At 56.1% G+C, this 44,707-nt stretch carries 38 protein-coding genes and 4 pseudogenes; 36 read left to right on the top strand and 6 right to left on the bottom strand.

Translation table 11 applies throughout. The features are described 5' to 3' along the window. Positions 1-174 precede the first annotated feature (174 nt). Together OXR61_RS12660 and alaC are read left to right on the top strand one after the other, a co-directional pair. Complete coding sequence (locus tag OXR61_RS12660; protein ID WP_031280018.1) at positions 175-699, top strand: GNAT family N-acetyltransferase; 525 nt, start codon at positions 175-177, stop codon at positions 697-699. A gap of 118 nt (positions 700-817) precedes the next feature. Next, a complete protein-coding gene (alaC, locus tag OXR61_RS12655; RefSeq protein WP_267412302.1) occupies positions 818-2,053 on the top strand; it encodes an alanine transaminase in 1,236 nt (411 codons plus the stop codon). Positions 2,054-2,095: 42 nt separating this feature from the next. Here the strand turns inward: alaC and ypdK are convergent, their stop codons facing one another. The 3 genes from ypdK to OXR61_RS12640 form a co-directional block, all read right to left on the bottom strand. After that, positions 2,096-2,167 (bottom strand): membrane protein YpdK, encoded by a 72-nt coding sequence (gene ypdK, locus OXR61_RS12650; protein WP_006120362.1) that lies wholly within the window; start codon positions 2,165-2,167, stop codon positions 2,096-2,098. 202 nt (positions 2,168-2,369) lie between these two features. Then, positions 2,370-3,398 carry an HlyD family secretion protein gene (locus OXR61_RS12645; RefSeq protein WP_267412301.1) on the bottom strand — a complete coding sequence of 343 codons (1,029 nt, stop codon included), beginning with the start codon at positions 3,396-3,398 and terminating at the stop codon, positions 2,370-2,372. 5 nt (positions 3,399-3,403) lie between these two features. Next, a complete protein-coding gene (locus tag OXR61_RS12640) occupies positions 3,404-5,005 on the bottom strand; it encodes an MFS transporter (RefSeq protein WP_267412300.1) in 1,602 nt (533 codons plus the stop codon). Between the two features lie 149 nt (positions 5,006-5,154). Between OXR61_RS12640 and OXR61_RS12635 the strand changes: the two genes are divergently transcribed. The 4 genes from OXR61_RS12635 to OXR61_RS12620 all read left to right on the top strand — a co-directional run bounded on the left by OXR61_RS12635 (position 5,155) and on the right by OXR61_RS12620 (position 7,749). Continuing rightward, positions 5,155-5,940, top strand: a complete 786-nt coding sequence (locus tag OXR61_RS12635) for an IclR family transcriptional regulator (protein ID WP_021509102.1) — start codon at positions 5,155-5,157, stop codon at positions 5,938-5,940. Between the two features lie 7 nt (positions 5,941-5,947). Then, on the top strand, positions 5,948-6,400 hold the full coding sequence (locus OXR61_RS12630; protein WP_058758371.1) for a universal stress protein: 453 nt from the start codon (positions 5,948-5,950) through the stop codon (positions 6,398-6,400). Positions 6,401-6,409: 9 nt separating this feature from the next. Then, complete coding sequence (locus OXR61_RS12625) at positions 6,410-7,213, top strand: hypothetical protein (protein WP_125311820.1); 804 nt, start codon at positions 6,410-6,412, stop codon at positions 7,211-7,213. Positions 7,214-7,467: 254 nt separating this feature from the next. Then, positions 7,468-7,749 carry a membrane lipoprotein lipid attachment site-containing protein gene (locus OXR61_RS12620; protein ID WP_021509105.1) on the top strand — a complete coding sequence of 94 codons (282 nt, stop codon included), beginning with the start codon at positions 7,468-7,470 and terminating at the stop codon, positions 7,747-7,749. Positions 7,750-7,822: 73 nt separating this feature from the next. Here the strand turns inward: OXR61_RS12620 and OXR61_RS12615 are convergent, their stop codons facing one another. Both OXR61_RS12615 and OXR61_RS12610 read right to left on the bottom strand, forming a co-directional pair. After that, positions 7,823-7,975: a hypothetical protein gene (locus OXR61_RS12615; RefSeq protein ID WP_166711810.1), complete on the bottom strand. Its 153-nt coding sequence runs from the start codon at positions 7,973-7,975 to the stop codon at positions 7,823-7,825. Between the two features lie 281 nt (positions 7,976-8,256). Further along, positions 8,257-9,474, bottom strand: coding sequence for an MFS transporter (locus OXR61_RS12610; RefSeq protein WP_152390601.1), 1,218 nt, complete (start codon positions 9,472-9,474; stop codon positions 8,257-8,259). Positions 9,475-9,753: 279 nt separating this feature from the next. Between OXR61_RS12610 and OXR61_RS12605 the strand changes: the two genes are divergently transcribed. Next, entirely contained in the window at positions 9,754-9,993 is a 240-nt protein-coding gene (locus tag OXR61_RS12605) for a hypothetical protein (RefSeq protein WP_021313687.1), read from the top strand. Between the two features lie 36 nt (positions 9,994-10,029). On the opposite strand, the gene OXR61_RS12600 is transcribed toward OXR61_RS12605, so the two are convergent. Then, positions 10,030-10,929 carry an EamA family transporter gene (locus tag OXR61_RS12600; RefSeq protein ID WP_021509108.1) on the bottom strand — a complete coding sequence of 300 codons (900 nt, stop codon included), beginning with the start codon at positions 10,927-10,929 and terminating at the stop codon, positions 10,030-10,032. Positions 10,930-11,111: 182 nt separating this feature from the next. Between OXR61_RS12600 and OXR61_RS12595 the strand changes: the two genes are divergently transcribed. From OXR61_RS12595 to OXR61_RS12460, 29 genes and pseudogenes are all read left to right on the top strand, one after another. Further along, positions 11,112-11,975, top strand: a complete 864-nt coding sequence (locus OXR61_RS12595) for an AraC family transcriptional regulator (protein WP_021509109.1) — start codon at positions 11,112-11,114, stop codon at positions 11,973-11,975. Positions 11,976-12,588: 613 nt separating this feature from the next. Then, a complete protein-coding gene (tssB, locus tag OXR61_RS12590; RefSeq protein ID WP_021509110.1) occupies positions 12,589-13,086 on the top strand; it encodes a type VI secretion system contractile sheath small subunit in 498 nt (165 codons plus the stop codon). A gap of 33 nt (positions 13,087-13,119) precedes the next feature. Continuing rightward, positions 13,120-14,667: a type VI secretion system contractile sheath large subunit gene (gene tssC, locus OXR61_RS12585; protein WP_031280019.1), complete on the top strand. Its 1,548-nt coding sequence runs from the start codon at positions 13,120-13,122 to the stop codon at positions 14,665-14,667. A 17-nt stretch (positions 14,668-14,684) separates the two neighbouring features. Then, positions 14,685-16,025 (top strand): type VI secretion system baseplate subunit TssK, encoded by a 1,341-nt coding sequence (gene tssK / locus OXR61_RS12580; protein WP_267412292.1) that lies wholly within the window; start codon positions 14,685-14,687, stop codon positions 16,023-16,025. Beyond that, a complete protein-coding gene (gene tssL, locus OXR61_RS12575; RefSeq protein ID WP_021509113.1) occupies positions 16,022-16,711 on the top strand; it encodes a type VI secretion system protein TssL, short form in 690 nt (229 codons plus the stop codon). Before tssK ends, tssL begins: the two co-directional genes overlap by 4 nt. Beyond that, positions 16,708-18,414 carry an OmpA family protein gene (locus OXR61_RS12570; protein WP_021509114.1) on the top strand — a complete coding sequence of 569 codons (1,707 nt, stop codon included), beginning with the start codon at positions 16,708-16,710 and terminating at the stop codon, positions 18,412-18,414. Before tssL ends, OXR61_RS12570 begins: the two co-directional genes overlap by 4 nt. Before the next feature lie 3 nt (positions 18,415-18,417). Further along, the gene (gene hcp, locus OXR61_RS12565) at positions 18,418-18,909 is read left to right on the top strand and encodes a type VI secretion system effector Hcp (RefSeq protein ID WP_021509115.1); all 492 of its coding nucleotides are present in this window, start codon (positions 18,418-18,420) and stop codon (positions 18,907-18,909) included. A gap of 234 nt (positions 18,910-19,143) precedes the next feature. Continuing rightward, positions 19,144-19,425 carry a hypothetical protein gene (locus OXR61_RS12560; protein WP_071813636.1) on the top strand — a complete coding sequence of 94 codons (282 nt, stop codon included), beginning with the start codon at positions 19,144-19,146 and terminating at the stop codon, positions 19,423-19,425. 172 nt (positions 19,426-19,597) lie between these two features. After that, positions 19,598-22,255 carry a type VI secretion system ATPase TssH gene (gene tssH, locus OXR61_RS12555; RefSeq protein ID WP_031280021.1) on the top strand — a complete coding sequence of 886 codons (2,658 nt, stop codon included), beginning with the start codon at positions 19,598-19,600 and terminating at the stop codon, positions 22,253-22,255. Beyond that, positions 22,252-24,630: a type VI secretion system Vgr family protein gene (vgrG, locus tag OXR61_RS12550; RefSeq protein ID WP_021509117.1), complete on the top strand. Its 2,379-nt coding sequence runs from the start codon at positions 22,252-22,254 to the stop codon at positions 24,628-24,630. The genes tssH and vgrG overlap by 4 nt, the downstream gene beginning before the upstream one ends. Further along, positions 24,631-25,416 carry a DUF4123 domain-containing protein gene (locus tag OXR61_RS12545; protein ID WP_021509118.1) on the top strand — a complete coding sequence of 262 codons (786 nt, stop codon included), beginning with the start codon at positions 24,631-24,633 and terminating at the stop codon, positions 25,414-25,416. Between the two features lie 57 nt (positions 25,417-25,473). Further along, positions 25,474-26,007, top strand: a complete 534-nt coding sequence (locus OXR61_RS12540; protein WP_021509119.1) for a DUF3304 domain-containing protein — start codon at positions 25,474-25,476, stop codon at positions 26,005-26,007. Continuing rightward, positions 25,995-26,178: pseudogene (locus OXR61_RS23385) on the top strand (hypothetical protein); the annotation flags it as partial. The gene OXR61_RS12540 and the pseudogene OXR61_RS23385, both read left to right, overlap by 13 nt. A 104-nt stretch (positions 26,179-26,282) precedes the next feature. Continuing rightward, positions 26,283-26,812: pseudogene (locus tag OXR61_RS12535) on the top strand (DUF3304 domain-containing protein). Then, positions 26,800-26,986, top strand: a pseudogene (locus OXR61_RS12530) (hypothetical protein); the annotation flags it as partial. The pseudogenes OXR61_RS12535 and OXR61_RS12530, both read left to right, overlap by 13 nt. A gap of 101 nt (positions 26,987-27,087) precedes the next feature. Then, positions 27,088-27,620: pseudogene (locus OXR61_RS12525) on the top strand (DUF3304 domain-containing protein). Then, a complete protein-coding gene (locus tag OXR61_RS12520) occupies positions 27,608-30,058 on the top strand; it encodes a DUF2235 domain-containing protein (protein ID WP_021509123.1) in 2,451 nt (816 codons plus the stop codon). The pseudogene OXR61_RS12525 and the gene OXR61_RS12520 overlap by 13 nt, the downstream one beginning before the upstream one ends. A gap of 18 nt (positions 30,059-30,076) precedes the next feature. Next, complete coding sequence (locus OXR61_RS12515) at positions 30,077-30,334, top strand: PAAR domain-containing protein (protein ID WP_021509124.1); 258 nt, start codon at positions 30,077-30,079, stop codon at positions 30,332-30,334. Positions 30,335-30,411: 77 nt separating this feature from the next. Then, positions 30,412-31,470 (top strand): hypothetical protein, encoded by a 1,059-nt coding sequence (locus tag OXR61_RS12510; protein ID WP_081035989.1) that lies wholly within the window; start codon positions 30,412-30,414, stop codon positions 31,468-31,470. Beyond that, entirely contained in the window at positions 31,454-34,894 is a 3,441-nt protein-coding gene (locus OXR61_RS12505) for an ImcF-related family protein (protein WP_031280023.1), read from the top strand. Before OXR61_RS12510 ends, OXR61_RS12505 begins: the two co-directional genes overlap by 17 nt. Beyond that, positions 34,891-36,492 carry a type VI secretion system protein TssA gene (gene tssA, locus OXR61_RS12500; protein ID WP_021509127.1) on the top strand — a complete coding sequence of 534 codons (1,602 nt, stop codon included), beginning with the start codon at positions 34,891-34,893 and terminating at the stop codon, positions 36,490-36,492. Before OXR61_RS12505 ends, tssA begins: the two co-directional genes overlap by 4 nt. Before the next feature lie 41 nt (positions 36,493-36,533). After that, positions 36,534-38,288 carry a type VI secretion system baseplate subunit TssF gene (gene tssF / locus OXR61_RS12495; RefSeq protein ID WP_021509128.1) on the top strand — a complete coding sequence of 585 codons (1,755 nt, stop codon included), beginning with the start codon at positions 36,534-36,536 and terminating at the stop codon, positions 38,286-38,288. Beyond that, positions 38,252-39,337: a type VI secretion system baseplate subunit TssG gene (gene tssG, locus OXR61_RS12490; protein WP_021509129.1), complete on the top strand. Its 1,086-nt coding sequence runs from the start codon at positions 38,252-38,254 to the stop codon at positions 39,335-39,337. The genes tssF and tssG overlap by 37 nt, the downstream gene beginning before the upstream one ends. Next, positions 39,315-39,860 carry a type VI secretion system lipoprotein TssJ gene (gene tssJ / locus OXR61_RS12485; protein WP_031280024.1) on the top strand — a complete coding sequence of 182 codons (546 nt, stop codon included), beginning with the start codon at positions 39,315-39,317 and terminating at the stop codon, positions 39,858-39,860. Before tssG ends, tssJ begins: the two co-directional genes overlap by 23 nt. Continuing rightward, a complete protein-coding gene (tssE, locus tag OXR61_RS12480; RefSeq protein ID WP_021509131.1) occupies positions 39,860-40,315 on the top strand; it encodes a type VI secretion system baseplate subunit TssE in 456 nt (151 codons plus the stop codon). The genes tssJ and tssE overlap by 1 nt, the downstream gene beginning before the upstream one ends. A 62-nt stretch (positions 40,316-40,377) precedes the next feature. After that, complete coding sequence (locus OXR61_RS12475; RefSeq protein WP_071813638.1) at positions 40,378-40,767, top strand: hypothetical protein; 390 nt, start codon at positions 40,378-40,380, stop codon at positions 40,765-40,767. Positions 40,768-40,894: 127 nt separating this feature from the next. Next, entirely contained in the window at positions 40,895-42,259 is a 1,365-nt protein-coding gene (locus OXR61_RS12470; protein ID WP_141495178.1) for a VasL domain-containing protein, read from the top strand. A gap of 310 nt (positions 42,260-42,569) precedes the next feature. Continuing rightward, positions 42,570-42,899, top strand: a complete 330-nt coding sequence (locus tag OXR61_RS12465; RefSeq protein WP_021509133.1) for a hypothetical protein — start codon at positions 42,570-42,572, stop codon at positions 42,897-42,899. A 2-nt stretch (positions 42,900-42,901) separates the two neighbouring features. Next, positions 42,902-43,921: a Shedu immune nuclease family protein gene (locus OXR61_RS12460; protein WP_021312874.1), complete on the top strand. Its 1,020-nt coding sequence runs from the start codon at positions 42,902-42,904 to the stop codon at positions 43,919-43,921. Positions 43,922-44,707 lie beyond the last annotated feature (786 nt).

Raw genomic sequence — 44,707 nt, 5'->3', positions numbered from 1 at the left:
AGATCCGCCCATAACGCCCGCCCCTGAAGGGAAGCAACGCAGATTATCCGCTATGAAACTGAAAAGAGGAAATCCTGAGTGCTAAAAAGAGGATTGCTGAAAGCGTGCAGCGGTCACTGGTTGTCACGGATGCGGTTTGCTATGTTGCCGTAAGCACAACAGCGGAGCGTGGCCATGCAATTACTCACCCCTCGTTTGTCCCTCAGCCGGTTACAGCCGGAAGACTGGCAGATTTTCAAAGCGGTACATGAAGATGCCGCGACCATGACCTGGGTGAGCGAGATCCCCGATGAAAACGACATCCGCCAGCGCTTTAACGAGCGGCTGGCACCGTGGCAACCCAGCAGTTTTCACATGCTGTGCCTGGTGGCGCGCCTGCGCGACAGCGGTGAAGCGATTGGTCTGTTTGGCTGCAGCGCCGAGTGGCATCCGTATCGTCAGGCCGAAGTGGGTTACATGCTGCGCCACGCCTGTACCGGTCAGGGCTACGGCAGCGAAGCGTTGCAGGCATTGTGCACGTTCCTGCTGCAGGCCGACTTCCACAAACTCAAAGCGCTGGTGATTGAGGGCAACTGGCCGTCGCGGCGCATTCTGGAAAAGAACGGTTTCGCGCTGGAAGGCACGCTACGCGATAATTACCGCCTCAACGGCCAGTGGGTAAACGATTGGGTGTTTGGGCGCTTAAACGAAGCAGGCTAAAAAATTTGCCGTCCCCCCTCGACAATATTGTTATCAGCGCGTTATGTTCTTGTTTCGGTCACGGCAGTGACCAGCGTCGCTCGGACGGTCCGGGCGCTAACGTAATCCAGAGGACATCATGGCTGATAACAGCACACCCCGTCGTTTCTCGCGTATTGAACGTCTGCCCCCCTATGTATTTAACATCACGGCTGAATTGAAGATGGCTGCGCGCCGGCGCGGCGAAGACATCATCGATTTCTCCATGGGCAACCCGGATGGCGCGACACCGCCGCACATCGTGGAAAAGCTCTGTCAGGTGGCACAGCGTGAAGACACGCACGGCTACTCTACCTCCAAAGGGATTCCGCGCCTGCGCCGCGCCATTTCGCGCTGGTACGCCGAGCGTTATCAGGTGGATATCGATCCGGAATCTGAAGCCATCGTTACCATCGGCTCGAAAGAGGGGCTGGCGCACCTGATGCTGGCGACGCTCGATCACGGCGACACCGTGCTGGTGCCCAATCCCAGCTACCCGATTCACATCTACGGTGCGGTGATCGCCGGCGCGCAGGTGCGCTCGGTGCCGCTGGTCGCAGGCGTCGATTTCTTCAATGAGCTGGAACGCGCCATCCGCGAAAGCTACCCGAAACCGAAGATGATGATCCTCGGCTTTCCGTCCAACCCGACATCGCAGTGCGTAGAGCTGGACTTCTTCGAGCGCGTCATCGCGCTGGCGAAGCACTACAACGTGCTGGTCATCCACGATCTGGCCTACGCTGACATCACCTATGACGGCTGGAAAGCGCCGTCGATTATGCAGGTGCCGGGCGCGCGCGATGTGGCGGTGGAATTCTTTACCCTGTCAAAAAGCTACAACATGGCGGGCTGGCGCATCGGCTTTATGGTCGGCAACAAAGAGCTGGTGGCGGCACTGGCACGCATCAAAAGCTATCACGATTACGGCACCTTCACACCGCTGCAGGTGGCAGCGATTGCGGCACTGGAGGGCGATCAGCAGTGCGTGCGTGATATCGCCGAGCAGTATAAACGCCGGCGCGATGTACTGGTGAAAGGGCTGCATGAAGCGGGCTGGATGGTCGATCTGCCGAAAGCGTCCATGTACGTCTGGGCGAAAATTCCCGATCACTATGCGCATCTGGGCTCACTGGAATTTGCCAAGCTGCTGCTGCAGGAGGCGAAAGTGTGCGTCTCGCCGGGCATTGGCTTTGGTGACTACGGCGATACCCACGTGCGTTTTGCCCTGATTGAAAACAGCGATCGTATTCGTCAGGCGGTGCGTGGCATTAAAGCGATGTTCCGCGCCGACGGTATTTTGCCGGGAACGGTAAAAGCGGTGGAAGAAGCAGAGTAATTACAAATCGGGGCGACTGAGCGGTCGCCCCGGCTGGCGTCTTTACAGCATCAGCACGAAGGTGCCGACCCAAAGTAAGACGAAGAAAGAGATTCCCATCAAGGCGTATTTCACAAAACAACTCCTCTGAGCGGTTACAATGATGGCGATCCCAAACCAGCGTAACCCGAACAGAATAAGAGAAAGGTGGAGTTCATCATCGCTACACGCTTTCTACTCAGGTCGCTTCGGGCTGCCCCGAAACAGGATCGAGCGCTAATTTACGCGGAATCGATCCGAAAATAAATAGGTCACTTCTGAGAAGTTGCTCACATTTTCATCGGGTCTCAATCTGCGGAATCGCCGACATGCCGACACGTAATTGCGCCAGATCGCTCTGATGCGGATCCAGCACAATTTTCACCGGCAATCGCTGAACCACTTTAGTGTAGTTGCCGGTGGCGTTATCGGGGGCAATCGCGGAAAACGTGGCGCCGGTAGCGGGGGCGATACTGTCAACGTGACCGGTGAAGATCTTGCCGGGCAATGCATCAATCTTCACTACCACTTTCTGGCCCGGGCGCACATCCGCCAGCTGCGTCTCCAGATAGTTGGCGGTGATGTAAGTCTGCTGCAGCGGCACCACGGCCAGCAGACGCGTACCCGCGCTGACCCAGGCTCCCACGCGCACCGAACGCTGACCCACCATGCCATCCACCGGCGCAATAATACGCGTATAAGAGAGATTCAGCCCGGCCTGGTCGACGCTGGCCTGCGCCGCCGCGACATCAGCCTCCGCCTGACGCAGCGCGGCCTCAAGCACCTTCACCTGCTGTTCGGCCGCCGCCAGCGCTGCTGCGCTCTGGCGCACCGTGGCGGCGGCGGAACGCTGGGTTGAGCTGGCTTTCTGCTGATCGTCAGCGGCTATGGTGCCGCTCTTGTACAGCTGGTTGTAGCGCGCCGCGCTCTGTCCGGCATACTGTGCCGATGCCTGACTGGCGGCCAGCGTGGCGCGGGCCTCGGCAATGGTGGACTGCTGCTGGTCGAGCTGCGCCTGCGCGCTCAGCCGTTTGGCGTCGCTGACCTGCAGATTAGCCCGCGCGGTCTCCAGCGCCACGCGATAGTCGCGGTCGTCGAGCGTCGCCAGCACGTCACCAGCCCGCACGCGCTGGTTATCCTGCACGTTGACGTGGGCGATATAGCCGGACACCTTCGGGGCCACCAGCGTGTAGTCGGCATTCACCCAGGCATCATCAGTGCGATGGTCGTTGCCGGTCATGGCTGACCACAGCCAGAACGCCATCGCCAGCAAAACCAGCAGCAGGGCGCTCAGCAGGATTGTTCGTTTCATAGCAAAAGCGTGCATAACAGTTATTCCGGAGTTTTGGTAACAGGTTGAACCAGGGTTTGCGGTGGCCAGACGCGTTTCGCCAGGCACAGCGTCAGCACTAACAGCCCGACAGCGAAAGCGATCAGCATCAGATACGCATCGCTCAGGCTCAGCACCATCGCCTGATGCTTCAGCAGGGTGGCGAAGCCGCTGAGATTGGCCGCGCTGCTGGCGCTGCCGTCGGCCAACAGCGGCAGGCTGCTGCTGGCCTGCTGGCTATCCGCTGCGGTCATCAGCCAGCTGCGACTGGCAGCCTGATCGACCAGCACGCTGGAGTGAAACTGCTCGCGATGGCTGATAAACCACTCCACCAGCGTGCTGGCCGCGATGCTGGCAAAGCCGCGAACGGTATTGAACATGGCGGAGGCGAACGGTCCTTCCGGCGGCGCGACCACGCTGGTGGCGCTCATCAGCACCGGCAGAATCACCATCGGCTGACCAAACGCCTGCAAGACCTGCATCAGCCAGAAGTTTTGCCGCGCCCAGTCGGTGGTGATCTGCATGCCGAGCAGGCAGGCGGTCGTCAGCAGCAGCACACCGGCGCTCAGCACCCAGCGGCAGTCAATCCAGCGGATATTCAGCAGGCTGGCGACCAGCGGTGCAATCAGCAGCTGTGGCAGGCCGATGGTCAACGCCAGCGGCGCGAACTGCAGCGTGCGAAACCCCTCCACCTGACCAAAATAGGCCGACGGCAGCGCCGAACCGGACAGCGCCAGAATCAGTACACCCGCCAGTGCCAGCAAACCGTGCGACAAATTACGCCGGCGCAGCATCTGCAACTTAAACAGCGGCAGCGGGTGAAACCATTCATTAATAAAGAACACAATCAGCAACGCCAGCGCACTGAATAATAGGGCGACAAACAGCGGCGAGCTGAGCCAGTCGAGACGCTCACCCTGCGTCAGCGCCAGAATCAGTAGCGCCATGCCCGAGCAGCCGCTCAGCATGCCGAACAGGTCAATCTGTTTAAATCGCTCAGTGCGCAGCGGATCCTGCGGCAGACCCCAGCCGATCAGCAGCATGGCGATCAGCATGGCCGGCACCACTTGCCAGAACACAAACATCCAGCTGACGTCATCGGTCCAGAACGCCGCCAGCGACGCCGCCAGATTCGGGCCAAACGTGGCGGTGAGGGCGTAAGCACTCAGCCCATAAAGTTTGATCGGCGGTGGCAGAAAGCGCAGCGCCACCGTCATCAGCAGCGGCGGCAGGGCGCCGCCAAACAGTCCCTGCACCACGCGCAGCGCAATAAGTAGCGGGGCCGTGGGCATAAAGGGCAGCAGGACACCGCACACCATGAAACCGGCCGACACCGCCAGCGCGAAGCGGCGCAGCGAAAAGGTGACGGCGAACCACGGTGCAATCATCATTGCGGCGACTTCCGCTGCCTGATAGGCCGAGATAATCCAGCTGCCGTCATCGTAGCTAATGCCGATTGCGGCACGGATATCGGCCAGCGCGATGTCGGTGACGCGATCGTTTAATCCGGAGGTCAGCGCGGCGATCAGCACCCCCACCAGCCCCAGCGCGAGGCGCAGGGTAAAAGGATGCGGTGCCGGTGCCGCGACGGGCTGGGCATTCATAGCAGGTGTCTCGTTATTAGTTGATGCAGTGTATTGCGATGTGATACAGCTCGCATCTTACATTTCGATATGGTGTATTGCAATGTGATACAGGGTGTAAAAGTGCGATCGTTCGCGCTAAAGTAGGGCAGGCCAAAAAGGAACGTATCATGGTAGAACCTCCCTCAAGCCGTGAGGATGAAAAAGCGGGTGGCATTCAGGTCATTGCGCGTGCGGCAAAAATTTTAAATGCGCTCGGTGAGCATCCGGGCGGCATGAGTCTGGGTGAAATTGCGCAGGTGGTCGATCTGCCGCGCTCGACGGTGCAGCGCATCGTGGCGGCGCTGGATAGCGCGCAGCTGGTGCGCAGCGGCGGGGCAGGCGGGCTGCGCCTCGGTCCGGCGTTGCTGAAGCTGATCTCCAGCGTGCACAGTGACGTGGTGGAAATTGTCCGGCCGTTCCTCGAACAACTCTCGGCGGAAATCAATGAAACAGTATCGCTGGCGCGGGCCAGCGGGACGCAGCTGGCGATAGTCCATTACGTGGTGGCCACGCGTGAACTGCGCGTGGTGCCACACATCGGCCTGAATCTGCCGCTTTACAGCACGTCCGGTGGCCGGGCGCTGCTGGCGCTGGAGAGCGACGAAGATGTGCGGGTGATGGTCGGTGAAGCCTATGCGGAACTGACGGAAATGACGGTAAAAACGCTGCCGCAGTTGCTGACGCTGATTGCGGAGGTGCGCGCCAGCGGACTGGCTATCGATCGCGGCGAAACGCTGGAGGGCATTTCCACCATGGCGGTCGCGATTGATACGCTGTTCGGGCGCTTCTCGATCTCACTGCTGGTGCCGACCGCACGTTTTCACCGCCAGGAAGCGCATTACCGGACAGCGCTGATAAAGTGTAAAGAGGCGCTGATTCGCGAAATTGGCAAAATAACTGCTGCGGAAGGATAACCGACTGATGAAAACCTTGCTGATGGCCATTGATAACTCACCGGTGGCGGAAAAAGTGATCGCCCTGACCATTGAACAGGCGCTGGCGCAACAGGCGCAGGTCACCGTGCTGTGCTGTGTCGATCCGGCTTATTCGTCGTGCAATCAGCCGATTGAGATCGACGCCGGGGAAGACCCGGACGATTTTGTCGTGGCGCAGGATGAACAAAACACGGCTGAAATGGTGGTACGCCATGCGCTGGCACCGCTGCTGCGCGCTGGCATTGACGCACGCGGGCTGATTCTGGCCGGTGAAGCGGCAGAAACCATTGTGGCGCAGTCTGAGGCGTTGCACGCCAGTATGATTATAATGGGCCGTCGTCACCTGTCGCCGCTCAACCGCCTGCTGAAAGGCTCGGTAAGCGCAGCAGTTATTGAACGCGCCAGCTGTCCGGTTTTAATTGACGTTCGCAAGGATTAATGTCGCTCCATGTTCTCGCTTTTCCCGCTCACGCTGGCCGCTTTTGTGCTGCTGGCGATCATCATCGTGATACTGCTGCGCACCACCGCGCTGCGCGTCTGGCAGGGTGTCCTGCTGTTTTTGCTGCCTGTGCTGCTGGCTAATCTGCTGTGGTTTAGCTGGCTGCATCCGCGTCAGGAGCGCGAGGCGCTGGCGGCGCAGGTGGCTATCCAACTGAGCGACGCGCCGGGTTATCGCGTGCTGAAAGTGCAGGAGCCGGCGCTGTGGCAACTGCTCAATCGCGAGTTGCAGCACAAGCTGGCAGAGGGCGTACCTGCGGAGCAGGCGCTGGGCGATATGCGCGGCTGGCTGATGGATTTGGTGAATCAGCGCATGGCGCGCGCCAGCGATGCGGCGATCATCAACTACATCCGCGTTTCGGTGCAGGAGATGCAGGCGCTGCAGCAGCAGGATACGCAGCGCTGCTTCCGTTTCCTCTATCCGCAGGTCAGCGGTGGCGTCAATCTGCAACAGGTGCTGTCGCCGGAGCTTAATCAGCGCGATGGTGAAGCGCTCGAGGCACTGTTGCAAAACAGTACCGGCGATGAGCTGGCGGTGGATCAGCCTCAGGCGCAGCGCGATCTGCAGCGCGTGGTGGAAAAACTGTATGGCAAGTGGGGCGATAAGCTGCAGCAGCTGAATATGCCGGCGGATACGGCGGTGGATCGCGGCACGATGTGCGCGATGTCGATTGATCTTTACAGCGGAATTCTCGCATTGCCGGACAAACAAGCGGCCAATCTTTTGCGTAAGATGGTCAGCCTTACCGGATAACGGGCGAAAAAAAGCCCGCTCAGCACGGGCATAAAGGTCACTTTCAGTATGTCTTTTTGTGTGTATCACCTGGTGTGGTGCAGACTTCGTTTTGTCTGAAGTCATCTTCTCACTGCTGATGTGATAAGGAAAACCGTTTGGTTTTATTGATTTGATTGGCGAAAGCTTTGCATTAATCGGACATTTCGCGTCTTTTTCCTATAGAGGCGTGTGGCGTTGCCTTTTACACTGCAACGTCTGATGAGGACACCCTAATGAATAAAATGCTTATTAGCGCGTTAGCGCTTTTTATGCTGGCCGGTTGTAGTGTCAGCAAACCCGGGGGTTTTGAGCGCGTGGATGAAGATGCCCGTTCAAATACCGTACAGTATCGTTACGATCCACAGAAGCTGGATAAAGATGCGCTGGAACTTGATCTGGCGAATTACTGTAACCAGCGCGGCTTCGATAAAGTCGAGTCGCTTCCGGCGCAGGACAGCAATTTGCCTGGCCTGAAGAAAGTCTGGTATCAATGTAATTACGCGGTGAAAAGCTAAAAAATAAGGGCGGGATTGATTCCCGCCCTTTCTTTATTCATTTTTTATTATGTGCTGTGTGTGCTTTGCCCAATTACCAGTGACGATAGCCGCCATGGCCGTGATGCCAGCCGCCGCCGTGCCCGTGGCCCCAGCCGGGACCGCGTCCATGGTCGTGCTCGATAATACACCCGCTTAGCATGGTCATAATCGCCACCACCGAAGCGACTTTTATTAACTTCTTCATGGAGAGTCCTCCTCTTTTCCAATGAGGCCAGATTAACCGGGAAAAGTGGAGTGAAGATGCAGTGAATGTAGAGTTATTTCCGTAATTATTACCAGATATGTCAATTAAAAGCTAAAAGTGACAGGGCGGGAAATAAACCAATCGGAATAAGCTGAATAGCGCCTGATAATAACCCGATTACTCTGAAATGCAAGGTTAAATAACAGTCATTCTCAACGCGTGATCAATTCTGTGGTTATCAGTAAAAAGCCTGCCGTGCATTTACACGGCAGGGTGGTGAATTAATTATGCAGTACCGGCGCGACCAGGTTTTGACGATTTGGCAGACGGATACTGAGCGACAGCACCAGCGAGATCACCAGCAGCGTCATAATCAGACTGAAGGTCACGGTGAAGCCGCCGAACACCGAAGCTACCAGCGAGCCAAGCACGCTACCGATGCCGAAGCCGAGATAGATCAGGCCGTAGTTTTTGGTCAGGTTGTTGAGGCCGAAGAAATCGCTGACCAGTGACGGGAAGACGGTGATGGTGCCGCCAAAGCTGAATGCCACGCAGGCCAGCGACAGGAAGAAGGTGGTTTCATTCATGTGGGTGAATAGCAGGATGCTCATACCGCTCAGCGAAACCAGCTGTGCCAGCGAAATGACCCGGATGCGCGCCATTTTGTCCGACAGCACGCCGAGAATCAGTCGTCCGCTCAGGTTGGCAATGGCAATTATCGTCACCGCATTGGCCGCCGTTTGCGTGCTCAGATGCACCAGGCCTTCACCAATGTCTTTCGCGACACCAATCACATACAAACCACTCATGCAGGCCGTCAGGAACATCAGCGCCAGCATCCAGTACTGCGGCAGGCGCACCGACTGCGCCAGCGTAAACTCCTGTGTGGCCTGTTGCTGACGTGAACCGGCCTGCTGCAGCGGCGCATCGCGCATCATCAGTGCCCCGGCAATAATCATCGTCATCGCCAGCACACCCCAAATCACAAAGGTATTTTCCAGCCCCTGAGTGCTGAGCAGCGCGCCACAGATAAATTTAAAGCCGAGACTGCCGAGGCCGTAAGCGCCGATCGAACAGGCCGAAATCAGCCCTTTGCGCTCCGGAAACCACTTCACGCAGTTAGAGAGCGTCATCAGATAGCCCGCGCCATCGGCCAGCCCGACCAGAATGCCGGCGCTCAGGTACAGCATCATCAGGTTGTCAGCATGGGCGGTCAGCCAGAAGCCAATCGCCATCAGAATGCCTGCACCGATAGTGACGTTGCGCACGCCAAAGCGTTCCTGCAGCTTGCCGGCCAGCGAGGAGGCAATCGCCAGACCAAGACTGAGCAGACCAAAGGAAAAAGCCACCTGGCTGACCGGCGCATCCAGTTTCTGCGCCAGCTGGCCGTTAAACAGGCTCCAGGTATAAACCGAGCCGAGCGCGAACTGGGTAATGATGGTGCCTGCGAGGGTAAGGATACGGACACGCTGATGATTAGGGGTAACGGCTGTTGTCATTTTCTCTCTCCCATCCGGGAATACGGAATCTGCAGCGATAATAAGCCTCACGCGGGCGCGGGTGGCGCGGACGGGCGTGAACGGAGCGGGAGACGGAATGAACTGCTGTGAAACCGGTATGAATGGCATTGCGCCCTTGCTTAAGCGCAGCGCGGATGTCGTCACATGAACAGGCATTGCGACAGGTGAGCATGTGTAACAGGGTGTTTTAAGCGCAGCATCTGCGCGGCAAAACGCAGGAACTTTGCCAGGCTTATAGTTCATTCAACAGGAGGAAATATGAAAGACCGGGCATATGAATCCGTATCCAGCGGGGATGAGGTTTGCTGCATCATCGGTCAGGCGGTTATCGAGTTAAGCGATGAACAGCAGCCTGTGACCAGGTCCACCCTGTCGCTGAAATTACTGGCGATGGCCGACCGCGACAGAGATGATGAACGCGTTCTGCTTTACTGGATTGCCAGAAAAGCCATTAACCAACCTCACCAGCTCAACATCGGCGTCGGGGGCTGGCGCTAGAGGAGTGACAGAGCGGGCGCCATGCCCGCTCTTGCTTCAGGCCAGACGTAACCGGCGATGAGCCGGCCAGCGCACGAACATCACCATATTCCCTGCCAGAATCATCACCAGTCCGACGATGGCATTGCTATGCCACTGATAACCTTCATACAGCGTCGAAAGCGTCAGCGCCACCAGTGGAAACAGCAGGGTGCTGTAAGCCGCCTGGCTGGCACCGATGCGCCCCACCAGCGTGAAGTAGGCACCAAAGCCCAGTACCGAGCCAAACAAAGCCAGATAGCTCATCGCCCCCAGCCACTGCAGATTGAGTGCCGGTGCCAGCGCGTCGCCATTCACCAGCGCCAGCACGGCCATGATCAGCGCACCGTACAGCATGGCGTAGCTGTTGGTGGTCAGCACGTCGCGCTGACGACGCTGATGGCGGGTAGAAATCATATTGCCAAAGGAGAAACCGAGCGTGCCCAGCGCGCTCAGTCCCACGCCCCACAGCAGCTGCGGCGCAACATGGGCTGACTGAATATCCTGCCAGAACAACGCAACAATCCCGCCGAGGCCCAGCGCGGCGGCGGGCAGCAGGCGGAAAGGCGGGCGCTGGCGGAAAAAAATCCAGCTGTTGAGCGCGTTATACAGCACCGCCATCGAAAAAATCACCGACTCCAGTCCGGTGCTGATCATCGCTGCCGCATGGTAAAAGCAGACAAAATTAAAACCGAATACGCAGCCGCCCTGTAACAGACAAAACAGGTGGTCACGCGCATCCAGCGTACGCAGACGTTTCAACAGCCGGAGAAGCACCAGCATGGTCAACGAGGCGAACAGGAAGCGCCAGAATACCGCCACCAGTACCGGCGTATCGGCGGCCTGCTGCTGCAGAAAAATCGCAATCCAGGTAGTGCCCCAAATCAGCACCACCGCGAGGTATAACATCAGGTTCATCAGAAACTCTCCGGCGGAATCAGGCTCGCAGTGTGCCTGAGCGACAGGAGCGCGGCTTGCATGACTTTGCGCAGCACTTGCAAATTCTTGCGCTTTTTCCCGCCTGGTCCGGCATTGGCCTGTTTTCTGTCCGGTCAGTTGCGTAAACTACAGGACATCAACCCAGAGAGCGATGTCAGACCATGCCGGAATATCAGACGTTTACTATGCTTCAGCGTCACAAAGCGCAGCTGCGCGATAGCGTGCAGCTGAGCGGCGGCATTCGGCTGGCGGCATGGTTCAACAGTGGCGATCGCGTGACCAACCTCAGCGATCACCATACGCTTAGCCTGTACGTTGCCGATGGTTACGACACCTGGCACAAAACACCGCACGGCTGGCGCAACGGCGGCGCGCCGGATCGCTTTTGCCTGATGCCGTCTGGCACCGAGTCGACCTGGGATCTGCGCGCGGATTTATCCTTCGTGCACCTTTATTGCACCGATGCGCATTTGCGTCACCTCGGTGAGCAGGTGTGGGATCGCAGCCCGGCGCAGCTTAACCTGCATGAGAAGATTTTTGCCGACGATGATCGCATCACCCAGCTGTATCGCCATTTTCTGCTGAGCTCCGACTGGCAGCAGCCGGCTAACCAGCTGATGCTGAGCAGCGCCTCAACACTGCTGATGACCCATCTGCTGCAGCGCTACAGTCAGGTACAGTGGCAGCTGCCGCAGGTGCGCGGCGGACTGGCACCGGTGGTATTGCGCCGCGTGCTGGCGCTGATCGATACGCAGCTGGATCAGCCGTTAACGCTGGCCCAACTGGCGGCAGAGGCGGCGCTCAGCGAATACCATTTTGCACGTATGTTCCGCAGCAGCACCGGCGAAGCGCCGCACCAGTATGTGATGCGCCGCCGTATGGAAGCCGCGCAGCAACTGCTGCAATTCAGCGCGCTGTCGCTCACCGAGATTGCCCTGCGCTGCGGTTTCCACTCCTCCAGCCATTTCAGCAACCGCTTCCGTCAGCTGCACGGCATGGCACCCTCGGCATGGCGTCAGCGCTGACGGGACAGTTGGAATGAAGTTTGCGAGGAATAGATTACTGAATTAGCAGCGGCGCGATTGATCGCGTACGTCATTATTGCATGAACCACGCTATCCTGATTGATCCCTCTGGTCGCACCCGAACGTTATTTATACGAAATTTCCCGCATGGGTGATGATTTATACGATTACGTTGAACGGATGTAGCACGGGGCTTAGTTGCGCTCTGTTTTACCTGAAATCTTTACTTCATCTCATTACCCTCCTGTATGAAATTCCGCACTGCTGCTATCCGCAATTTTTATCTTTTTATGTCATTTCTTTCTTGATGGTGTGATGGTTTTGGGCGGATTTTTTATTTTGACCTGAATCAACAAATTTACGCTTTGTTAATATTAATCCACATCTTTATTTTTTATTGGCATTAATGTGTGGCCTTTAATGTCTTTGCCAGTTTTTTTAGCTGGTTTCAGGTGACAATGATCTGCCTTTTTTAGTGTTAATGGCTTGTGTGCGTCACTTTTGCAGCTTAAAGATCTGTTCATTTGCTTTTATGTCGATCATTGCTCTGCTGTTACCTCTAAAGTAGTATGGCGCGAAAAATGTGCGCTGAGATAAACAGAGGGGTGATGAAATGGCAGATAGTTTCCAGAATGAAGTGCCAAAGGCACGTATTAACTTAAAACTTGACCTGCATACCGGTGGCGCAAGCAAGAAAACCGAGCTTCCGCTGAAATTACTGGTGGCGGGCGACTTCAGTCATGGTCAGGCGTCCGCACCATTATCAGAGCGAACCAAAGTTAATCTGAATAAAAATAATTTTGACGCAGTGCTTTCCGAATATTCGCCCAAAGTCACGGTTGCCGTTAAAAATACGCTGGCCGATGACGGCAGCGAAGACAGCATCAGTCTGACTTTCCAGAGCATGAAAGATTTCTCTCCGGAACAGGTCTCCCGGCAAATACCTCAGCTGAAGGCCATGCTTTCCATGCGTAATTTACTGCGCGATTTAAAAGCCAACCTGCTGGATAACCAGGCCTTCCGAAAGGAGCTGGAAAAAATTCTGCTGGACCCGGCGTTAAGCGCAGAACTGCGCGCTGAGCTCTCAACTCTGGCACCAAAACAGCCATAACCATCACGATGATTTAACGGATTAATAAGGAAGATGCTGATGTCTGTAAATAATGAGAATGCGACGGGTGGCGAGAGCGTGGTGCTGGAACGTCCGGCAGCCGGTGGGGTGTATGCCACCCTGTTTGAAAAAATCAATCTTAACCCGGTTTCTGAGCTGAGCGCGCTGGATATCTGGCAGGATGCGCAGGCGATGTCGGATGCAACGGCGGATGAGCGTTTAACCGCCGGCATGCAGGTATTTCTGGAGTGCCTGAAAAAATCAGGCGCAAAAGTTGAAAAACTCGACAAAAACCTGATTGACCATCATATCGCCGCGCTGGATCACCAGATCAGTCGTCAGCTGGATGCGGTCATGCACAGCGAAGAGTTCCAGGCAGTGGAGAGCCTGTGGCGCGGCGTGAAATCGCTGGTTGATAAAACCGATTTCCGCCAGAACGTGAAAGTCGAACTGCTGGATATGTCTAAAGAAGATCTGCGTCAGGACTTCGAAGACAGCCCGGAAATTATCCAGAGCGGCCTGTATAAACACACCTACATTGATGAGTATGACACACCAGGCGGCGAGCCGATTGCGGCGCTGATTTCCGCTTATGAGTTTGATGCGTCTGCGCAGGATGTTGCCCTGCTGCGCAATATTTCAAAAGTGTCTGCTGCGGCGCATATGCCGTTTATCGGCTCTGCCGGCCCGCAATTCTTCCTCAAGGATTCAATGGAAGACGTAGCGGCCATCAAAGATATCGGTAATTATTTTGACCGCGCTGAATACATCAAGTGGAAATCCTTCCGCGAGACGGACGATTCGCGCTACATCGGTCTGGTGATGCCGCGTGTGCTGGGTCGCCTGCCGTATGGCCCGGATACCGTTCCGGTGCGCAGTTTTAACTACGTTGAAGAAGTCAAAGGCCCGGATCACGACAAATACCTGTGGACCAACGCCTCGTTTGCCTTCGCATCCAACATGGTGCGCAGCTTTATCAACAATGGCTGGTGCGTGCAAATCCGTGGTCCACAGGCCGGTGGTGCGGTGCAGGATCTGCCGATTCATCTGTACGATCTGGGCACCGGCAATCAGGTGAAGATCCCGAGTGAGGTAATGATCCCGGAAACCCGCGAATTTGAGTTCGCCAATCTCGGTTTCATTCCGCTGTCCTACTACAAAAACCGCGACTACAGCTGCTTCTTCTCAGCCAACTCCACCCAGAAACCTGCGCTGTATGACACTGCGGATGCCACCGCTAACAGCCGCATTAATGCCCGTCTGCCGTATATCTTCCTGCTGTCGCGTATCGCGCATTATCTGAAGCTGATTCAGCGTGAAAACATCGGCACCACCAAGGATCGGCGTCTGCTGGAACTGGAGTTAAACACCTGGGTGCGCAGTTTGGTGACCGAAATGACCGATCCGGGCGATGAGCTGCAGGCTTCTCACCCGCTGCGCGACGCGAAGGTGGTAGTGGAAGATATCGACGACAACCCGGGCTTCTTCCGCGTCAGGCTGTACGCCATCCCACACTTCCAGGTAGAGGGTATGGACGTCAACCTGTCACTGGTTTCCCAGATGCCGAAGGCGAAATCGTAAGCGAAGGCAGGAAGCCAATGAAAACGGAACAACCGTTATGGGGCAGGGGCGTTATGGTCTCTCCCCAGCACTTCCAGCAACAGGTCGCCTATGCGGCCTGGTCTGCGGAATGCATCGCCCGGCTGGGCCTCTGCCATCCCTGGGGGATGATTGCTGCCACCTTCGAACCTGATGCACTGAAGCTGGGCCGCCTGCAGGCCCGTCATCTGCACATCCGTTTCCCCGATGGCACGCTTATCGACACCGATAATGCCGATGACCTGCCACCGGTGCTGATGCTTGAGGGCGAATCACAGGACGTGGTGGTGGTGCTGGCGCTTCCGCTGCTGCGGGCAAATGGCGGCAACTGTCTTAAACCCGATGAGGTGGCCGAGCGCCCTGTGCGTTATCGCCAGCGCTGGCGGGATGTCCGCAACACCTTCGGCAACGATACCCGACAGATTGCAGTGATGCAGCCAGAGCTGACGCTGCGTTTTGCCCATCAGAACAACAGTGATTATCTCACCTGTCCGGTCGCCCGTCTGCAGCAGGATTCACAGGGCAGCTGGGCACTCGATGAAACCTGGCTTCCGCCACTGCTGGCTCTGCAAGGCAGCCGCTGGCTGGTAACCCAGCTGGAACAATTGATGACGCAACTGCGTGCCCGTCTGAGTCGACTGATGGCCATGCGACGTGAAAGTAACGAGCGCATGGCCGACTTTGCCGTGGCTGATGTGTCGTTGTTCTGGCTGCTCAATGCCCTGAACAGCGCAGAACCGGTGCTCGGCCAGTTTCAGCGTAACCTGCAAAGCCCACCGGAGCGTTTGTACCCGGAACTGGCGCGGCTTGCGGGCAGCCTGCTGACTTTCTCGCTGGAACATCAGGTGAGTGCTATTCCGGTCTGGCAGCATGAACAGCTGAATAACGTCTTCCCGCCGCTGTTTGACTTACTGGGCGATCTGCTGGAAGCCAGCCTGCCGTCACGGGTAGTGGCGATTGAGCTTGAGCACGATGCCCGGCTGCACGTCTGGCAGGCCCGTCTGCATGACTCCCGTCTGCGCGAAGGGGCGGATTACTACCTTTCCGTGCGTTCACCGATGCCGGTGGCACAACTGCAGGAGCAGTTCCCGCGCCAGTGCAAGATCGGCAGTCCCGATCATGTCCGGAGTATCGTCAATTCCTCACGGGGGGGCGTGCCACTGACGCCACTGCGCCATGTGCCGGCAGCCATTCCGCTGCGTCTGGAAAACCAGTATTTCAGCCTTGATGTCTCGCATCCTCTGGCCAGCGAAATGCTTCAGAGCGGCACCTGTATGTTTTACGTTCCGGGCATGCTCGGCGAGCCTGAACTTGAACTTTTTGCGGTACTGAGAACATGAGTGAGCCTAAACGCAGTACTGCTGCGCCCATTGATATTGATGCTCTGCTGCAGGATACCTGGCTGCAGGTCATCAGCCTGCGTCACGGTCCGACGTTCCAGGATGGAGAGGGGCGCACGTTGTGGGAGCGTTGCATTGCCGATGTCGAACGTGTGCAGCGTGAGCTGAAAGCGAGCGAACTCGATGAAGTCAGCTGTCAGCATATTCTCACCGCACAGTGTGCGCTGCTTGATGAGGCGGTCAAAGGTCGTGGTGTGGAGGATGACGCCTGCGTGCAGTGGTATGACATTCCCCTGCAGGGGCACTTCCTCGGCACCATGGATGCCGGTGATACGCTGTGCGATCGCATGCGTGATGTGCTGCGTGAACCGGCGCCTGACCAGGCTGTTATGACCTGCTTTCAGCGGGTCATGATGCTGGGGTTCCTCGGCAGTTTCCGCTCTCTTAACGATCCGGAGCGCCAGAAACTCGTCAACGCGCTCAGCGAACATGTCACGCCGTTCAGCTATCCACCAACCCATCCGGTTCTGGCGGAAAGCCGTACCGGAAGAGAAATGGGGGGCTGGCTGGCGTCATGGCCCGTGCGTATTGGCCTGAGCGTGGTGCTGGTGGCTGCGCTGTGGTGGGGACTGAGTCACTGGCTGGATCAGATGCTGGTGACCCTGCTGCCGGGAGCCGTGAAATGAGTCCTGCACAGCAGCGCGGGCTTGCGCTGTGGGCCGCCCTGCTGAGTGCCGTGGTTTGCCTGAGTTTCCTGCCGGTATCGCGACTGGTTTCGGTGCTCTTTCTGCTTGCGGTGCTGGGGCTTATCCTGGCGTTGTGGATTGTCGCCAGGCGTCGTGCGGAGCATGACGTCGTCCTAAGTCTGGATGACCTCCCGGAAGCCACTTACCGTCAGCCTGTAGTGCTGGTCTGTGGCGATCTGCCGCTGGCATGTATGCAGCAGTCATCGGTGCTTACAGTGACACAGGGATGCTGGATCCGCGTGGAGGAACATCAGGATCTGCAACAGGTTGCCTGTCAGATTCTGCGGTTGCGTCCTGACTGGGGCCGCCAGTTGTCGGTGATGGTCAGCGTCTGTCCGCAAAAACACGCCGACAGCGAGCGGCTTACCCGTCGTCTGCTGGCCCTGCGCTGGCAAATCAGCCAGCTGCGTAAAGAAACCGGGCATTCTGTGCCGCTGGTTCTGAATGGTCAGGTTGGCAGTGCGATGACCAATGATCTGCTCTGGCAGGCGGCTATCCCGGGGGAAGGGGTGAGGGTCTGGCGTGCGTCTTCAGCGCCGGGCTCAGTCGCTGCATGGGTCACCACCGGTGGCGCGCCTGCGATGCAGCAACAGGTGCTGATGAACAGCCTGATGAGCTGGTTCCGGTTGCACGTTAAAGCGGTCTTCATTGATGAGAGCCCGGATGTTCCGGTCATTGCACCGGTTGCGGTGCTGTGGGGATTGGGACCGATCCTGGCCGGAAGTCTGGCCACATCGGTCTGGACGGCATGGCTGTCCCGTCATACTGCGATGCAACAGGTAGCGGGCTGGCAGCCGGTGGGAACGGACAGTACGGTTATTGCCCCGTTGCCGGATTTTATCCTGCCGCTGCTGCCGGAAGGGCGAGGCCTGACGCCGCGTGGGCAAGCCTTCCGTTATGCGCTCGCGATTTTCACGCTGGCGGCCATGGCTGCGCTGCTCAGCAGTGGCTGGAACAATCGCCAGTTGCTACAGCGTGTCAGCTTCGATATTGCCCGCTATGAACGTATCCCGATGCAGGATTTCGCACCCAAAGCCGACGCTGTTGCTGTCCTGCGTGACGATGCGGCCGGGCTGGATGACCAGGCGCGCAATGGCGTACCGATGCGGATGGGCCTTGGTCTGTATCAGGGCGAGCGTCTGCGAATGCCTGTGCTGGATGCGATCCGTTCGTATGTGCCCCCGCCACCGCCGCCAAAACCGCAGCCGAAACCGGTGCCGAAAATTGTCCGCCTCGACAGCATGTCGCTGTTCGATTCCGGCAAATCTACGCTGAAAGCCGGGTCCACTAAAATGCTGGTGAACTCACTGGTCGGCATCAAAGCGAAGCCGGGCTGGCTGATTGTGGTCGCCGGCCACACCGATAACACCGGTAACCCGCAACTGAACCAGGCGCTCTCTCTGAAACGTGCCGAAGCGGTACGCGACTGGATGCGTGACACCGGTGATGTACCGGAAAGCTGTTTTGCGGTGCAGGGTTATGGCGAAAGCCGCCCAATCGCAACCAATGACACGACGGATGGACGTGCGCTTAACCGTCGCGTCGAAATCAGTCTGGTACCGCAGGCTGATGCCTGCCAGATACCGGGCAACCCCCAGACGTCATCGCAGGATGATGACGTATCACAACACAACGGAGAGTAATCCATGGCAATCCCTGTTTATCTGTGGCTGAAAGACGACGGCGGTGCGGACATCAAAGGTTCCGTAGACGTTAAGGACCGTGAAGGCAGCATCGAAGTTGTCGCTCAGGATCACAATATCTACATTCCGACCGACAACAACACGGGCAAACTGACCGGCACCCGTATCCACACGCCGTTTATGTTCACCAAGGAAATCGACTCGTCCAGTCCGTATCTGTACAAGGCAGTGACCACCGGCCAGACCCTGAAATCAGCAGAGTTCAAGTGGTACAAAATCAATGACGCCGGTCAGGAAGTCGAATACTTCAACACCAGACTCGAGAATGTGAAGGTGGTGAAAGTAAATCCATTGATGCATGACGTTAAGAATCCTTCTTACGAAAAGCACAATCACCTCGAACAGCTTGAACTGCGTTACGAAAAAATCACCTGGACCTACAAAGATGGAAACATCATTCATTCCGATAGCTGGAACGAACGTGCCACCGCGTAATGACCTGCCGTGCCAGGTGCTGCAGGGGTGTTATTTAGAGTAATGCCTGATGCGGATGGGGAAACCTGTCCGCAGCTTTTTGCAAGGCCCCTTTGTGCTGAGGGGACAGTGTAAAAGTGAACATCCAAAAATCTGACCTAATGCGCTTAGGGTTCCTTACTAAAAGGAAAAGCGATGGGCGGTAGCGTGCCTGAATGAATCAGGCTTATTTCTGAGACATAAAAGGAGAAAACTATGCCATATACTTTTGATGATTCAGCTGCCAGGCAGCGCTGGGAAAAAGGAAAATCAATCAGTGTGCCGTCTGCCGGAATGCGGAAATATCACGACTGGCGTAGATATATTCTAACCGGCCGTTCTCCGTCAGATGCTGCAAGACTTGCCGGAGATATGAATTATGAACTGTTGAAGGGCAACAGTAACCTCTGTTCTGTCCGGCTTACACAGCAGCACAGGGTTTTATTCTCGGTGGTAGGAATGTCCATAACGATCCTGGAAATTGGCGGCCATTATTAGACCCCGCCCAAATCAAAAATACCCCATTGAATCGTCGCGTTTCAGATGCTGTAACCCTGCCTGAAAGGGCATTAATTGTGTGCAGTGAGGATCTTCCGGTTGGGGATATCTGAAACCGATAGTTCCCATACGGTAAAACCAGATAGTGCGCGTCAGAATGGAGAAAGCCTTTATGGAGCATCACTCATCAACCTTATTACGTCGCCTTAACCCTTACTGTGCTCGCGCGATGGAAGGGGCCGCCTCCCTGTGCCAGACCCGCGCCCATGCGGAAATTTTGCCGGAGCACTGGCTGCTGAAGCTGCTCGAACAGGGGGAAGGTGACCTGACGGTGCTGGCACGCCGCTATGAGTGGGATATGGATATGCTGTGGCAGGATTTGCTTGCCTGGCTGGATAAACTGCCGCGTTCAGTCCGTCAGCGTCCGCAGTTATCTGACACTCTTCAGACGCTGATGCAGGAAGCCTGGCTGATTGCTTCTCTCAACGGTGAGGAACAGATCCGCAGCGTCCATCTGCTGATGGCGCTGGTTGATAAACAGAAACTGGTGCGCTGTGACGGGCTGTGGCCGCTGCTGACGCTGGGCCACAGTCAGCTGGAGCGTCTGCGCCCGCTGCTTGATGGGCAGTCGGAGGAACGCCCGGAGCGGCAACAGGCAGCGGAACTCGCGCAGAGTCATGGTGGTGAGGTGGAATTTGTCGGGCGCCCGGTCGGCGCGGCCATAAAGGAAGGCGAACTCAATCCGGCGCTGCAGAACGCACTCGATAAATTCACGCTCGACGTTACTGCCAAAGCCAGAGAAGGCAAAATCGACCCGGTTTTTGGACGCGATACGGAGATCCGCCAGATAGTGGATATTCTCTCGCGTCGTCGCAAAAACAACCCGATTCTGGTCGGCGAACCGGGCGTCGGTAAAACCGCGCTGGTGGAAGGGCTGGCGCTGCGTATAGCCGAGGGCAACGTGCCGGAATCTCTCAAGCCGGTTATTCTGCGCACCCTCGACCTTGGTCTGTTGCAGGCGGGCGCAGGCGTGAAGGGCGAATTCGAACAGCGCCTGAAAAACGTCATTGATGCGGTGCAGCAGTCCCCGGTACCGATTCTGCTGTTTATCGATGAAGCGCACACCATCATTGGCGCCGGCAACCAGGCCGGCGGAGCCGATGCCGCCAACCTGCTGAAACCGGCACTCGCCCGCGGCGAACTGCGCACCATCGCCGCCACCACCTGGTCTGAATACAAGCAATACTTCGAACGCGATGCCGCGCTGGAGCGCCGCTTTCAGATGGTGAAGGTCGACGAGCCGGACGACGAGACCGCCTGCCTGATGCTGCGCGGCCTGAAAGCCCGCTACGCCGAACACCACAACGTGCATATCACTGATGATGCAGTACGCGCAGCCGTCACGCTGTCCCGCCGCTATCTGACGGGCCGCCAGCTGCCGGACAAGGCGGTTGATTTGCTGGATACCGCCGCCGCACGTGTGCGAATGAGTCTCGACACGGTGCCAGAACAAATTGTGCGCCTGAAAGCAAAACTGACCGCGCTGGCACTGGAAGCGCAGGCGCTGCGGGAAGATATCGCCGCCGGCAGCAACCGTCACGATGACCGCCTGGGTGCCATTGAGCAGCAGCGGACTGAACTGGAGACGCGCATCAAAGAGCAGGAAGCGCGTTTTAGCCACGAAAAAGCGCTGGCACAGCAACTGATGACCAGGCGCAAGGACATTAGCCAGCAGGCTGAGATTTCCGACCTGCAACAGCAGCTTGAACAGGCGCAGCAGGGCGATGTGCTGGTTCAGGTGGATGTGGACATCCGCACCGTCGCGAATGTAATCGCCGACTGGACCGGCGTGCCGCTGTCCTCGCTGATGAAAGACGAGCAAACCGAACTGCTGACGCTGGAAAACGAAATCGGCCAGCGTGTGGTCGGGCAGGACGTGGCGCTGACCGCTATCGCCCGGCGCCTGCGCGCGGCGAAGACCGGACTCACGTCAGAGAACGGCCCGCAGGGCGTATTCCTGCTGGTTGGCCCGAGCGGCGTCGGTAAAACTGAAACCGCGCTGGCGCTGGCGGATGTGCTGTACGGTGGTGAAAAATCGCTGATTACCATCAACCTGTCCGAGTATCAGGAGCCGCACACTGTTTCCCAGTTGAAAGGTTCACCGCCGGGCTACGTGGGTTACGGTCAGGGCGGCATCCTCACCGAAGCGGTACGTAAGCGCCCGTACAGCGTGGTACTGCTCGATGAGGTGGAAAAGGCGCACCGCGACGTCATGAACCTGTTCTATCAAGTATTTGATCGCGGCTTTATGCGCGACGGCGAAGGCCGGGAAATTGACTTCCGCAACACCGTGATCCTGATGACCTCCAACCTCGGCAGCGACCACCTGATGCAGTTGCTGGACGAACGGCCGGATGCCAGCGAAGGCGATTTACACGAACTGCTGCGCCCGATATTGCGCGACCACTTCCAGCCGGCGCTGCTGGCGCGCTTCCAGACCGTGATTTACCGCCCGCTGGCTGAGGCCGCCATGCGCACCATCGTGGAAATGAAGCTGTCACAGGTCAGCAAGCGCTTACATCGCCACTACGGTTTGACCACGCACATTGATGAGAGCCTGTACGACGCCCTGACCGCCGCCTGCCTGCTGCCGGATATCGGCGCACGCAACGTCGACAGCCTGCTCAATCAGCAGATTTTGCCGGTGCTGAGTCAGCAACTGCTGACCCACATGGCTGCCAGACAGAAACCACAGTCGCTATGCCTGAGCTGGAGCGAGGAAGAGGGGATCGGGCTGGAGTTTGACCGTACTGAAGGAGATAACACATGAACTCCCGTCTCCCGATCAGATTCAGCCACAGCCATCACCAGTTATCGGTGAAGGGATGTGAAGCCGGGCTTGATGTGCTGGCGTTTGAAGGCGATGAAGCGCTCAGCCGGCCGTTCAGCTACCGTATTGAATTCACCAGCTCTGACCATGCCATCAGCAAAGAGATGATGCTGATGAAAGCGGCCTCCCTGACGCTGCAGGCCCCGGTTGACCAGGGTTACGGCATCAAAATACAGCAGGCGGTGCGGACCCTTCAGGGCGTGGTGAGCGGCTTTGAACGCCTCGGTACATCAAAAGATGAAACCCATTATGCCCTGACGCTGCAGCCACGCCTGGCGCTGCTCGACCGTTCACACCAGAACGCCATTTATCAGGACATGTCGGTGCCGCAGATTGTGGAAAAAATCCTGCGCGAGCGTCACAACCTGCGCGGTCAGGATTTTCTGTTCTCGCTCTCAAAAGAGTACCCGCGCCGGGAGCAGGTGATGCAGTACGGCGAGGATGACCTGCGCTTCATTACCCGCCTGCTGGGTGAGGCGGGTATCTGGTTCCGCTTTACCACGGATACGCGTCTGAACATCGACGTCGTGGAGTTTTACGACAGTCAGCAGGGGTATGAAAAAGGCCTGACGCTGCCCTCAGTGCCGCCGTCGGGCCAGCATTCAGACGGAGTGGACGCGGTGTGGGGAATGGAGAGCCACCATAACGTGGTGCAGAAGCAGGTCAGCACCCGCGACTACAACTACCGCCAGGCCACGGATGACATGAATACCGAGGTTGATGTGACCCGCGGGGATGCCACCACCTGTGGAGATGCCTACCACTGGGGGGACAACTACCTTACCCAGGGTAATGCGTACGACCGCAATCCGGCTGCGGAGTCGGGGGCGTTCTATGCCCGCATTCGTCATGAGCGCTACCTGAATGGCCAGACCCGGACCCATGCCACCACCAGCTGCCCGACCCTCTCTCCGGGCCAGGTGCTCAACGTCACCGGTGGGTATGAAGTGGCCGAGGTGTTTGCTCAGGGCGTGGTCATCACGGCGATGCGCAGCCATGCGCGGCGTGACCGGGATTTTGAAGTGCATTTTGACGGGATCCCGGACAGCACGGATTTTAGTTTCCGTCCTGAGCCAGGCTCACGCCCGGTGATGGCCGGCACATTACCGGCCCGCGTTACCAGCACCACAGAGAACGACACCTACGGCCACATCGATAAAGACGGCCGCTATCGCGTCAACATACTGTTTGACCGGGATAACCGGGAAGCCGGGTTCGAGAGTCTGTGGGTGCGCCAGTCCCGCCCGTATGCCGGCGACACTTACGGTCTGCACCTGCCGCTGCTGGCGGGCACCGAAGTGGCGATTGGCTTTGAGGACGGTAACCCGGACCGGCCGTACATCGCCGGCGTGCTGCACGACTCGGCGCACGGCGATCACGTCACCATCCGCAACTACAAACGCAACGTGCTGCGCACGCCGGCGAACAACAAAATCCGCCTCGACGACGAGCGCGGAAAAGAGCATGTCAAGGTCAGCACCGAGTACGGCGGCAAGAGCCAGTTGAATCTGGGACACCTGGTCAACAGCGAAAAGCAGAAGCGTGGGGAGGGTTTCGAGCTCAGAACCGACAGCTGGGGCGCCATCCGGGCACAGAAAGGGATGTTCATCAGCGCTGATGGCCAGACGAAAGCACAGGGCCAGGTGCTGGAGATGCAGCCGGCGGTCAGTCTGCTAAAAGGAGCGTTGAATCAGGTAACTGGATGGGGAACGATTACGCAGACTCACCACAACATAACGCCTGATTCTGGGCCATTAAGAGCATTTGTTTCCGCTGCCAGTGAGCTTAAAGAGCCTGCGCTGCTGCTGTCTTCACCTAAGGGTATTGCTGCCGTTACGCCGGAAACGACTCTGATGCACAGCGGGAAAGGGTTGTATCTGCAGAGCCTGGGAGAAGTCAATATCACCGCAGCACAGCGCTATTCGGTTAACGCAAGTCAGGCGGTTTCGCTGCTAGCCCTACAGGAAGGAATGCGGCTGGTATCTGCCAAAGGTGCACTGGAGATTGAATCACATAGTGATGTGCTGTCGCTGACTTCCCTGAAGGATGTCACCGTCCAGTCAACGCAGGGACACCTGCAGCTGACGGCAAAGAATGGGATCACGCTCGCCTGCGGTGGCGCTTACATCAAGCTCACGCCACAGGGCGAAATCAACGTGCATGGTCCAGGCCTGTTAAGCCTCAAGGGGCAACATAAATTACAGGGCCCGGCGAGTGAGGATTATCCGCTGCCTGAATTGCCTTCATCAGTATGCAAAGAGTGTCTGAAAAAGGCGCAGCGGCTGGCACAGGGCTTTGTGCCAAGGGAGGCATAAATGAACACGACCCATATCACTGACTGGGTGAATCTGCTTCAGCAAACCTGCGCTGATATAAACCTGACCCACCTTGATTTTATTCTCGACCAGTGCGGTATTGATTTTTCCGTCATTCCGGTACTGCACGATTTTTCACCACCTTTGGTATGGCAGTCTCTCTATCAGGGCTTGCCGGAAGATGCCCTGCCAGAAGAGTCGCCGCTGTTGATCAGGATCTCTTTGAACGATCCGCTTCAGAAACAGTGGTTGATTGAGCTGGCTCAGAAAGTACAAAAAACTGCTCCACTACTGGTGCTCTGTTCTCCCTGGCCTTTCGCTACACTGGCGGAATGGTTAACAACCTGTACCGATGCGACACATGAAGGACGGGCGGGGCTGTTCAGATACTTTGATGCCCGTATTTTTCCTTATTTGTTCTCTCATATTCTGGAACCTGATCAGCAGGCCCAGTTGCAGCGCCCGGCGCTCTTCTGGAGCTGGCTGGATCCTGACGAGAAGCCGGGGTTGCTGATGGGGCAGGGAGCACAGCCCGCCATCAACGAGAAGTGCCAAAACATCGCTTTGAGCGATAGCCAGTTTGAAGCCCTGATGTGCATCTGCGATGCCAGGCTGATGCTTCGCTATCGGGACGTTCCCGATACGGGATTTGCTTCGCAGGCTGAACGGTTTACGGCCTGTTTCAACGGCATGCTTTCAGCCACCGCCAAAGGGATGCTACTGGATAAAGAGCGCGAGGATTGGGTGATTAAGACCCTGATCGGACGGTCCTCAGCAGAAGTCTGAAAGTGGGTTTATGAGGCAGTTCGCCTTCCGGAGAGGCTGCCATACAAGGAATGTAAAATGAAATTACGACATTACCTCATGGTACTGGGTGCCCTGCTGCTGGCGGGCTGTAGCCAGCCGGTGGCAAAGGCGGAAAACCGGAGCGGCGGTGGTGGGATTATTGTCGCCATCAACCACACCAAATGGGCGATCAACCATTTCAGCGTCGACGGTCAGTCGGGAATTGACATTATCGGGCCGTATCAGGGCGGTGGAGGTGGCTGCTGCTATGGCGTGCCGGCGAAATGGCGGCCGGGTATGACGGTGAGAGTGGACTGGCAAAGTGGGGAGGCGTCTACAGATGATTTTCCTGGGTACCAAGACAGAGCCAAGTATCTGGCTTGGGAAAAGAAAATTGACGAAAGCAATAGAAATCACAGTAAAACTGTGAAAGTACCAGACTATACGGGGCAAAAAACCTGCGGGATAACGGTGCACTTTCTGCCCTGTGATGGGGTGAAGGTGACCACCAGCTGCGTGAGCCCCGGCCGGTCGGACTACCCAATCAACGAGCCCCTTAAGATGCCGGAGCCAAAAGTATGTCCAAAATAATCACCGATCTGGCGTGGTTCCCGCCAGCATTTCCGGCTCAGGGGCGTCTACCCACCAAAGCTGCGCTGGTTGGCGCAAACTGCGCGCTGCAGGACAGCCACGAGCTTACCTGGCGGCAGGGCTGTGCATATCAGCCTGTTCTTCGACGGCACCGGCAATAACCTTAATCACGTTCTGGCCTTTATCCCTCTTCAGTAATGCTCAGCCATGCCATCCCGAATAGTCATGGCTGAGCAAGACGGACGTCATCCGTTTCTTCATCAAAGGAATGCAAAATGAAAATACGACATTACCTCGTGGCACTGGGTGCCCTGCTGCTGGCGGGCTGTAATCAGCCTGCGGCGAACGCGGATAGCCGGGGGGCGGCGGAACCATAGAGGCAATCAATCACACCAGATGGGCAATCAACCATTTCAGCGTCGACGGTCAGTCTGGCATTGATGCTATTGGTCCGTATCAGGGCGGCGGCGGGGGGTGCTGCTATGGCGTGCCGGCGAAATGGCGACCGGGTATGAGGGTTAAGGTTGACTGGGAAAGCGGAGAAGCCTCAACAAAAGGGTTTCCAGGATTTGCAGATACAGAAAAGTATTTGGCTTGGGAAAAAAAAATGAGTGCAAATAATCGCCAGCATAGCAAGGTTGTCCCAGTGCCGGACTATACGGGGCAGGAAACCTGCGGGATAACCGTGCATTTTCTGCCCTGTGATGAGGTGAAAGTGACGACCAGTTGTGCCAACTATGGCCATCCGGAACATCCGATCAAAGAGCCCCTTAAGATGCCGGAGCCAAAAGTATGTCCAAAATAATCACCGATCTGGCCTGGTTCCCGCCGGCGTTTCCGGCTCAGGGGCGTTTACCCACCCAGGCTGCGCTGGTTGGCGCAAACTGCGCGCAGCAGGACAGCTACGAGCTTACCTGGTGGCAGGACTGGGCATATCAGTCTGTTTTTCGACAGCACCGGCAATAACCTTAATCACGATCTGGCTTTTATTCCCCTTCAGTAATGCTCAGCCATGCCATCCCGAAAAGTCATGGCTGAGCAAGACGGACGTTATCAGTTTCTTCATCAAAGGAATGCAAAATGAAAATACAACATTACCTCGTGGTACTGGGTGCCCTGCTGCTGGCGGGCTGTAGTCAGCCCGTGGCGAAAGCCAAAACCCGGAGCGGCGGCGGTGGGATTATTGTCGCCATCAACCACACCAAATGGGCGATCAACCATTTCAGTGTCGACGGTCAGTCGGGCATCGATGCTATTGGTCCGTATCAGGGCGGCGACGGGGGGTGCTGCTATGGCGTGCCGGCGAAATGGCGGCCGGGTATGACGGTGAAAGTCGACTGGGAAACTGGAGTAGGAGATATGGATGGTTTCCCTGGCTTTGGTGATGACGCCAGGTATCTTGCCTGGGAAAAAAAATGAAGGCCCAGAATAAGCAACACAGAACGGTGGTACCAGTACCGGATTATACGGGGCAAAAAACCTGCGGGATCACGGTGCACTTTCTGCCCTGTGATGAGGTGAAGGTGACCACCAGCTGCGTGAGCCCCGGCCGGCCGGGCTACCCAATCAACGAGCCATTGCAAATGCCGGAGCCGAAAGTATGTCCAAAATAATTACCGATCTGGCATGGTTCCCGCCGGCGTTTCCGGCTCAGGGGCGTTTACCCACCAGGGCTGCGCTGGTTGGCGCAAACTGCGCGCTGCAGGACAGCGATGAGCTGGCCTGGCGGCAGAAGCTGTGCCTGGCCGCCAGGTGGCGCGCGGAGCCTCCCTGCTGTAAGACTTTACACATCAGCCTGTTTTTTGACGGCACCGGCAATAACCTCAATCACGACTTATATATTGCTGACCCGAAGCACCCCACTAATATTGCCCGCCTGTTCCGCGCCACTATCGGCCAGGGCTATGCCGGGGGGCTGGCGGATAAAACAGCGGAGCTGCTGGATGCCAGCGGCAGCGGAGATAATAAATACTATAAATATTATATTCCCGGCGTCGGGACACCTTTCCCCGAGGTGAACGATCTGGATTTCAGCTTGATGGGGCTGGCGGCGGCGACGCACGGGGAAGACAGAATCAACTGGGGCCTGCTGCGGATTATCGATGCCCTGAAGCGGACAATGGGCCTGGATACGCTGTCGGACGACGAAAGCTGGAAGGCGGTGGAAAAAATGGCCACCTCTATGGCGTCCTTTGGGCTGACCGGCGCTGCCAACCGTTTTGAGACCTTCCAGAGCCTGCTAAAAGATATGGCACCAGAGCTGCAAAAGGCCCTGGTACCCACCGAGCCCGGAAAGCCAAAGCTGATGGGAATCAAGCTGTACGTGTACGGCTTTTCGCGCGGCGCAGCGGCAGCACGAGCTTTTGTCCGGTGGCTTAGCGAACTGCTGCCAAAGCCTGAGGAGGGAAAAGACAAACCCGAGCAGTGCCTGGCAGTGGGCGAGCTGAAAATTCCGCTCAGTGTAGAGTTCCTGGGCCTGCTGGATACGGTGGCTTCGGTGGGCGTGGCGCATATCGCCCCGGTGGCGGAAGGGCATATGGGCTGGGCAGACAAGACCCAGGAGTTGCCGGCAGAGAAGATCTATGGGGGATTGATCAAAAAGTGTGTCCATCTGGTCTCTTCCCACGAGCAGCGGCTGTGCTTCCCGCTGGATTCGATCCGCCGCCCGGATGGTAAATATCCAGCTAATAGTGTGGAGGTTGTTTATCCGGGGATGCACTCGGATTTAGGCGGAGGTTATCCACCGGGGGATCAGGGAAAGGCCAATGCAGACAACGACGGTTATTTGTTGTCACAAATAGCGCTGCATGAAATGTATGCCTCTGCCTTTGAGTCTGGAGCTCCTTTAAAAGTACCTAAGGAAGTGCTTCCTGTGGATTTGGCAAACGACCCTTGGCGAACCATGCCTTTTGATTTAGGGCGTGAATTTTTTATATCAGAAATATTAATAAATCGTTTCAACGCCTGGCGCGAGCTTACCCTCGGTCTGAGTTCGCCCATGGTCCCGATTCTCCCCGAACAAGCCGCAATATACGATCCGCCGCGCGCGCCGGTCAGCCTGGAGAAAGCCCTTGAAGATCAGATGGGCTGGATCACCGCCTGGCGTATTAACCGCTATGCCGGGGGAACCTACAAGACCCAGCGCTTCTATGTCGATTCGGCGGCAAATGGGCTGGATAAAGACAGCGATCCGCTGGTCAGAAAGCAGGCTGAGGATGACTGGAAAGAAGCACAGAAAAAAGTTGACGATGCTCGTAAGGAAAAAATTGCCGAACATAAACCTGAAGATGGCTTCCTGATGCTCCCGCCGGGGCCAAAGGATTTCGACGCCGCGCTGGGGCAAACCCAGCTGCGTCAGGCCGCAGAGGAGTTCAGAGAGGATTACCACGGCCTCTCCCGCTCGGGTACCGGGAACTGGATTTTTACAGCCGTTGATTCAATGAGTAACGCCATCTTCCTGCTGAATAACGATAATGAGTATGGCGAATGGCTCAGCATGAAAAACGCCGGAGACGATCGTGTAAAAGTGCTTTTCCCGGCGGCCGGCGAAGCGAGTAACGCCACTGAACCTGGCGGGCTGGTGCGGGCACTGTTTGACGATCAGATCCACGATTCCCGCGCGTGGTTTATGCACAACGCCTTCGGCTCCCGCGAACCCTGGGGCAGCTATTTCCTTTACCGGATGATCTATTTCGGCAGCTGCAGCAGTAAGCCAATGACGCCGTTGATGATTGCCGGAGCGGTAGTGGGCGTTGCGACCCTTGCCGCAGGCGCGGCCGTTATCATCAGACAGAAAAGCGCGAAGGGCAAACTTACGGGGCTTGCCGGTACCGTGGGTGCCGTTTACCTCGAAACGCAGGCCATCGATCTGCTTTCCGGCAAACCGCTGCCAATGCTGCCCAACGCTGCACAGCTGCAGGCGCCAACGATGGAGCCAGGCACAGTGGTGGCACAGCAAACGCAGCTCATCAGCGATCAGCGGCTGGCACTGGCAAAAACGATGATTGAGTCCAGCTGGGCGGAAAATCTTAAGGCGACCGTAACGGCCTGATTCAGGGAGGGATGAAGGATGAAAGCAGTGATACGCGAGGGCGATACCCTGCAGGAGTACGGTGGGAAAGTGCTGGGCGGGCATTATCTTTGCTTCGGTAAAGGGATCGCCTGTAAAGGCGATGCAGTGAAGTGCAATAAACATGGCATCACGGTCATTAGCGAAGGCAGTTCGTTATCGGAAGTGGACGGACAGCCGGTGGCGCTGCATGGTCATCGTTGTGCCTGTGGCTGCACGCTGGTGAGCTCTTTTCCCGATTGCGGCATTGAGCTGTGAGGCCATTACCGGAGTATCCACCCTACCGGGTGGCGCGCGCCCCTGACGGCAAGCGATGGTTGTCAGCGGGGGCGCTGATGGTGTTGCTGTGCGGGGGAGGCGGCGCGCTGCTTCATCCTGCCGGGAGCGGTGCCGGACTGGTGATAAAAGGAATGGCTGGCGCGGTGATTCTGATGGGCGTGCTCTGGTTAATACGTTTGCTGTATTACCGGACGTCGGCCCATAACGCCCGGTATTACCAACAACTGGTTGAGCAGCAGCAGCAGGCCTGGTGGGAGCGGCATCAGAACCGTTTCGCGCTCAGTGAAATGGTGCTGCTGGGCCCGGGCGGGACCGATACGCCACACTGGCTGCGGCTGCTAAAGCGTGAGCATCGGGTTCCTGAGATAAAAAATGAGACGAGCGGGAAAGCGCTGCGTATCGGTCGAACGCTGGTCGATACGGTGGCTGAGCGCGAGGCTTTACTGGCAAAAATGCTGGTGCTGCAATGGCGGACGCAGCGCGCAGATTCCTCTCTGCCACACTTATGGCGCTGCTACTGGCAGGGTTCTCTGGATGCCTGGCGTGCATTCTGTAGCCAAATGCAGGTTTCATTTCCTGACGTGGCGCTTCCTGAAAAACCGGAGACATGGCAAGGCGAAGAGACGTTGTCTGCACTTGCCGCAACGGCTCAAACGCTTCCTGAAACAGAGGCCATTCTGGTCGCCGGGTGTCATTCGATAGCTGCCTCGTTTAATTCTGCGCAGCCTGCCGGTGAGTCCGCTGCACTGTGTCTGGTTGCGCAGAAAGGGCTGGTCAGCCTCACCCGGGGGGAAGTCTACGATATCGCCGGGAAAGAGGTTTTAACCGCAGTCTGCGAACGAGCGGAGCAGCAAAGCGACCTCGAAACGCCGCATGACACCTGCATCCTGTTCTCACAGCCGGCGCTGCCCACCCTGGCGCAAAGCGGCTGGAATGTGACCCATCACGTTCAGGACCTCAACTGGGGGAACCCCGGTGATATGGAAATGCTTATCGTGCTGATTCTGGCGGCTCTTTACGCAAAAAATTATCAACAACCCTGCGGCTGGATAGCCAAAGATCCTCTACATACTCTCGCTCTTGGAATTATTAAACCTTATGGTGAAGGAAAATAAACCCGCTGAATTTTCGGTGTTTGCCACGGCGGTGTTGTTTGTTGCTACTGTCACGCTACTTGTGCTGGCAGGTGGGTTACTGTGGTGGTATTGGGGGGAAGATCTCTCCACGGAATGGGACGTGATACGTCGAATCATGACGGCCTGTTTTGTTGTCTGGGGAGTGTCGCTCTGCGTACTGGTGCTGGGGTTTATCGCGTTTCATTTAATGATTCGGGAAAAAGTAATGGGAGAGGCTTCTTCCAGACCGGTCAAAAAGAAAAGAACGCTCCGTCTGCCGCTCAGGGCGGACATCAGCAACCATCTCCGTCGTCGTTATAGCCTCTTCTGGCGAAGTAAAGTCCGCCTGCTGTTAGTCACAGGCGATGAAAACGCCATCGCTCAGTTGGTGCCCAACCTGCAAGCCCGCCAGTGGCTGGAAGGCAACCGCACGGTCTTGATTTATGGCGGCAGCCTGACTGCTGAACCCGATAAGGAAAAATACGCTGCGCTGCGTAAACTGCGCCGCGGGCGTCCGCTGGACGGGATTGTCCGCGTCATGCCGCAGTCGTTTAATCTGACCCCGCAAATCAGCGACAACGATTTACGCGGCCTGGAAAAAATCAGCGAACTGCTGCGCTATTCCGCCCCGGTTTATTTGTGGCAGCTGTGCGACAGCGCCTGGTCGCAGGCAAAACGCACTGAACAGACGGTAGGGGCTACTTTTCCTCTGCGTGCTGAGCCTGACGATATTTGTCGTCAGCTTGAACGGATGCTGTCGGACCTGCGGACGCAGGGGGTGAGCCAGGTCGCTGAGAACAACGGCCACGACTTCCTGCTGCGCCTGGGTCAGCACCTCAAAGACGGCGGTATCGCCCGCTGGGCTCAGCAACTGGTGCCATGGCTGGCAGCCTCTCAGCAGCGCGTTCCGCTACGTGGTCTGATGTTCAGCCTGCCGGACAGTCACTCTATTCATCCGACAGAGGGAACAGCCGACGCTGAGAAATATATCCCGCAATCACAACGCCATGCGCTGACTTTGCCGGTGACCTGGCGGGGTATCGTGGACGACTGTACCCGTGTTCGTGGCCGCCGAGTCGGTATGGCCTGGGAACAGACGCTTGCCTGGACGCTGATGGCCATCATGGGTATCTGGGGGGCGGGAACGCTGCTGTCGTTCGCGGTCAACCGTCAGCAGATCGTTTCTGTTGCTGAGCAGGCCCATGCCCTGGTGGAGCATCCTTCGGTATCGGATAACCAGCTGACGGCGCTGCATACGCTGCGTAATCATGCCGGTCGCCTGCAGCACCGTATTCAGGAAGGCGCTCCCTGGTATCAGCGTTTTGGCCTGGACCATAACCCGCAGCTGCTCGAGGCATTGCTGCCCTGGTATGGCGTGGCAAACAATCGCCTGATCCGCGATCCGGCCAGTGCTGCGCTGACAAAAAAACTCAATGCGCTGGTGAATTCCGAACCGAACAGCGATCGGCGCGCTCAGCTGGCGACGCTGGGCTATGACCAGCTGAAGGCCTGGCTGATGATGGCGCGTCCGGATAAAGCCGATGGCGCGTATTACGCCCAGACCATGAAAACTGTACAGCCGACGCGAAAGGGCATCTCAACCGGCCTGTGGCAAAGCCTGGCGCCGGATTTGTGGGCTTTCTACATCAACGAACTGCCCGGGCAACCACAGTGGAAAATCACCCCGGATGCGCAGCTGGTGAGCCAGAGCCGCCAGGTGCTGTTGCAGCAAATTGGCCGGCGTAACGCCGAAAGCACGCTGTATGAAAACATGCTCACATCGGTGCGCCGTAACTTTGCCGATGTGTCGCTGGAAGACATGACCAGCGGTACTGATGCCCGCCGCCTGTTCACCACTGATGAAGTGGTACCGGGCATGTTCACCCGTCAGGCGTGGGAGGGCGGTATTCAGCAGGCTATCGAAAAGGCCGCCAACTCCCGCCGGGATGAAATTGACTGGGTGCTGAGTGACAGCCGGAAAGCGGTCTCCTCAGATCTGTCGCCGGAGGCCCTGCAAGCACGTCTGACGCAACGTTACTTCACCGACTTTGCCGGTAGCTGGCTGAGCTTCCTTAACAGTCTGCGACTTAATCCTGCGAACAACATCGCAGACGTTACCGACCAGCTGACGCTGATGAGCGATGTCCGCCAGTCGCCACTGATTGCCCTGATGAATACCATTGCCTGGCAGGGGCAGACCGGCCAGCACAGCGAAAGTCTTTCGGATTCAATTATCAAATCGGCTAAAGATCTCGTAAGTGGACAGGACAAGCCAGCGATTGACCAGTCTGCATCAGGGCCGCAGGGCCCGCTGGATGACACCTTTGGCCCACTGCTTCAGCTTTTAGGTAAAAACAAAGGCAGCAACGTTATGTCGGCGGACACGTCACTGAGCCTGCAGACGTATCTGACCCGCATCACCCGCGTGCGTCTGCGCCTGCAGCAGGTGGCCAGCGCCTCTGATCCGCAGGCAATGATGCAGACTCTGGCGCAGACCGTGTTCCAGGGCAAAAGTGTGGATCTGACCGACACCCAGCAGTACGGCAGTCTGATTTCGGCAAGCCTGGGCGAAGAGTGGAGTGGTTTTGGCAGCACGATGTTTGTCCAGCCTCTGACTCAGGCCTGGGAGACCGTGCTTCAGCCGTCGGCGGCGAGCCTGAATGATAAATGGAGCCGCTCGATTGTCGCCAACTGGCAAACTGCCTTTGACGGACGTTTCCCGTTTGCCGCCAGCAAAAGTGATGCCTCTTTACCCATGCTGGCTGAATTTGTGCGTAAGGACAGCGGGCGTATCGAGCGCTTCCTGACGACAGAGCTCAACGGAGTGCTGCACAAAGAGGGCAGCCAGTGGGTGCCGGATAAGGTCAACAGCCAGGGGCTGAGCTTTAACCCGGCCTTGCTGCGGGCGATTAATCAGCTGAGCCAGCTGTCAGACATTCTGTTCACCGATGGCAGCCAGGGCATCAGCTTTGAGCTGCAGGCGCGTCCTGTACCGCAGGTCGTGGAAACCCAGTTGATTATTGATGGACAAAAGCTGCATTACTTCAACCAGATGGCCGACTGGCAGAGCTTCCGCTGGCCGGGTGACACTTACAAACCGGGGACGATGCTGACCTGGACCTCAGTCAACGCCGGTGCGCGTCTGTTCGGGGATTACAGCGGAACCTGGGGCTTTATTCGCTGGCTGGACCAGGGCAAACGCCAGCAGCTTGACCGCAGCCAGTGGATGATGAGCTTTACTGCCCCGGACGGTCGCACTTTGCAGTGGGTGCTGCGCTCACAACTCGGGAAAGGTCCGCTGGCGTTGCTGGATCTGCGCGGTTTCACGCTGCCGGATCAAATATTCAGTGTCGACAGCGCAGCCACCGCGCAGGCGCTGATGGCTGACACCGCAAACAGTGACATGGAGGAGGTCGAAGAATGAGCACACTGCAGAATCTGGTCACCGCCTGTCAGGCTGACGAAACTCAGCTGCGGCAGCAGGCGCAGACGCGCACGGAAAACTGGCAGCCCTGGCTTGTGCCGGTAAGTGGCGCCAGTCCGACCGGTGAAGACCCGGGCTATGATGATGATTTTCAGCGTATCCGCGAAGAGGTCAATAAGCTCTCCGGCATTGATACCGGGTTGATTTGTACGCTTGCCGAAAAACTGCTGACCACTGCGGCCAAAGATATCCGCATTGCAACTTATTATTGCTGGGCGCGCCTGCACCAGGACGGCGAAGCCGGTTTTGCCGAAGGACTTGAGCTGCTGGCGGGATTGCTGCAGCGCTATGGCACGCAGCTTTATCCTCAGCGCGAGCGGAGCCGTAAACCGGCGCTGGAGTGGCTCGCAAGCTCCCGCGTTCTGGACAGCCTGTCACTCTGGCCGGAAGTGATTCGCGACCATGCACTGCGCACTGCCGGTGCGCTGCTGCTGTTGCGCGACAGCCTGGATACAGAGCCGGAAGCATCGCGGCCAGAGCTGAATGCCTTGTACAGCGCGCTGGAATCCCGCCTGATGAAGGCCGGTGGTGTGGATGCCGTGGTACCGCAGAACGCAGGTGATAAGGCTCCGTCACAGATCTCCACGCCTGTGACGGAGCCAGATGCGCCAGTGCTGAGCCGCATCACCTCCGGTCAGGATTTACTGGCCCAGGCCCGCACCCTGACCGGATATCTGCGTGAGCAACCCGATGGCTGGCTTGCCGCACACCGGCTGATGAAAAGCCTGCGTCATGACACGTTGCACAGCATTCCTGCGCCAGATGCACAAGGCAAAACCCGCATAGATCCGCCTCGCGCAGACCAGCGTGCCATGCTCAAACGCCTGTACCTGCAGCAGAGCTGGCTGGAGATACTGGAGCAGGCGGACAGTACCTTCTCGCGTGGCGCCAATCACCTCTGGCTGGATTTGCAGTGGTATATCCACCAGGCGCTGATGAAATCGGGGCATGAGGTGCTTGCCGGGATCATCGCCGCCGACCTGAAAGGATTACTGCGTCGCCTTACCGGGCTTGAAACCCTGGCCTTTAATGACGGTACGCCGTTTGCCGATGAAGTGACGCTGAACTGGATAAATCAGAACGTACTGGACGATATGTCCGGCTGGCGGGATGAGCCGGTCAGTGCTGCCGGTGAAACAGATAACGATATCCTGGCTCTCGAGCCGGAAGCGCTGGATAAAGCGGACACCGACGGTCTGGATGCCACGCTTCGCTGGCTCCAGACGCGCCCGGGTGCGGATTCCGCGAAAGACAAATGGTTGCTGCGTTTGCTGATGGCCCGCGTGGCCGAGCAGAAGGGCAAAAATGAACTGGCCCTGCATCTGCTGGGAGAGCTCGACAGTGCCGCACAGTCCATCACCCTCACACAGTGGGCACCGGCACTGCTGTTTGAAGTGAAATCGCGCCGCCTCAGACTGCTACGCATGAAAGCCACACGCAGTGAAACCGATAAATTACGGTTACAGCCAGATATGGACCAGCTTCTGGCGGGTCTGATTGCGCTCGATCCGGCCAGCAGCGCAGTGCTTTGCGGCTAAAACGCCAGGCATACCTTTCAAACACACATATTCAGGTTTTTATGGATGATTTAACCCTGCGTTATTACGACGCTGAAATGCGCTACCTGCTGGAAGCAGGTGAAGAGTTTGCGCGTGCTCACCCCGAGCAGGCGGCAATGCTCAATCTCGAGAAAGCGGGAGCGCGCGACCCGTACGTGGAGCGGCTGTTTGAGGGCTTTGCCTTCCTGATGGGCCGGCTGCGCGAGAAGCTCGATGATGACTTGCCCGAATTAACCGAAGGGCTGGTCAGCCTGCTGTGGCCACATTACCTGCGTACCATTCCGTCCATGTCGGTGGTGGAATTCACCCCTGACTGGCGCGAGATGAAAGAGCCGATGCGCATCGTCAAAGGTTTTGAGGTGAACTCGCGGCCGATCGGCGAGAAGGGCACGCGTTGCCGGTACACTACAACCAAAGAGATTACCCTTCAGCCATTGTCGCTTGAGAGAGCCCGACTGGCGACCGATCCGGATGGCCGTTCGGTCATCACGCTGCGCTTTAACTGCAGCCATCTTGCCGACTGGAGTCGTGTCGATCTCAGCCAGCTTCCATTCTACTTCAATGCAGACGCCCCGCTGGCCTGTGCCATGCATGAAGCCTTCACCATGAATGTCGCCCGCCTGTGGCTGCGCCTGCCGGGTGACATCGACACAAGACCGCTCGACGGGTATTTCACCGCGCTGGGCTTTGGCGATAACGACGACCTGTGGCCGAAGGGCAGCAGCAGTTTCAGCGGCTATCAGCTGTTGCTGGAGTATTTCACCTTCCGCGAGAAATTCATGTTCACGGGCCTGCGTGGGCTGGAGACCGTGTTCTTTCCGGCTGAGCTCGCATGGTTTGAAATCGACGTGGTGCTGGCGGAGCGCTGGGAGCATGACTTCAGCTTTACCGAAAAACATCTGCGCCTGAACTGTGTGCCGGTGATTAACCTGTTCCCGCTGGAATCTGACCCGCTGACGCTCAACTCTCTGCAGACCGAATACATGCTGCGCCCGATGCGCGTGCAGGATGGTCATACCGAGATTTATGCGGTGGATTCGGTGATGTCATCCAGCCAGCATAGCTACGTGCCGTTTTCGAGCTTTCGCCATAAAGGCGGCATGATGCGCCATCAGGCCCCCGAATATTACTACCACACTCGCGTACGTCGCGGTCCGTCCGGACTGCATAACACCTGGCTTATCCTTGGCGGTGAAGCGTTTGATAACCACACGGTGCCGGAAGACGAGAGCCTGTCGCTGACGCTCACTGGCACCAATGGCCAACTGCCACGACGTGCTCTGCAGAGCACGGTGCTTGATACGGTGATGAAAACCACCTCAGCCAGCATCGCCGTGCGTAACCTATGTGCGCCGACACTACCCTGTTATCCACCGGCGCAGGACCGTTTCCACTGGCGCGTGCTGAGCCATCTCGGCAGCGGATTCCTGTCGATGATGGACAATGCCGACGTGCTACGCGGGACGCTGGCGCTGTACGAATGGACCGACAGTGAGATGAACCGCTGTCGGCTGGAAGCCATCATTGACGTTAAGCACCGCGAAACCGAGCGTTTCGAGCAGGGCTATCTGGTACGCGGTGTGCAGATTGAGGTGACGCTGGACAGTCACGGCTTTGCCGGGCGCGGCGACATCTGTCTGTTCGGCGAGATGCTGAGCCGTTTCTTTGCGCTGTATACCGATATCTATCTGTTCAACCGCCTGATTATCATCCTGCAACCGACCGGAGAGCGCCTGGAATGGGAAGAGAAGCACAACCGCCGCATTCCCGGCTGACCCCGCGGCTGGAAGCCGACCTTCACCGTATCAACTTTTACCGCTTATGCCAGCTGCTGGAGAAGCGTAATCCTGGCAGGCCGCTGATTGGCTCGACCAGCCACCCGGCGGATGACCCGGTGCGGTTTGCGCCACATCCGGGGATGGGATTTCCGGCCAGCGAAATAAAGGCTGTCGAATATGACGAGGAGGATGACAGCAAGCCACCGCTCATCCGCACGACCTTTATGGGGATGTACGGAGTTGATTCCCCTTTGCCGACCGCCTATCTCGACGACATCACTCAGCGTCGCGAAGGGCATGAGGCGCTGCAGGGTTTTCTGGATATCTTCAGCCACCGTATCCTGACGCAGTTTTACCGTGTCTGGCGTAAATACTCCTACCCGGCCACCTTTGAGCCCGGCGGTACTGACGCTATCACGCAGTCACTGCTGGGTCTGGTGGGACTGGGGATACCGGGCACCGCAGAGCACATCGCCACCCCGGTGTCCCGATTTCTGGCGCTGCTGGGTGTGCTGCAGCAGCCAGGTAAAACCCAGGAGGGGATGCAGGCCCTGGTGAGCCTGCTGGCACCCGACACGACGGTGCAGGTGAGCCCGTATTGCCTGCGACCGGTAGCTGTCAGCCAGCCGCTGGGCTTTTACGGTGATGACGATTTTCTGCTGGATGGCAACACGCCGCTGGGCGAAGAGGCGATGGATGCCAACAGCCAGCTGCTGATTGCTCTGTCCACCGATAACGAGCAGGAATCACAGGGCTGGAAACCGGATGGCCTGTTATATCAGGACTTTCTGGTGATGCTGCGGGTGTATCTCGGCTGGCGTTTTAAAGCAAAAATCACCCTGACCACCCGAACCCGCCTGCTGGCTGCACCGCCACTCGGCGAAGGCCCATTCTGGCTGGGGATGAATGGCGTACTGGGCGCGCAAGATGAAGATCTCCCGGAGGATATTCCGCAGACCTTTACCACGGAACTGGGTTATTACGCCGGGCTGGAGCCTGAATCATCACAACAAGGAAACCGACGTGTTACGTACAAGTTTGATTAAATCCGCATGCTGGCTACCTGCGCTACTGGCATTCAGCCTGACGGGGTGTGGGGTGACGCAGGGTATCACCGATGGCACTAAATCGGCATTTAACGCCATGTTTTACAAAAAGATTAAGGTGCTGCACCTGGATTTCACCGCTCGTGAGGCGCTTAACACCGATTCCCGTGAAAGTAACTCGCTGTCTGAGCCGGTGGTTATTCGGGTCTGGCAGCTGAAAGACCGTAAAACCTTCGACAAAACGATCTATCAGCAGCTACTCAGGGATGGCGACACCATCCTGAAAGCCGATCTGCTGGCGACCCGGGATGTAGTAGTAAAACCTGGCGGTGATGCGAACCTCGATATGCCAATGGAAGAAGATGCGCAGTTTGTCGCCGTGGCAGGGCTGTTCCGCCATCCGGATAGGGTTAACAATACCTGGAAGCTGGTGATAGGGCGTGAAGACCTTGACCCGGATAAGCCGCGCATTCTGGAAGCCGGGAACAACCATCTGACGCTACAACCGCTCAAGGACGACTGATGCCCCAGGGACATAACACACCTTCGCTGTATGAAATGCTCACCGGTAACTTCACCGGTGGCCTGGCTCTCGATCAGGTCAGCGAACAAAATCAGGTGATTTTGTCCGTGCTCGATAACATGCAGCGCATCCTCAACTGCCGCGCCGGCACGCTGGCGCATCTGCCGGACTATGGTCTGCCCGATATGACCAAAATCCTGCAGGGCATGCCGGGTACTGCCCATGAGCTGATTGGCACCCTGTCTGCTGTTTTGCTCAGGTATGAGCCGCGCCTGAAAAGCATCAGAGTGGTGCTGCTGGAGCAGGCGCAGCCCGGCGAATTGCGCTACGCGATTGATGCGGAACTGAAGGGATTCGGTCTGGTGCGGTACGGCACTGAGTTTATGCCGGAGGGGCGCGTTCTGTTGCGGCATCTCAGGCAGCAGCAATATCTTGATGGTAAAGCGCAAATCTAAGCGGCATTATTACAAACAAGGCTGAATAATCGATGAATAATAAATAACACATGGATTTGAATATGAAAAAATTGATACCCCTGTTGGTTTTTAGCTTATTAGTGACTCTGCAGGCTGAAGCGGCCAGAGGCAGAAAACCCTGTTCTGGTGCAAAGGGTGGTATTGCACACTGTACCTCAGATGGGCGTTTTGTTTGTAATGACGGAAGTCTGAGTCAGTCGAAGAAAATTTGCTCCAGGTATGATTCGTCAGAAAGCACGCAGCAGGCAAAATCACCGCTTAACAGCGGAAATACGCAGACCAAAAAGATCGCCACATCAAAGAAACAGCCACAGCCAGTGGCTCAGGATCAGAACGATTTGCTACCACGAAAACCAACCTGCGCCCCGCTTTATATGGCCAGCCAACCCGGCTACACGCATTTACCTATTTGCACCGGTAATCAATATTAATTAAAGCGGGAAAGGGGGGGGCGGTAAAGAAATATTTGCATCGTTCCTCGCTCAGAACAGGCAAAAAACCAGACTGCATAATTAATTATCCTCCCACGCTGTAAATATCTTAAATGGACAATAAGTCATGAATGACATGCCTGCCCGTCGGATTAAAACCGGCAGCGACCCGCGTAAGCTGCCGGATTATGCTGCTCTGCGTGAAGAGCTGAGCAAATTGACCCATCCGGCACGGCCAGATATAGACTGGCTTTATGTTGAACAACGCTGCCTTTCTCTGTTCGAACAAAACGGAGTGGAGTTGCAGACCGCGGCCTGGTTCACGCTTGCCCGCCTGCAACTGGCTGGTTTGGTCGGATTGAATGAAGGTCTGGCGCTACTGGAAGCGCTGGTGAGCCATCAGTGGGGTGTGCTGTGGCCGCAACCGATCCACGCGCGCATGGACATTCTCACCAGCCTGAGCCAGCGCGTGCAGCAGCAGATGCGCACCCTTTCCCTGAATTATGACGATCTGAGTCAGCTTTATCGTGCTGAACAACTGCTTACCCGCCTGGGGACCGTGTTACAGCGGCTGGAGCTTAAACACCTTAGCCAGCTTGATACGTTGCGTGCTCTGATGCACAACAGTGCCGCCAGGCTGGAAAGCCGTGACGATACGACCAGCGACATCTTGCCCGGCACCACGATAGATGACGGGGCAATATCCGCACATCCGCATGAAACGAAAACCCCTCATAGCGCCAGATGGGTGTATGTCGCGCAGCAGCAACATCAGCCGAAGATAAAGGTGCAGACAGCGGCGCTGGCCCGTCGTAATAACTGGCAATTTTTCAGTGCCGGGATGTTTACCATGCTGCTTATCAGCGTGGTCGCGGTGGGCGGCTGGCAATATCTGCACCGGCCCGATCCACTGCAGGCTCAGCTGGTGGCATCGCTGGGTCCTGTGCCCGCCACACTCACGCCACAGCAGCGGGATGTGCTGCGGCAGCGGACCTCCTTACCATCAGCCTTGATCGCCGACACGCAGCAGCAGTTATCTCGCCTGGAGCAACTCGCGCCCGACTGGAATATTGCGTATGGCCAGCAGCTGGTGGAGCAGGCGCAGGCGCTGTGGCCCGAACAGACGGGTTCGTTATCTGCGCGGTGGCAGCATCAGCTTGAGGCCAGCACGTTGCCAGCGCAAAACCTTGCGGCCTGGCATCAGGGAATGATGAAGCTGGCACAGTTAAGCGAGCGGCTGAATGGACTGGATGAGCAAAAAGGCAAATACATCACGGTGAGTGAGCTGAAGTCCTCGGTATTTGGCATGATGACCCGTTTTCAGCAGGCTGAGCCCATCGAGGAACAATTGCGGCAAATTCACTCGCTACCAGCCAGTGCGCCCCAGCGGCAGCAGCTTATCCGCCAGCTTGAACAGCACCTGCGATCGCAGATTTACACCTTGTGGCAGATGAAAAACAGCATTGGGGTGGCAGAGCGATCGGGTGAATAAGCTAAGCGTATGAGCCGCGTAGCGACTTCTTGACCTGCAACCTGCGCCGTGAAACCGCTACTGTCACTGGTGGAGATAGTGCTTTGAAGAAAAGTGAAACTGAAATAATTTCTTGAAAAGGAAACTGGAGGGGACGATGTAGCACCGTTTTCAGGAGTCAAATGATTGCGTGCCAATATGGAAAAAGCTTGACAAAATTTCAGCTAATTGTTGTATTGAGTGTGAAACAACGCTTCTATCTGGAAATCCGCTGCTCAAATAAATGATAGCTGTTTATTTATTGTTAATTTCAATACATAAGGAAAATGTTATGTCATTAAAACTATTACAGCAAGCCATTCAGCAACATAAGCCAGTCTCTTTTGAATATAACAAAGAAGGTAAAGTGATTGGTGAAAGAATAGGAAATACGCATGCGGTTTTTATAATGAGAAAAAAAGATGGAACAGAATCCACCAAAGTCCACTTAGTTCAGACTGCTGGAGTTACAGATTCTGATAAAGGATACAATGAGTTTAGAATGTTTGATATTCTTGAAATTTCAAATGTTAAAATTTTAGGCGATTCCCCTTCTTTCGAAATTCACCATGCGTATAATCCATCATGGGCTGGCTATGCTAATGTGATTGCAAAGGTGTAAGTATGAGCATCGATCATTCTTTTATCATTGGTAGTGACGGAGTAAATGAATTAAAGTTAAATATTTCTGGGCTCGACCAAGAGTCAAAGGATGCGTCAGAATTAAAGTCTCATATATTTGCTCATTGCTCAAATACTGGAACGCCTAAGTTTACTTGCCAATTAGAAATCAGTCATTTAAAAGCTCTCTATCAGCACTTGTCTAAATATAGCTTGATTCGTGATATAAGTTCCACGGCTACGGGGCGTTTCGTTGAGGTAGGAGAAAATCATGAGCAAATTATGAGGCTGCTTGAACATGCTGATAACACCTCATTGGTTTTAGCTCTCCAAAATGTAATCACTAATCGCCTTACAAATGACGACATCAATACTATCTTGGGTAGAAAGGATAGCTTGAAAAAATATCAAACCATGCTTGATAATGCGGCTCATTATAATGAGCCGCAATGGCAGGCTTTTTTTGAAAAGAATGAGTGGTTATTTGGTTATGGGCTTAGATATAAGTATCTCAAAATTATTCAGCGTGAGGCCCATATATCACATACTGATCTTAATGGTTCGAATGATGTAATAACTGATTTCCTTGTGTCTGATTCTCGCTTCACTAAAATTGTTGAATTAAAGACTCCCGAAACAAGTCTTTTTGTCAACAGGAAAAATAGGGCTGATTCATGGCGGCTTTCAAGTGAGTTAACAGATGCAGTCAGCCAAATACTTGCTCAAAAAGCTAACTGGGAAATTGAAAGTCAAAGAGAAAACTACAATTCAGATGGAGAGCGTATCTATGAAAAAACATATGATGCTGAATGCATATTAATAATTGGTTCGTTAGATTCAATAGATGGAAGTGAACGCGAAAAAGAAATAAAAAAGAAAACCTTTGAGCTTTATCGTAGAAATCTTAAAAGTATAGATATTATATGCTATGATGAACTACTCGAGCGCGCTAAGTTTATAGTTAAAAGTGCTGAGATAATTGAAAGTGCAATTGGTAGTGTTTTGGAAGATGATCTAATTTGATTAAATAATCATAGGTCGTAATTTTAATATTTATTTTATACTCTGCATACCATTGAAAGATATCTATTCTCTTAAATTTAAAGCGCATGTTAGTAAATTTCTCTAATAGGTTTTTTATCAACATGCGCAAGCTGCATTTTCATCCACGCATTTTCTAATCTATGTTTATATAGTAACTTGCTCGTCATTAGCGAAAACCATATCCCATCAATCTCTCCTTAATGCCAGCCAGTATTTATCAATTTATTGATTTTGGCATCGCTTATTAGCTTTTTGACGTCATTTCTGACAGGAAAAATCAGTTGGTATTCTCCCGCTATCATCTTCATTCTAATGAAAATCTCAACTACTTGCGACGATAGCGATACCAAATGAGAGCTGTGCTTATTCATTCGCCATTTCGCGATTTCCCACAGATCGTTAACCAAATCGAACTCACACCACGTAACCTCACTAAGTTCAACGCTGCGAACACCAGTAAGCATAAGTAGCTATGCAGCGTATTTAGTCAGTGAGCTTCCCTGATACCCCTTGAGCGCTTCAACGAAGGGTGGAATCTCATTATGTGTCAGGAAAAAAGTAGTTCTGATGGGGCCTGTTTAATGTGATAGCTATATCGGGCGGAAAATTATATTTAGCTCTGCCCGTTACCCCAGGAAAGTTAAAAACTCCACCGCATTGGCGGCGGATCTTGCTCTAACGTAACACTGTCCTCAATTTTTTACAGGACGGTCAATCATTCAAGTGGCTGTTCGCTTGATAAGCCATTTCTGAATCGCCAGCCCT

Origin of the sequence: Pantoea sp. GM_Pan_4 (genome assembly GCF_026541005.1) — a bacterium.
GTDB lineage: Bacteria > Pseudomonadota > Gammaproteobacteria > Enterobacterales > Enterobacteriaceae > Pantoea > Pantoea dispersa.
The sequence above is the reverse complement of the archived record's forward strand: the minus strand, read 5'-3'. Positions and strand labels throughout refer to the sequence as shown.

What these genes read in the sequence shown, in the direction of transcription:
- OXR61_RS12645 (WP_267412301.1), bottom strand. Translation starts at nt 3,398, where the DNA reads ATGCACGCTTTTGCTATGAAACGAACAATCCTGCTGAGCGCCCTGCTG.
- OXR61_RS12545 (WP_021509118.1), top strand. Translation starts at nt 24,631, where the DNA reads ATGAACACGACCCATATCACTGACTGGGTGAATCTGCTTCAGCAAACC.
- tssB (WP_021509110.1), top strand. Translation starts at nt 12,589, where the DNA reads ATGGCAGATAGTTTCCAGAATGAAGTGCCAAAGGCACGTATTAACTTA.
- OXR61_RS12635 (WP_021509102.1), top strand. Translation starts at nt 5,155, where the DNA reads ATGGTAGAACCTCCCTCAAGCCGTGAGGATGAAAAAGCGGGTGGCATT.
- tssC (WP_031280019.1), top strand. Translation starts at nt 13,120, where the DNA reads ATGCTGATGTCTGTAAATAATGAGAATGCGACGGGTGGCGAGAGCGTG.
- OXR61_RS12610 (WP_152390601.1), bottom strand. Translation starts at nt 9,474, where the DNA reads ATGACAACAGCCGTTACCCCTAATCATCAGCGTGTCCGTATCCTTACC.
- OXR61_RS12615 (WP_166711810.1), bottom strand. Translation starts at nt 7,975, where the DNA reads ATGAAGAAGTTAATAAAAGTCGCTTCGGTGGTGGCGATTATGACCATG.
- OXR61_RS12465 (WP_021509133.1), top strand. Translation starts at nt 42,570, where the DNA reads ATGTCATTAAAACTATTACAGCAAGCCATTCAGCAACATAAGCCAGTC.
- tssK (WP_267412292.1), top strand. Translation starts at nt 14,685, where the DNA reads ATGAAAACGGAACAACCGTTATGGGGCAGGGGCGTTATGGTCTCTCCC.
- OXR61_RS12605 (WP_021313687.1), top strand. Translation starts at nt 9,754, where the DNA reads ATGAAAGACCGGGCATATGAATCCGTATCCAGCGGGGATGAGGTTTGC.
- OXR61_RS12470 (WP_141495178.1), top strand. Translation starts at nt 40,895, where the DNA reads ATGAATGACATGCCTGCCCGTCGGATTAAAACCGGCAGCGACCCGCGT.
- OXR61_RS12560 (WP_071813636.1), top strand. Translation starts at nt 19,144, where the DNA reads ATGCCATATACTTTTGATGATTCAGCTGCCAGGCAGCGCTGGGAAAAA.
- OXR61_RS12570 (WP_021509114.1), top strand. Translation starts at nt 16,708, where the DNA reads ATGAGTCCTGCACAGCAGCGCGGGCTTGCGCTGTGGGCCGCCCTGCTG.
- OXR61_RS12510 (WP_081035989.1), top strand. Translation starts at nt 30,412, where the DNA reads ATGGTGTTGCTGTGCGGGGGAGGCGGCGCGCTGCTTCATCCTGCCGGG.
- OXR61_RS12475 (WP_071813638.1), top strand. Translation starts at nt 40,378, where the DNA reads ATGAAAAAATTGATACCCCTGTTGGTTTTTAGCTTATTAGTGACTCTG.
- OXR61_RS12540 (WP_021509119.1), top strand. Translation starts at nt 25,474, where the DNA reads ATGAAATTACGACATTACCTCATGGTACTGGGTGCCCTGCTGCTGGCG.
- OXR61_RS12625 (WP_125311820.1), top strand. Translation starts at nt 6,410, where the DNA reads ATGTTCTCGCTTTTCCCGCTCACGCTGGCCGCTTTTGTGCTGCTGGCG.
- hcp (WP_021509115.1), top strand. Translation starts at nt 18,418, where the DNA reads ATGGCAATCCCTGTTTATCTGTGGCTGAAAGACGACGGCGGTGCGGAC.
- OXR61_RS12600 (WP_021509108.1), bottom strand. Translation starts at nt 10,929, where the DNA reads ATGAACCTGATGTTATACCTCGCGGTGGTGCTGATTTGGGGCACTACC.
- alaC (WP_267412302.1), top strand. Translation starts at nt 818, where the DNA reads ATGGCTGATAACAGCACACCCCGTCGTTTCTCGCGTATTGAACGTCTG.
- OXR61_RS12505 (WP_031280023.1), top strand. Translation starts at nt 31,454, where the DNA reads ATGGTGAAGGAAAATAAACCCGCTGAATTTTCGGTGTTTGCCACGGCG.
- vgrG (WP_021509117.1), top strand. Translation starts at nt 22,252, where the DNA reads ATGAACTCCCGTCTCCCGATCAGATTCAGCCACAGCCATCACCAGTTA.
- OXR61_RS12640 (WP_267412300.1), bottom strand. Translation starts at nt 5,005, where the DNA reads ATGAATGCCCAGCCCGTCGCGGCACCGGCACCGCATCCTTTTACCCTG.
- tssH (WP_031280021.1), top strand. Translation starts at nt 19,598, where the DNA reads ATGGAGCATCACTCATCAACCTTATTACGTCGCCTTAACCCTTACTGT.
- OXR61_RS12620 (WP_021509105.1), top strand. Translation starts at nt 7,468, where the DNA reads ATGAATAAAATGCTTATTAGCGCGTTAGCGCTTTTTATGCTGGCCGGT.
- tssL (WP_021509113.1), top strand. Translation starts at nt 16,022, where the DNA reads ATGAGTGAGCCTAAACGCAGTACTGCTGCGCCCATTGATATTGATGCT.
- OXR61_RS12515 (WP_021509124.1), top strand. Translation starts at nt 30,077, where the DNA reads ATGAAAGCAGTGATACGCGAGGGCGATACCCTGCAGGAGTACGGTGGG.
- OXR61_RS12630 (WP_058758371.1), top strand. Translation starts at nt 5,948, where the DNA reads ATGAAAACCTTGCTGATGGCCATTGATAACTCACCGGTGGCGGAAAAA.
- OXR61_RS12595 (WP_021509109.1), top strand. Translation starts at nt 11,112, where the DNA reads ATGCCGGAATATCAGACGTTTACTATGCTTCAGCGTCACAAAGCGCAG.
- tssG (WP_021509129.1), top strand. Translation starts at nt 38,252, where the DNA reads ATGGGAAGAGAAGCACAACCGCCGCATTCCCGGCTGACCCCGCGGCTG.
- OXR61_RS12460 (WP_021312874.1), top strand. Translation starts at nt 42,902, where the DNA reads ATGAGCATCGATCATTCTTTTATCATTGGTAGTGACGGAGTAAATGAA.
- OXR61_RS12520 (WP_021509123.1), top strand. Translation starts at nt 27,608, where the DNA reads ATGTCCAAAATAATTACCGATCTGGCATGGTTCCCGCCGGCGTTTCCG.
- tssA (WP_021509127.1), top strand. Translation starts at nt 34,891, where the DNA reads ATGAGCACACTGCAGAATCTGGTCACCGCCTGTCAGGCTGACGAAACT.
- tssE (WP_021509131.1), top strand. Translation starts at nt 39,860, where the DNA reads ATGCCCCAGGGACATAACACACCTTCGCTGTATGAAATGCTCACCGGT.
- tssF (WP_021509128.1), top strand. Translation starts at nt 36,534, where the DNA reads ATGGATGATTTAACCCTGCGTTATTACGACGCTGAAATGCGCTACCTG.
- OXR61_RS12660 (WP_031280018.1), top strand. Translation starts at nt 175, where the DNA reads ATGCAATTACTCACCCCTCGTTTGTCCCTCAGCCGGTTACAGCCGGAA.